At 73.7% G+C, this 56553-nt stretch carries 57 protein-coding genes (2 of these 57 running past the window's edge); 38 read left to right on the top strand and 19 right to left on the bottom strand.

The features are described 5' to 3' along the window. The 3 genes in view from ACR9E3_RS17570 to ACR9E3_RS17580 are tightly spaced (at most 19 nt apart) and all read left to right on the top strand, a layout consistent with a single transcriptional unit that may run on beyond the window. A protein-coding gene (locus tag ACR9E3_RS17570; protein WP_460381717.1) for a phenylacetate--CoA ligase family protein crosses the window boundary here: on the top strand, positions 1–689 show its end. The gene continues 691 nt to the left of window position 1, outside the view; the window shows 689 of its 1380 coding nt (coding positions 692–1380); its start codon lies off the left edge, out of view; the stop codon is at positions 687–689. Between the two features lie 19 nt (positions 690–708). Further along, complete coding sequence (locus ACR9E3_RS17575; RefSeq protein ID WP_460381719.1) at positions 709–1023, top strand: hypothetical protein; 315 nt, start codon at positions 709–711, stop codon at positions 1021–1023. Further along, complete coding sequence (locus tag ACR9E3_RS17580) at positions 1020–1544, top strand: flavin reductase family protein (RefSeq protein ID WP_460381721.1); 525 nt, start codon at positions 1020–1022, stop codon at positions 1542–1544. Before ACR9E3_RS17575 ends, ACR9E3_RS17580 begins: the two co-directional genes overlap by 4 nt. Here the strand turns inward: ACR9E3_RS17580 and ACR9E3_RS17585 are convergent, their stop codons facing one another. Next, entirely contained in the window at positions 1545–1970 is a 426-nt protein-coding gene (locus ACR9E3_RS17585; protein WP_460381723.1) for a DUF3237 domain-containing protein, read from the bottom strand. Positions 1971–2034: 64 nt separating this feature from the next. On the opposite strand from ACR9E3_RS17585, the gene ACR9E3_RS17590 reads away from it, so the two are divergent. The 3 genes from ACR9E3_RS17590 to ACR9E3_RS17600 are packed head-to-tail and all read left to right on the top strand — an operon-like array spanning position 2035 to position 4129. Continuing rightward, positions 2035–2601 (top strand): VOC family protein, encoded by a 567-nt coding sequence (locus tag ACR9E3_RS17590; RefSeq protein ID WP_285659268.1) that lies wholly within the window; start codon positions 2035–2037, stop codon positions 2599–2601. Further along, positions 2598–2990 (top strand): nuclear transport factor 2 family protein, encoded by a 393-nt coding sequence (locus tag ACR9E3_RS17595; protein ID WP_460381725.1) that lies wholly within the window; start codon positions 2598–2600, stop codon positions 2988–2990. Before ACR9E3_RS17590 ends, ACR9E3_RS17595 begins: the two co-directional genes overlap by 4 nt. Before the next feature lie 11 nt (positions 2991–3001). After that, complete coding sequence (locus ACR9E3_RS17600; protein ID WP_460381727.1) at positions 3002–4129, top strand: alpha/beta hydrolase family protein; 1128 nt, start codon at positions 3002–3004, stop codon at positions 4127–4129. Between the two features lie 22 nt (positions 4130–4151). Here the strand turns inward: ACR9E3_RS17600 and ACR9E3_RS17605 are convergent, their stop codons facing one another. The 5 genes from ACR9E3_RS17605 to ACR9E3_RS17625 form a co-directional block, all read right to left on the bottom strand. Then, positions 4152–5018: a lipase family alpha/beta hydrolase gene (locus ACR9E3_RS17605; protein ID WP_460381729.1), complete on the bottom strand. Its 867-nt coding sequence runs from the start codon at positions 5016–5018 to the stop codon at positions 4152–4154. 97 nt (positions 5019–5115) lie between these two features. Beyond that, the gene (locus tag ACR9E3_RS17610) at positions 5116–5370 is read right to left on the bottom strand and encodes a hypothetical protein (RefSeq protein ID WP_460381731.1); all 255 of its coding nucleotides are present in this window, start codon (positions 5368–5370) and stop codon (positions 5116–5118) included. Positions 5371–5413: 43 nt separating this feature from the next. Beyond that, positions 5414–7333, bottom strand: a complete 1920-nt coding sequence (locus ACR9E3_RS17615; RefSeq protein ID WP_460381733.1) for a LuxR C-terminal-related transcriptional regulator — start codon at positions 7331–7333, stop codon at positions 5414–5416. A 169-nt stretch (positions 7334–7502) separates the two neighbouring features. Next, the gene (locus ACR9E3_RS17620) at positions 7503–7895 is read right to left on the bottom strand and encodes an STAS domain-containing protein (RefSeq protein WP_460381735.1); all 393 of its coding nucleotides are present in this window, start codon (positions 7893–7895) and stop codon (positions 7503–7505) included. 423 nt (positions 7896–8318) lie between these two features. After that, on the bottom strand, positions 8319–8954 hold the full coding sequence (locus tag ACR9E3_RS17625; protein ID WP_460381737.1) for a TetR family transcriptional regulator: 636 nt from the start codon (positions 8952–8954) through the stop codon (positions 8319–8321). Positions 8955–9006: 52 nt separating this feature from the next. On the opposite strand from ACR9E3_RS17625, the gene ACR9E3_RS17630 reads away from it, so the two are divergent. Together ACR9E3_RS17630 and ACR9E3_RS17635 are read left to right on the top strand one after the other, a co-directional pair. Next, positions 9007–9420, top strand: a complete 414-nt coding sequence (locus ACR9E3_RS17630) for a YybH family protein (protein WP_460381738.1) — start codon at positions 9007–9009, stop codon at positions 9418–9420. A gap of 118 nt (positions 9421–9538) precedes the next feature. Next, positions 9539–10318, top strand: coding sequence for a methyltransferase domain-containing protein (locus ACR9E3_RS17635; RefSeq protein ID WP_460381740.1), 780 nt, complete (start codon positions 9539–9541; stop codon positions 10316–10318). 26 nt (positions 10319–10344) lie between these two features. On the opposite strand, the gene ACR9E3_RS17640 is transcribed toward ACR9E3_RS17635, so the two are convergent. Continuing rightward, the gene (locus tag ACR9E3_RS17640) at positions 10345–10785 is read right to left on the bottom strand and encodes a hypothetical protein (protein ID WP_460381742.1); all 441 of its coding nucleotides are present in this window, start codon (positions 10783–10785) and stop codon (positions 10345–10347) included. A 61-nt stretch (positions 10786–10846) separates the two neighbouring features. Here ACR9E3_RS17640 and ACR9E3_RS17645 point away from each other — a divergent pair, with 61 nt between their 5' ends. After that, the gene (locus tag ACR9E3_RS17645; RefSeq protein ID WP_352232075.1) at positions 10847–10924 is read left to right on the top strand and encodes a putative leader peptide; all 78 of its coding nucleotides are present in this window, start codon (positions 10847–10849) and stop codon (positions 10922–10924) included. Between the two features lie 93 nt (positions 10925–11017). After that, complete coding sequence (locus ACR9E3_RS17650; RefSeq protein ID WP_460381744.1) at positions 11018–12199, top strand: acyl-CoA dehydrogenase family protein; 1182 nt, start codon at positions 11018–11020, stop codon at positions 12197–12199. A gap of 3 nt (positions 12200–12202) precedes the next feature. Here ACR9E3_RS17650 and ACR9E3_RS17655 read toward each other — a convergent pair whose 3' ends face one another. Beyond that, positions 12203–12658, bottom strand: coding sequence for a pyridoxamine 5'-phosphate oxidase family protein (locus ACR9E3_RS17655; RefSeq protein ID WP_460381746.1), 456 nt, complete (start codon positions 12656–12658; stop codon positions 12203–12205). 114 nt (positions 12659–12772) lie between these two features. Here ACR9E3_RS17655 and ACR9E3_RS17660 point away from each other — a divergent pair, with 114 nt between their 5' ends. From ACR9E3_RS17660 to ACR9E3_RS17680, 5 genes are all read left to right on the top strand, one after another. Then, positions 12773–14242, top strand: coding sequence for a protein kinase domain-containing protein (locus ACR9E3_RS17660; RefSeq protein ID WP_460381748.1), 1470 nt, complete (start codon positions 12773–12775; stop codon positions 14240–14242). Positions 14243–14576: 334 nt separating this feature from the next. Continuing rightward, positions 14577–15464, top strand: coding sequence for a hypothetical protein (locus ACR9E3_RS17665; protein WP_460381750.1), 888 nt, complete (start codon positions 14577–14579; stop codon positions 15462–15464). Positions 15465–15535: 71 nt separating this feature from the next. Beyond that, positions 15536–16381: an endonuclease/exonuclease/phosphatase family protein gene (locus ACR9E3_RS17670; RefSeq protein WP_460381752.1), complete on the top strand. Its 846-nt coding sequence runs from the start codon at positions 15536–15538 to the stop codon at positions 16379–16381. A gap of 28 nt (positions 16382–16409) precedes the next feature. Beyond that, the gene (locus tag ACR9E3_RS17675; protein WP_460381754.1) at positions 16410–17126 is read left to right on the top strand and encodes a CDP-alcohol phosphatidyltransferase family protein; all 717 of its coding nucleotides are present in this window, start codon (positions 16410–16412) and stop codon (positions 17124–17126) included. 173 nt (positions 17127–17299) lie between these two features. Further along, the gene (locus ACR9E3_RS17680; RefSeq protein ID WP_460381756.1) at positions 17300–17503 is read left to right on the top strand and encodes a cold-shock protein; all 204 of its coding nucleotides are present in this window, start codon (positions 17300–17302) and stop codon (positions 17501–17503) included. A gap of 34 nt (positions 17504–17537) precedes the next feature. On the opposite strand, the gene ACR9E3_RS17685 is transcribed toward ACR9E3_RS17680, so the two are convergent. Next, positions 17538–17933: an MmcQ/YjbR family DNA-binding protein gene (locus tag ACR9E3_RS17685; protein ID WP_460381758.1), complete on the bottom strand. Its 396-nt coding sequence runs from the start codon at positions 17931–17933 to the stop codon at positions 17538–17540. A 48-nt stretch (positions 17934–17981) separates the two neighbouring features. On the opposite strand from ACR9E3_RS17685, the gene ACR9E3_RS17690 reads away from it, so the two are divergent. Continuing rightward, positions 17982–18182 (top strand): hypothetical protein, encoded by a 201-nt coding sequence (locus ACR9E3_RS17690; protein ID WP_460381760.1) that lies wholly within the window; start codon positions 17982–17984, stop codon positions 18180–18182. A gap of 26 nt (positions 18183–18208) precedes the next feature. On the opposite strand, the gene ACR9E3_RS17695 is transcribed toward ACR9E3_RS17690, so the two are convergent. From ACR9E3_RS17695 to ACR9E3_RS17705, 3 genes are all read right to left on the bottom strand, one after another. Further along, complete coding sequence (locus ACR9E3_RS17695; RefSeq protein WP_460381762.1) at positions 18209–22276, bottom strand: nSTAND1 domain-containing NTPase; 4068 nt, start codon at positions 22274–22276, stop codon at positions 18209–18211. A 190-nt stretch (positions 22277–22466) separates the two neighbouring features. Next, positions 22467–23348, bottom strand: a complete 882-nt coding sequence (locus ACR9E3_RS17700) for an isocitrate lyase/PEP mutase family protein (protein ID WP_460381764.1) — start codon at positions 23346–23348, stop codon at positions 22467–22469. A gap of 43 nt (positions 23349–23391) precedes the next feature. Further along, complete coding sequence (locus tag ACR9E3_RS17705; RefSeq protein WP_460381766.1) at positions 23392–23868, bottom strand: MarR family winged helix-turn-helix transcriptional regulator; 477 nt, start codon at positions 23866–23868, stop codon at positions 23392–23394. A 202-nt stretch (positions 23869–24070) separates the two neighbouring features. Between ACR9E3_RS17705 and ACR9E3_RS17710 the strand changes: the two genes are divergently transcribed. From ACR9E3_RS17710 to fmdA, 3 genes are all read left to right on the top strand, one after another. Beyond that, positions 24071–25102, top strand: a complete 1032-nt coding sequence (locus tag ACR9E3_RS17710) for a substrate-binding domain-containing protein (protein WP_460381981.1) — start codon at positions 24071–24073, stop codon at positions 25100–25102. A gap of 144 nt (positions 25103–25246) precedes the next feature. Continuing rightward, positions 25247–25531, top strand: coding sequence for an FmdB family zinc ribbon protein (locus tag ACR9E3_RS17715; protein WP_460381768.1), 285 nt, complete (start codon positions 25247–25249; stop codon positions 25529–25531). Positions 25532–25568: 37 nt separating this feature from the next. After that, positions 25569–26822: a formamidase gene (gene fmdA / locus ACR9E3_RS17720; RefSeq protein WP_460381770.1), complete on the top strand. Its 1254-nt coding sequence runs from the start codon at positions 25569–25571 to the stop codon at positions 26820–26822. 54 nt (positions 26823–26876) lie between these two features. Here fmdA and denD read toward each other — a convergent pair whose 3' ends face one another. Further along, complete coding sequence (denD, locus tag ACR9E3_RS17725) at positions 26877–27836, bottom strand: D-erythronate dehydrogenase (RefSeq protein WP_460381772.1); 960 nt, start codon at positions 27834–27836, stop codon at positions 26877–26879. Next, positions 27827–29218 carry a four-carbon acid sugar kinase family protein gene (locus tag ACR9E3_RS17730; protein WP_460381774.1) on the bottom strand — a complete coding sequence of 464 codons (1392 nt, stop codon included), beginning with the start codon at positions 29216–29218 and terminating at the stop codon, positions 27827–27829. The genes denD and ACR9E3_RS17730 overlap by 10 nt, the downstream gene beginning before the upstream one ends. A gap of 67 nt (positions 29219–29285) precedes the next feature. On the opposite strand from ACR9E3_RS17730, the gene ACR9E3_RS17735 reads away from it, so the two are divergent. The 8 genes from ACR9E3_RS17735 (at position 29286) to ACR9E3_RS17770 (ending at position 39793) form a co-directional block, all read left to right on the top strand. Next, the gene (locus tag ACR9E3_RS17735) at positions 29286–29495 is read left to right on the top strand and encodes a hypothetical protein (protein ID WP_460381776.1); all 210 of its coding nucleotides are present in this window, start codon (positions 29286–29288) and stop codon (positions 29493–29495) included. A gap of 172 nt (positions 29496–29667) precedes the next feature. Next, complete coding sequence (locus tag ACR9E3_RS17740) at positions 29668–30870, top strand: L,D-transpeptidase (RefSeq protein ID WP_460381778.1); 1203 nt, start codon at positions 29668–29670, stop codon at positions 30868–30870. Positions 30871–30975: 105 nt separating this feature from the next. Further along, positions 30976–32649, top strand: a complete 1674-nt coding sequence (locus ACR9E3_RS17745) for a RyR domain-containing protein (protein ID WP_460381780.1) — start codon at positions 30976–30978, stop codon at positions 32647–32649. A gap of 220 nt (positions 32650–32869) precedes the next feature. Further along, on the top strand, positions 32870–33550 hold the full coding sequence (locus tag ACR9E3_RS17750) for a hypothetical protein (protein WP_460381782.1): 681 nt from the start codon (positions 32870–32872) through the stop codon (positions 33548–33550). Between the two features lie 48 nt (positions 33551–33598). Continuing rightward, on the top strand, positions 33599–35200 hold the full coding sequence (locus ACR9E3_RS17755; protein WP_460381784.1) for a trypsin-like peptidase domain-containing protein: 1602 nt from the start codon (positions 33599–33601) through the stop codon (positions 35198–35200). A gap of 45 nt (positions 35201–35245) precedes the next feature. Beyond that, a complete protein-coding gene (locus tag ACR9E3_RS17760) occupies positions 35246–37666 on the top strand; it encodes a PEP/pyruvate-binding domain-containing protein (RefSeq protein WP_460381786.1) in 2421 nt (806 codons plus the stop codon). 92 nt (positions 37667–37758) lie between these two features. Beyond that, positions 37759–38898, top strand: coding sequence for a cobalamin-independent methionine synthase II family protein (locus ACR9E3_RS17765; RefSeq protein WP_460381788.1), 1140 nt, complete (start codon positions 37759–37761; stop codon positions 38896–38898). Positions 38899–38953: 55 nt separating this feature from the next. Further along, complete coding sequence (locus tag ACR9E3_RS17770; protein WP_460381790.1) at positions 38954–39793, top strand: methyltransferase domain-containing protein; 840 nt, start codon at positions 38954–38956, stop codon at positions 39791–39793. Positions 39794–39972: 179 nt separating this feature from the next. Here ACR9E3_RS17770 and ACR9E3_RS17775 read toward each other — a convergent pair whose 3' ends face one another. Continuing rightward, complete coding sequence (locus ACR9E3_RS17775; protein ID WP_460381792.1) at positions 39973–41448, bottom strand: HNH endonuclease signature motif containing protein; 1476 nt, start codon at positions 41446–41448, stop codon at positions 39973–39975. Positions 41449–41802: 354 nt separating this feature from the next. Between ACR9E3_RS17775 and ACR9E3_RS17780 the strand changes: the two genes are divergently transcribed. After that, on the top strand, positions 41803–42060 hold the full coding sequence (locus ACR9E3_RS17780; protein ID WP_460381794.1) for a hypothetical protein: 258 nt from the start codon (positions 41803–41805) through the stop codon (positions 42058–42060). 104 nt (positions 42061–42164) lie between these two features. On the opposite strand, the gene ACR9E3_RS17785 is transcribed toward ACR9E3_RS17780, so the two are convergent. Further along, on the bottom strand, positions 42165–42827 hold the full coding sequence (locus tag ACR9E3_RS17785; RefSeq protein ID WP_460381796.1) for a hypothetical protein: 663 nt from the start codon (positions 42825–42827) through the stop codon (positions 42165–42167). Next, entirely contained in the window at positions 42824–42985 is a 162-nt protein-coding gene (locus tag ACR9E3_RS17790) for a hypothetical protein (RefSeq protein WP_460381798.1), read from the bottom strand. Before ACR9E3_RS17790 ends, ACR9E3_RS17785 begins: the two co-directional genes overlap by 4 nt. Before the next feature lie 191 nt (positions 42986–43176). Between ACR9E3_RS17790 and ACR9E3_RS17795 the strand changes: the two genes are divergently transcribed. The 6 genes from ACR9E3_RS17795 to ACR9E3_RS17820 all read left to right on the top strand — a co-directional run bounded on the left by ACR9E3_RS17795 (position 43177) and on the right by ACR9E3_RS17820 (position 48248). Next, positions 43177–43563, top strand: coding sequence for a group I truncated hemoglobin (locus ACR9E3_RS17795; RefSeq protein WP_460381800.1), 387 nt, complete (start codon positions 43177–43179; stop codon positions 43561–43563). 241 nt (positions 43564–43804) lie between these two features. Next, on the top strand, positions 43805–45280 hold the full coding sequence (locus tag ACR9E3_RS17800; protein WP_460381802.1) for an AAA-type ATPase lid domain-containing protein: 1476 nt from the start codon (positions 43805–43807) through the stop codon (positions 45278–45280). A 110-nt stretch (positions 45281–45390) separates the two neighbouring features. Beyond that, positions 45391–45834 carry a hypothetical protein gene (locus tag ACR9E3_RS17805; RefSeq protein WP_460381804.1) on the top strand — a complete coding sequence of 148 codons (444 nt, stop codon included), beginning with the start codon at positions 45391–45393 and terminating at the stop codon, positions 45832–45834. Continuing rightward, the gene (locus tag ACR9E3_RS17810; protein WP_460381806.1) at positions 45831–47396 is read left to right on the top strand and encodes a GMC family oxidoreductase; all 1566 of its coding nucleotides are present in this window, start codon (positions 45831–45833) and stop codon (positions 47394–47396) included. Before ACR9E3_RS17805 ends, ACR9E3_RS17810 begins: the two co-directional genes overlap by 4 nt. A 14-nt stretch (positions 47397–47410) precedes the next feature. Next, complete coding sequence (locus tag ACR9E3_RS17815; RefSeq protein WP_460381808.1) at positions 47411–47956, top strand: YbhB/YbcL family Raf kinase inhibitor-like protein; 546 nt, start codon at positions 47411–47413, stop codon at positions 47954–47956. Positions 47957–48023: 67 nt separating this feature from the next. Then, positions 48024–48248, top strand: a complete 225-nt coding sequence (locus ACR9E3_RS17820; protein WP_460381810.1) for a hypothetical protein — start codon at positions 48024–48026, stop codon at positions 48246–48248. A gap of 102 nt (positions 48249–48350) precedes the next feature. Here the strand turns inward: ACR9E3_RS17820 and ACR9E3_RS17825 are convergent, their stop codons facing one another. Next, on the bottom strand, positions 48351–49058 hold the full coding sequence (locus ACR9E3_RS17825) for a flavodoxin family protein (protein WP_460381812.1): 708 nt from the start codon (positions 49056–49058) through the stop codon (positions 48351–48353). An 87-nt stretch (positions 49059–49145) separates the two neighbouring features. On the opposite strand from ACR9E3_RS17825, the gene ACR9E3_RS17830 reads away from it, so the two are divergent. The 3 genes from ACR9E3_RS17830 (at position 49146) to ACR9E3_RS17840 (ending at position 54124) form a co-directional block, all read left to right on the top strand. After that, a complete protein-coding gene (locus ACR9E3_RS17830) occupies positions 49146–52499 on the top strand; it encodes a BTAD domain-containing putative transcriptional regulator (protein ID WP_460381814.1) in 3354 nt (1117 codons plus the stop codon). Between the two features lie 83 nt (positions 52500–52582). After that, entirely contained in the window at positions 52583–53605 is a 1023-nt protein-coding gene (locus ACR9E3_RS17835; RefSeq protein ID WP_460381816.1) for an NAD(P)-dependent alcohol dehydrogenase, read from the top strand. Positions 53606–53620: 15 nt separating this feature from the next. Next, entirely contained in the window at positions 53621–54124 is a 504-nt protein-coding gene (locus ACR9E3_RS17840) for a cupin domain-containing protein (protein WP_460381818.1), read from the top strand. A gap of 258 nt (positions 54125–54382) precedes the next feature. Here the strand turns inward: ACR9E3_RS17840 and ACR9E3_RS17845 are convergent, their stop codons facing one another. Then, the gene (locus ACR9E3_RS17845) at positions 54383–56008 is read right to left on the bottom strand and encodes a long-chain-fatty-acid--CoA ligase (protein WP_460381820.1); all 1626 of its coding nucleotides are present in this window, start codon (positions 56006–56008) and stop codon (positions 54383–54385) included. A 75-nt stretch (positions 56009–56083) separates the two neighbouring features. Here ACR9E3_RS17845 and ACR9E3_RS17850 point away from each other — a divergent pair, with 75 nt between their 5' ends. Beyond that, on the top strand, positions 56084–56553 hold the 5' portion of the coding sequence (locus tag ACR9E3_RS17850) for a class I SAM-dependent methyltransferase (protein WP_460381823.1). Its footprint extends 298 nt past the window's final position; only the first 470 of its 768 coding nucleotides appear in the window; its start codon is at positions 56084–56086; its stop codon lies beyond the right edge, outside the window.

The following is a 56553-nucleotide window of genomic DNA, read 5'->3' on the forward strand; positions in this document are numbered from 1 at the left end:
TCCTCGTGGGCGGCGAGCCCGGCGGCAGCCTCCCCGGCACCCGCAAGATCATCGAGGAGGGCTGGGGCGCGATCGCCAGCGACGCCGGCTCCACCTCGGAGATGTACCCGTTCCAGACCAGCGTCGGCTGCGAGGCCGGCACCGGCACCCACCTCATCACCGACGAGGTGTTCACCGAGGTCGTCGCGGCCGACGACCTCAACGCCCCGATCCCCGTCGGCGACCGCGGCGCCGTCGTCTACACGCACCTCTGGCGCGGGTCGCAGCCCATGATCCGGTTCGCTCCCGGCGACGAGACGTACCTCGCGACGGACCCCTGCCCCTGCGGACGCACCTACCCGCGCCTGCCGGAGGGGATCCTCGGCCGCCTCGACGACATGCTCGTGATCCGCGGCGCGAACGTGTTCCCCAGCGCCGTCGAGACCGGCCTGCGCACGATCCCGGAGCTCGGACCCGAGTTCCGCATCCGGGTGAGCAAGGTCGGCGCCCTCGACGAGATGACGGTCGAGGCCGAGCTGACGCCGCGGGCCGCAGGCGAGGCCCCGCGCGAGGAGCTCGTGCGCCGCGTCGAGGACGCCCTGCGGCGCAGCGTCAGCATCCGGGTGCCGGTGACGCTGCTCGAGCCCGGCTCCCTGCCCGAGACCACGTTCAAGGCCCGCCGGGTCGTGGACGAACGACCGCGGGCCTGACCCGCAGAGAGGCCGATCCGTGATCGTCTCGCTGTCCGCCACCTCGGCCGACGTGGTCGAGGCCGACGACTGCACCCGCCTCCACGTCGCGACCTCCCTGGCCGCCGGCACCGTCGACGTCGCCCTGCGGGCGTCGGGGATCGGGCGTCTCGACCCCGGCGGGGAGGCCCTCCTCGACCTGGAGACCCTGCGGGCACGCGCCCGCGCCGACGCCCGGGAGCCCGGCTGGGACGAGAAGTGGTCGACGATGATCGACTACGCGCGGACCAAGGGCTGGGTCACCGACGCCGACGCCGCCGTCCGGGCCCACGTCGAGTACGGGGCGACCGCGTGACCGCGACGGTGACGATGACGCCGGCGCCGGAGAAGGTCCGGGTCCCGCTGGCCGGGGACGACCTGCGCCGGGTCTACGGCCGGTTCCCCACCGGTGTCGTCGCGGTGTGCGCCGAGGTGGACGGTGCGCCCGTCGGTCTCGCGGTGAGCACCTTCGTCCCGGTCTCGCTCGACCCGCCGCTGGTCAGCGTCTGCGTGCGGGCCGAGTCGACCACCTGGCCGGTGCTGCGACGGGCACCCCGGCTCGGCGTCAGCGTGCTCGGGTCGCACCACGAGGGCGTCGCCCGCGCCCTGGCCGGGCCCGCCGAGCACCGCTTCCGCGACGTCGCGACCGAGGTGCGCGACGGCACCGCGCTGTTCGTCACCGAGGCGCCGCTGGCGCTCACCGTGAACGTCGTCGACGACGTCGTCGCCGGGGACCACCTCATCGTCGTCTGTCGGGTGAACGAGGTCCGCGTGGATGACGGCCACGGCCCGCTGGTGTTCCACCGCAGCGCGCTCCACCCGTGGACGGGCGCCTGATCAGGAGGGCGGGACGACCTCGCTGAGGTCGTAGACGAGGTCGAAGCCGACGCGGCGGCCGAGGCCGACGGCCTGCACGGTGTTGAGCCAGGCGTAGCGCGGGTCGGCGGTCTCGAAGGTCGGCGCGACGACGAGGTCGACCGGGACGCCGTCGGCGAGCCGGGCGCGCCCGCCGTAGCGCATGAAGATCACGGCGTCGTCGTCGGTGCGGAAGGCCATGCGCGCGTCGACGTGGCACGTGCCGTCCGGGGCGACGGTCATCCAGTCGTGCCCGGCGTGGCCCTGCTGGCGCGCGCGGACGCGCTCGCCGTCCCAGACGCACTCGCCGACCTCGCCGAGGACGCGGCGCCCGGCGGGCAGACCGTCCTCGACGAGCCGCTCGCGCACGGTGATGGTCAGGGTGCCCAGGGGGCGGCTCTCGAGCACGGTGGCTCTCCCGTCACGCAGAGAAGGGTTCCGACACCCGGAATGTGTCCCTAGTCTCGGTGAGATGGGTAGTGCCAACAGCGAGTTCGACTTCCAGGGCATCCACCACCTCGCGCTCGTGTGCTCCGACATGGCGCGCACGGTCGAGTTCTACAGCGGCGTGCTGGGCATGCCGCTGGTCAAGACGATCGAGCTGCCGGGCGGGCGGGGCCAGCACTTCTTCTTCGACTGCGGCGGCGGGGACTGCCTGGCGTTCTTCTGGTTCCCGCACGCGCCCGACGCGGTGCCGGGCATCTCGGCGCCGGCGGGACGTCCGGGCGAGGTCGACCTGGCCAACGCCGTCGGCGCGATGAACCACGTGTCGTTCACGGTGCCGGAGGCCAAGTTCCTCGAGTACTACGAGAAGCTGCAGGCCAAGGGCGTCGACTGCACGCCGATCCTGGACCACGACGACAGCCCGCGCGGGGTCGCCGAGTCGTTCCACGAGGGCGTGTTCGTCCGGTCGTTCTACTTCACCGACCCCGACGGGGCGCTGCTGGAGTTCGCCTGCTGGACGCGCACGTTCGGGCCCGGCGACGTCGCGCACGTGCCGCGCACGGCCGCCGAGCGCGTCGTGCCGGCGTCCCTGTGAGCACTCCGGCCGAGGACGTCGTCGACCGCTTCTTCGCCGCGCTCGAGGACGGGGACTTCGCGACGGTGGAGGCGCTCTACCACCCGGACGCCGTCATGTGGCTCAACGACGGCACCGAGCGGGGCGTGGCCGGCACGCTCACCGTGCTGCGGGGCCTGCACGCCGTGGTGGACGGCTTCCGCTACGAGGTCGCGCGCCGCCACGTCGTCGACGGCGGTGTCGTGCAGCAGCACGCACTGTGCGGGCGACTGCCCGACGGCACCGAGGTCCGCATGCCCGCGGCGATGTACCTGGAGATCGCCGACGGGCGGGTGCGCCGCATCGAGGAGTACCTGGACTCCGCCCACGCCGCGCCGATCCGGGCGGCGCGGGGCGCGCGAGCGTCGTGACCCGTGGTGCCGTGACGAGCGCCGTCCCGGCCGGCGTCGAGCGGGACTTCGTCTCCGCCGTCTCGCCGCTGGCCCCGCGGGCGGGCGCCGGCGGTCATCCCTGCCAGGGGCTCTACCACCACCCGACGGGGACCCGTCCGCGCGTGGCCGTCGTCGCCGCGCACTACGACGTGGACTTCGCCGAGCACTACCTCGCGCCCTACCTGGCGGCCCGCGGCTACGGGTTCCTGGGGTGGAACACCCGCTTCCGCGGCAACGGCATGCACTTCCTGCTCGACCACGCGGTCGCCGAGATCGGGGTCGGCGTCCGCTGGCTGCGCGAGGAGGCCGGCGTGGAGCAGGTCGTGCTGCTGGGCAACTCCGGTGGGGGCTCGCTGATGGCGGCCTACCAGGCCCAGGCCGTCGCCGGCACCGTCACGGCGTCCTCGCTCGCGGCGGCGGACGCGATCGCCGACCTGCCGCCGGGAGACCTGTTCGTCTCCCTGGCCGCGCACACCGGGCGTCCCGAGGTCCTCACGGCGTGGATGGACGCCTCGGTGATCGACGAGACCGACCCGGCCGCCTGCGACCCGTCGCTCGATCCCTACGACCCCGCCCACGGCCCGCCGTTCGACGAGGAGTTCGTGGCGCGCTACCGGCAGGCCCAGCGCGCCCGCAACCACCGTGTCACGGCGTGGGTCAAGGCCGAGCTGGGCCGGCTGACGTCCACGCGCGCCGACGACCGTCTCTTCACGCTGTACCGCACCTGGGCGGACCTCCGCATGATCGACCCGTCGATCGAGCCCTCGGAGCGGCGGCCCACGTGGTGCTACCGGGGCGACCCGCAGGCCGCGAACTACGGCGTCCACGGGATCGCGATGGTCTCGACGCTGCGGTCGTGGCTGTCGATGTGGAGTCTCGAGACCTCCGAGTGCCAGGCGGCGCGGCACCTCCCGCACGTCACCGTGCCGTCGCTGGTGATCCAGGCCCGGGGCGACACCGGCGTCTTCCCCGGCGACGCCCGCGCGATGCTCGAGGGCCTCGGCGCCGACGACCGGCGGGTCGTCTCCCTGACCGGCGACCACTACTTCCTGAGCCCTTCCGGCGCCCGCGACGAGGTCGCCGACGTGATCGCGGAGTGGCTCGGCGCCCGCCGCTGAGCGGGCCTCACTCGGTCGGGCCTCACTCGGTCCCGACCAGCACCGGCCAGCCGACGCCCTCGGCCTGGAGGATCTCGCAGTCGGCGGTCGTCGGCTGCGGGAGCGGACGGGTCCCGAGGCCCCGCAGGACGAGACCGATCACCAGCCGGGAGCCCGGCAGCGACGAGTGCGGCGTGCTCGCCGAGGGGCAGATCGACTGCACGCGGATCGCGGTGATGCCGGGCAGCACCGCGGAGTCGGGGGGATCGACGACCTCGTCGGCGTCGGTCCACACCGACAGCCACGGGATCGGCGGGCGCGGGGTGGCGGCGAGCCCGGTGAGCAGGGCGCTCCCCGGCACGAGCTGGTGGCACGCCTCCCGGCAGGACTCGGGCGTCAGCGCCGTGGCCGCCGCGGCGATCGACGTCCCGCGCAGGGGCGACCCGAGGGTGACGAGCCGGCGCACGGCCGGGGCCGTCCGCCCCGTCTGCAGGTACTGCCACGCAGCCACGCCGCCCGCCGAGTAGCCGACGAGGTCGACCGTCGACGCCCCGTGGCGCAGCAGGGCGCGCACGGCGTCGTCGATCGCGGCGGCCTGACCGCGCAGGTCGCCGGTGCCGTCCGCCGGCATCGTCATGACGCGGCTCGGCCGCCCGACGACCCGCAGTCGGGCGGCCAACCCCTCCAGCACGCCGCGGGGGCTCCCGTGGCCGGGGATCAGCAGGACGGTGCCCTTGTCGGACGGATCCGCGGTCGGCGGCACGCCCCACTCGCGCGCCACGGCGTGGGCGACGACGCCGGTGGTGGCCAGCAGGACGGCCGTGAGCACGACGAGGAACAGCCGCCGGCGGGGGGAGCGGTCGGAGAACGGCGCCCAGCAGGGCCAGCCGGTGCTCGGCGGTCGGCGCATAGGGACTCCCGCGCCGCGCGGTCCTCCGACGGGCCCACCCGCCGCCCGCTGCGCGGCCCGGTCCGAGTATCCGCCGACCGGGGCGCCGGCACGAGCCCTACCGCGGACGCGGCCAGAGCACCGGTCCCACCGCGGGCCGCTTGAACTGCGAGACAGAGTCGGGGGTCGATCCCGTCAGCACGTGCGACGCGAGGTGCGGGATCAGCGTGTCGGCGTCGGTCGTGAACTGACGGCCGAACGTCGCGTAGGCCGAGAGCTCGCGGTGGATCAGCTCGCCGACAGGTCCGGGATACCGGAGCAGGGCCTGGTCCGCGGCTTCCCGGTAGTCGAGGGCCTGCTCGGTCGATGCCATGCGCCGAGGCTAGGAAGACGGCGCACCCGCCGGCATCGGGCGATCACCCCATCCCGAGCAGCCCGTGCTCGGCGGCGTACCGCGCCGCCTGCGCGCGGGTGTGCACGTCGAGCTTGGTGAAGATGTTCTCGACGTGACGACCCGCGGTCTTCTCGCTGATGACGAGCCGCGCACCGATGGCGCGGTTGGAGAGCCCGTCGGCGATGAGGGCGAGCACCTCCCGCTCGCGGCCGGAGAGGACGGACCCGCTCACCGGGACCGTCTCGGTGTCGACCAGTCCGGCCAGCCAGCCGTCCACACTGCCGGGCCCGAAGTCCAGCCAGACCGGCTGGTGGGCCGCTCCGTCGACCTCGACCGCGGGACCGGCCGGGGCGAACCCGAGCGGGAGGAAGATCGGTCCGAGCTGCGCCAGGTCCACGACCACCGAGTACAGGCGACGCAGGCGTGGGCGCCACTGCATGTAGGTGCGTTTGACGTCGAGCCAGCACGCCGAGACGGGCGCGGAGCGCAGCTCGCCCGTCTCCCGGCCGAGCCAGCGCCGCATCAGCAGGACGCGCTCGCCGGCCCCGGGCGGGTCCGCGGCCAGGTGCTCGAGCCAGCGCCGGGAGACGGGGTCGGCCTCGAGCAGCGCGGGGTCGAGGGAGCCGATCTCGGCGATCTGGACGAACGCGGCGACGCCCCCGTCGGGGTCGCGGGCGACCGCGAACGTCTCGGGGTGTGCCGCCCACCACCGGCCCAGGACGTCGGCGAGGGGCGCCGGCTCGTGTCGCGCGGCGATCTCGGCGATCGCCGTGCCGTCGTCGGCGCGTGCCGGCTCCACCACGTGGGTCGGTCGGGCGCTGGGGAAACAGGCGTCGCGGACGACCGGGTTGTCGATCAGGAACATCAGGTCCGCGGTCCGCTGCCACAGGTCGTCGCCCGGAGCCGGCGGCCGGTCGGCGAGGAATCGGGCGGCGCGGCGTCGGTGGTGGCGGCGCAGCTCGGGGTCACGGAGCGCGAGCTCATGACCGACGGTGTCGCGGACGACGTCGTGGAGCACGAGCCCGTCCGGCGCACTCTCCACGAAGGGCAACGCGCGCAGGCACTCGTAGGCGGTGCGCGCGCGGTCGCCCAGCATCGCCGCGAGGAGCGGCTCGGTGATCCGTCGCGTCGTCGCCGCGGCCTCCAGAGCGGTCGTCGCGTCGAGCGAGAGCGTCTCGACGAACGTGGTGAGCAGACCCTCCGGGACGGGACCGCCTGCCGTCGCCGGCGACGCCGCCGCGTCCGACCCGTGGCGTGTCGCCGCCGCCGCGAGCTCGAGCGCCAGGGGATGACCCCGGGCGTAGTCGTTCACCCGGCGTGCGTCCGCCTCGCCGAGCCCGCGCGACCGCAGCAGCTCGTGGGCCTCGCCGACCGACAGCGGACCGAGTCGCAGTTCCGCCACGCCGCCCGCCCAGCCCGGCGTGGTGTGCCACGCGTGCGCCGGCCGGTCGCGCCCGACGAGGACGGTGATCACCGAGTCCGGCAGGGCCGGCAGAAGGGTGTTCCGCAACCAGGCGTCCGCGAGCCCGAGGACCTCGTAGGTGTCGATCGCCACCACGTGACGGCGCGCGACGGCGAGGGCGGCGGCGATGCGGGCGATGGCGCCAGGCTGGGCCGGAGAGTCGGCGGGAGAGCCGGCGGGGGAGGGGTCGACCAGGCCGAGCCCCCGCGCGAGCGCTCTGCAGACGCCGTACGGGGTCGGCTCGAGGTCGCGGCCGTCGAGGACGGTGACGGCGATGTCGTCGGGGAGGTCCGCCAGCGCGGCGCGCAGGAGCCGTGTCTTGCCGATCCCGCCCGGGCCGTGGACGAGGGTGACCAGCGGGGCCTCGCCGCCCTCGGGGCGCCCCGCGAGGACGTCCCCGAGCGCGGCCAGCTCGGTGCAGCGTCCGACGAAGCTCTGCGTCGCCTTCTCCGCGATCCGATTCCCGATCGTGCGCGTCATCGCGTCACCCCCACGGCGGTTCGACCTGGACGCATCGTGCCGCATCGTCACAGTTCGTCGACCGTTCGACGCCCGATCAGCGCAGTCGGTATGCCTCTTTCGGCACAGTACGTCGGACCGTGACCGCGGCGAGCGCACGGAGGCCCGGGGCCGAGGAGCGTCGGCGACGCTAGCGGGTGCCCTCCGATCGACGGCTCTCGGTCCGGGCGGCGGAGTCGTCGTGCAGGACGTCCTCGCACCGGACGAGGCTCGCGACCCGGCACACCTGCCGGGACGGACGCACGACGCGGACGGTCGCGCCGTGCCGGTGGGCGAGCTGACGCAGCTCGATGAGCGCGGTGATCCCCTTCGCCGAGCAGAAGCTCACCCCGGCGAGATCCAGGACCAGGACGTGCCGCCCGCCGGCCAGCTCGTCGCCGGCCGCCTCGAGCAGCGACGACGCGACCGCGAGGTCGACATCGCCCACGACCTCGAGCACGACGGAGTCCGGCGAACGCCACGGGGAGCGGACGGGGCGCTCGTCGGCGGGATCGCGGGGACGCGGCACCCGACCGTCAGACATCGTCGCTCCCTCGCGCGCCGGCGGGCGGGTCGTGCGGGCGGCAGCACCTGACGTGGGCGTCCGGCTCGCCTGCGGAGAGCGGCATCAGGGCTCCTACGTCGGCTCGAGGTGCACGACGCACGTGGGCTCGATCAACGGCCTCGTCGAGGCGCCGCAGCGGTAGGCCGCGTTGGCGAGCACCGAGCACGCGCATCCCGCGGCGCGGGCCGCGGGGCTCCCCGGCAGCAACGGTGCCGCGGCGGGGGCGGGTGTCGACGTGCAGGACGCCGGCGCCGGCGGGCGTCCGGGCGGTGCTCCGGGTTCCGTCGAAGGTTCCGTCGAGCTCATCGCCCACCGAGTGTTCGGCATCTCCGCGCGGCGCGGGGGGCTCGTGAGGGAACTAATTGTCGGATCCCGGGCGTCCTCGGCGCCGCCCGACCGGCATCATCCCGTCAGCATCGTGATCCACAGCCGGCCGAGCCACGCGGCGTAGCGCTCGTCCGACCAGCCGCCGCGGACGGCGAGGTGACGCCACAGCGATCCGTCGGTGGTGGCGAACAGGACGTCGCGGCACTCGTCCTCGCCGACGGTCAGGCGTCCGGTGGCGGCGGCCGCCCGGGCATGGACTCCCATCGACCCGTGGCGCGCCCCGTCGATCTCGGCGAGCAGCGAGGCCGCGGCCGGGTCGGTGCCGGCCGCGCCCTCGATCGCGAACCGGAGCGCGGCCGTGCGGCGCATGATCGTCGTGTTGACGCGGGCGAACCGCGAGAGTCGCGCGACGAGATCGGGCTCGTCGAACAGGGCCTGCATCTCGGGCCGTGCGAGGAGGTGCACGTCGTCCTCGTCGCCACCCACCGCGAGGTCCCAGGCGCGGTGGAGCAGCGTCGGCTTGTTGCGGAAGCTCGCGTAGATCGTCTCGGTGGAGACCGCGGCGGCTGCGGCGATCTGCGCGACGGTCGTGGCGCCGTAGCCGTTCTCGACGAACAGCGCGGTGGCCGCCGTCAGGACCTGGCGGCGGTTCTCCCGCGCCTGCTGCTGGCGGCGCGACGAGTCATAGCGCCTCTTGACGCCGTCGGTCATCCGATACATCCTCACTGTATTCGATACAGTCGTACTGCAGTGGAGGTGGGCCATGCTAACCGAGGTCAGCGAGTTCCTGGACGCGATGCTGCCGCGGCAGCTGGCCGCCGAGCGTGCGCTGTGCGGCGGAGACGCCGGACCGCGCGCGAAGACGTGGTCGCACTGCGACCCGGTCACCCTCTTCGGCGCCACGCGCCCGGTGATGCGCGGCTGGGACGAGGTGGAGGCGACCTCGCGATGGCTCGCCGGCCGCTTCACGGGCCTGCGGGACTACGACCTGGAGCTGATCGCCGCCGGCGCGAGCGGCGACCTCGCCTACACCGCCGGACTCGAGCACAAGACCGTCCTCGTCGAGGGGCGGCAGGTGACCTACACGCTGCGCGTCACGCACGTCTACCGGCGCGAGGACGGCGAGTGGAAGATCGTCCACCGGCACGGCGACCACCTCGACGAGGCCCGGTCGTGACCGGAGGCCCCGGGCCGGGTCGGGCGGAGCGGCGCTCGCGGCACGCTGAGCCCGGACGGTGAGTGCCCCACGGGGCGGAACGTCCGTAGTGTCGCTCTCCTGCTGGGAGGAGCGCGTCATGGCGATGCTGGGGTTCGGCGACGAGGGGGCCCGGCGCATCCAGCGCGTGTACGCCACGCCCGACGTCGTCGGTCAGCGCGAACGGGTCCTGGAGCTGCTCCGCCCGCTCCCCGGCGAGCACGTGCTGGATGTCGGGTCGGGCCCCGGATATCTGGCGCGCTCGATCGCCGACGCCGTCGGCCCGGAGGGGACGGTCCGCGGCCTCGACCCGAGCGCGGCGATGAACGCCGTCGCCGAGGCGCACTGTGCCAAGCTCCCGCACGTGACCATCGAGGAGGGCGGCGCCGAGAAGCTGCCCTACCCGGACAACTCGTTCGACGCGGTCGTGTCGACCCAGGTCTACGAATACGTCGCCGACATGCCCGGCGCCCTGGCCGAGGTCCGTCGGGTCCTGCGCCCCGGGGGCCGCTTCGTCGTCCTGGACACCGACTGGGACTCCCTCGTGTGGCACGCCGCCGACCGGGATCTGCACCGGCGGGTCATGACGGCCTGGGAGGAGCACCTGGTCGACCCGCGCCTGCCCCGCGTGCTGCCGGGGTTGCTCGAACGGACGGTGTTCGAGGTCGTCGACCGCCAGCTGATCCCGCTGTTCAACCCCGTCTATGACGAGAACACCTACAGCGTCCTGACCATCGAGGTGATCGGCGACTTCGTGACCGGCCGGCAGGGAGTCACCGCCGAGGACGTCGACCGCTGGAGTGCCGACCTGCGCTCCCGCGGCACCGATTATCTGTTCACCCTCAACCGCTACTGCTTCGTGGCGCTCGCGCCGGGCTGACCTACCGCCGACCGGCCTGAAGCCGGTTACTGGCTGGTATCGCTCGCCTGGCGGTCGATACCAGCCAGTAACCGCGCCGGGACGGCGACGGGTGGGGCGCCGTCGCCGCGCCACGCCCACCGCAGCGTCGCCCGGACCCCGTCGCACCAGCCGGGCCGGGAGGCCAGGTCGGGTGTGAACGCGTCCGGCCGCTGCGCGGCCTCCCACTCCGCCTCGATGAGATCGGGGCGGGCGGGCCAGCCGCGCAACGTCACCGGCGACCGTGCCTGGCCGCCGCACAGCGCCGTGCGCATCGGCAGCGCGGCCATCCACCGGCACGTCTGGACGACGGCGTCGGCGTACCCGTCGCCGGTGTCGGTCGCCTCGGCCCGGTCCACCGCCTGCCGCCAGACGGCCACGAAGGCGTCGCGCGGCACGCCGAGGTTCCGCGGCGGGATGCGCACGGCATCGGCGTCCGTCGGCTTCACGGGTCCAGCGTGACATCGCTGACGGGGTCCGCCGAGGGCTCGCCGGGTTAGGGTCCTTCCCGTGTCCGCTCCGACGCTGCTGACGACGCGGGGTCACATCGACCTCGCCCGCGTGGCGTCCGCGCTCTGTCGCGGCTGAGTCGATCGATCCGTCTCCCTGCCGATCCCTCAGCCGTGCCTCCCGGGCCGCGCCGGCCGTTGCCGCGCGCCGCGGGAGCGGAAGGACACACCCATGACCACCACCGACGACCAGCTCGACGAGATCTTCAGCCCCGTCTTCGCGCGGATCGCCGACGGCGCGGTCCAGCGCGAGCAGGACCGGACGCTCGCCCGTGACGAGGTCGCCGCCCTCAACGAGGTGCGGTTCGGGGCCCTGCGCGTCCCGATCGGGTTCGGGGGCTACGGCGCCTCGGTGCGGCAGCTGTTCCGCCAGCTCGTCCTGCTCGCCGCCGCGGAGTCGAACCTGCCGCAGGCGCTGCGCGTCCACTGGTGGTTCGTCGAGGAGCAGCTGCTCGCCGCGCCCGGGCCGGAGCGGGAGCGCTGGCTGCGCGCCGCGGCCGACGGCGGGCTCGTCGGCAACGCGATCTCGGAGCCGGGCGTCGGCGCGATCGACCGGTACAGCACCACGCTGACGTCGAACGGGGAGGGCCTGCGCCTCGACGGCACCAAGTACTACAGCACCGGCAGCCTCTACTCGGACCACATCGTCGTGGCCGCCGACCGGGACGGCGAGCGGGTCGCGGTGCTCGTCGACGCGGACGCCGACGGCGTGACCCAGCACGACGACTGGGACGGCTTCGGCCAGCGCACCACCGCCAGCGGCACCACGGAGTTCACCGATGTCGCCGTCGCCGGCGACCGGGTGCTCGGCCCCGGGTACGGAACGCCGGGCCGGACCTACGGGACCGCCTACCTGCAGCTGGTGCAGCTCTCGGTACTGGCCGGGATCGCGCAGCGGGCCACCGACGACGTCGCCGGCTGGGTCCGCGACCGCACCCGGACCTTCACGCACGCCGCCGCGGATCTCCCGCGCCACGACCCGCTCGTGCAGCAGGTGATCGGCCGGCTGTCGGCCACGGCGTACGCGGCGCGCACGCTGGTCCTCGACATCGCCGACCAGCTCGACCACGTCCTCGCCACCGACAGCGAGGACGCCGACCTGCTCGACCGCGTCGAGCTCGACGTGGCGCGTGCGCAGGCCGTGGTGATCCCGTCGGTGCTCGACGCGACGACGCAGCTGTTCGAGGTCGGCGGCGCGTCGATCACCTCGGAGAAGCTGCGGCTGGATCGCCACTGGCGCAACGCCCGCACGGTCTCGGTGCACAACCCGCTGATCTACAAGCTGCAGACCGTCGGGGACCACGTGCTCAACGGCTCCGACCTGCCCTACGCCTGGAGCGCCGGGCGGCGCTGACGCTCACTCGCGCTCGACCCGGCGCAGCCCCTCCGCGGGTGTCCACCACTCGACGACCAACAGGGTGGCCTCGGCGTCGAGGTGGGTGTGCACCACCTCGCTGACGTCGGCGCGGAAGAGGTCGCCGTCGGGGCCGTCCGTGATCGCCCCGCCGGCGACCGCCCGCCCGGCGATCTTCGCCTCGCCGGGCCACTGCGCCTCGTGGCCCTCGACGGGGTCCACGGTGGCGCTGTGCAGCGCGAACCGCGGGTCCCGCCGCAGGTCGGCGCCCTTGCGGGCCTTCGGCATCGAGCCGAAGGTCAGCTCCCCGTCGTCGAAGACGGTCTCGATCCCGGAGATCCGCGGCCCGCCGTCGGCCCGCAGCGTCGCGATCGTCTTGTGCTTGTGCGCGTCGAACAGCGCCCGCACCCGCTCCGCGAACTCCGGTGCCGCTTCTTCGACGTCCCGCCAAGTCGTCACGCACGGATGGTCGCACCGAGCCCCGACAACACCGACGAGCTCGGAGGCTAACGATCGACGAGCCGCTCGCGATCACCCAGCGTGACCCAGTTGGCAAGGGGGGCGGGTCCCGCGGTGGAGGAATTCGGGCCCTACCGCCTGCGCCGCCTCCTCGGACGCGGCGGCATGGGGGAGGTGCACGAAGCGTTCGATGTGCAACGCGAACGGACCGTCGCCCTCAAACGCCTCCACCCCGAAGCGCAGAGCGACCCGGACTCCCGCAAACGTTTCCGGCGTGAGTCGCGGACCGTTGCCCAGCTCGACTCGCCGCACGTCATCCCGATCCATGACTTCGGGGTGATCGACGACCGCATGTTCATCGACATGCGGCTGGTGCGCGGTCAGGACCTCGGCGCACGTCTGGCTCAGGTCGGGAGGTTCACGCCGATCCGCGCCGTGGAGATCGTCGAGCAGGTGGCCGACGCCCTCGGCGCTGCACACGGTGCCGGTCTCGTCCATCGGGACGTCAAGCCCTCCAACATCCTGCTCGGCCGGGGCGACTTCGCCTACCTTGCCGACTTCGGCATCGTCCACATCCGCGAGTCGACGGGGAGCCTCACCGCATCGGGAGCATCGCCTGGCACGCCGGCCTACATGGCGCCGGAGCAGCTCCGGGCGGCGCGTTTCGACCACCGTCTCGATGTCTACGCCCTGGGCTGCGTGCTGTTCGAGCTCCTGGCGGGCCGACCACCGTTCACCGGGCACAAGGCCGCAGTCATGGTCGCTCATTTGCAGGAGAAGCCTCCGCGACCATCCAGCCTCGTCGCTGGACTGCCAGCCGGTCTCGAGGACGTCGTGCTCGCGGCGCTCGAGAAGCACGCCGATGATCGGCCGACAAGTGTCGGTGAGCTGGTCGCGGCTTCGCGCCGCGCGCTCCGCGGGCCGACCGGCCCGGTGCCGATGCCCGACGCGATCACGGCGCGGCCCGTCCCGCCGCCGCGGGCTCAGGGTCCGAGACCGATGCCACGGGAGCGACCCCGGGTTGCGTTGCTCCCACGGCGTGCGGCACCTCCACCTGCCGCGCTCTCCGCGTCTCCCACGGACATCCCGTCCCCGCGACCCGCTCCCGAGCCGGGCGGAGGCGCCCGGAAGGCGGCCCCCGCCCCGACGCCTCGCCTCCGGGCCTCGCGATCCGCGGTGATCGCGATGGTCCTGGCCTTCGTGCTCCCTCCGGTGGGGGCCGCCACGGGGATCGCCCTGCGTTGTCGGTCGACCGACGCGGTGCGCCGCACGGCCACCCTCGCTCTCGTCGTCGGCGTGCTGTTGACCCTCGCGATCTCGACCGGCGCGATCGTCGGGCTGCGGAACAGCCGACAACCGGTGGTCTCGGCGGCCCGGGTCGAGAGCCAGATGGTGGCGACGACCGGCCTTCCTCCCGGAGCCGTGACGTGCACGGGCTCTCTCCCGGCGGTGGTCGGGGCGTCCCTCGACTGCACGGCCGCCGTCCGCGATCGGACCCAGACCCTCCGAGCGACCGTGACGTCTGTCGCCGGTGATCAGGTCACCTTCGATGTCGTCGCCGATCAATCTCGACCGTCCAGGTAACTCTTCCGGGTGATGTGCCGATACGGGGGCGATCACGAGTTCGATCAGGGGGAGATGCATGGTCACGCCCGGGGGCGACGGAGCGCAGGGAGAGTCGCAGGGGGGCCTGGACGCGGCGACGACATCGTTGCGGGAGCCGGTGCGGAGACCGAGCCAGCGCGGGTTGGTCACGCTCACGCCGTCGCCACGGCCCGTCGCCTCGGCGGCGACACCTCCCGTCGAGAAGGCTGAGGATCCGGCGACGGACCTCACCGTGTTCGGGAAGCTCGCCGACGCGGGGAGGCGAGCGCGCACGCAGGTCCAACGCCCCGCCGTGCGACGGTCACTGGTGGCCGTGGCTGCAGTCGCGCAAGGTTTCGTGCTGGTCAGTGCGGTCGCGTTGTGGACAGGTCACGGTGAGGCGTCGGAGGCGACCGCCGTCGCTCCCGTCTCGTGGACAGGCGTCGTACACGACGTCGGCGCGGCGGGTGTCAACCTGCGCTCGGCGCCCCAGGCGATCCCCGAGACGTCGCGCGACACGGCAGGCGCCGGCTCGCGGCTGTCCCTCACCTGCGCCCGGTCCGGGGATCTCGTCACCGACGAGTCGGGCGCGCACTCCGACATGTGGCTCCGGACGTCCGACGGCCTCTACGTCTCCCTCCTCTACGTCGACGTCCGGGACCGCACCTCGATCGTGAGCTGCGCCGACGCCACCGGCGATGCCCCGGTCATGGCTCTCGACGAGCCCGACGGAGGCACGGTCTCGCCGTCAGCTCAACCGGTTCCGGCGTCGGACGTGCAGCCGGCCGCAGCCCCGGCTCGCACGCCTGATGCGGTGCCTCCTCTTGTCGAGCACGATCCCGGCGGCGGTGCCGGTGGCTCGAACTCCGTCCCGGGTGGCTCCGCAGGCGGCACCGGTCGCCCCGACCAGGGCCAGGAAAACCCGGGCCACGAATACCCGGGCCAGGAAAACCCGGGCCAGGAAAACCCGGTCCAGCAAGACCCAGGCCAGCAGGAGCCAGGCCAGCAGGAGCCGGGCGTGCCGGGATCGTCGGGTGGGGGCTCCGTCGTCTCGCCTGATGGCGGTCTGACGATCATCGGGCCGGGGAGCGCCCGCGCGGAGAGCCATGCTCCATCGGCCACGAGCGGCCGGAGCTCGAGGTCGTCGACCCCCCGCGCGACAACCACAACGCGCGTCCCCGACAGGACATCACACAGCCGAGATGTGACGGCCGTCGGCTGAGCAGGTCGCGTCCCTGCGGGTAGCCCTGGCATGTCAGGCTGTCGCAGGGCTGCTGCCGAGGAGGATCACGCATGTCCACGGGCGATCCCGTCGGCCTCCGCGTGATGAGCTTCAACATCCGGGGCTTCACGACGCCGGTGGACGGTCGGCACCGGTGGTCGCTGCGGGCCGACCGCAACGTCGCGACGATCCGTGAGCAGAAGCCCGACCTGCTCGGTGTCCAGGAGCTCCAGGCCGAGAGCCTCGCGACGTACCGCGAACAGCTCGGGGAGTACGACGTCGTCCTCGGGCCGGCGGCGGGGCGCGGCCGGCGGCACGAGTACAACGCGATCCTCTTCGACCCGGGGCGCCTGGAGGTCGTCGACGCCGGCGGGTTCTGGCTCAGCGAGACCCCGGAGGTGCGGTCGGCGTCGTGGGGGACGCAGAACGTCCGCGCCGCGAACTGGCTGACGTTCGCCGTCCGCGGGACCGGCGCGACGTTCCGGCACGTCAACGTGCACCTGGACCACTGGAGCGGCCTGGCCCGGGAGCAGAGCGCGGATCTGCTGGTGCGCCGGCTCGGCGACGGGGGCCTGCCGACGGTCGTGACCGGCGACTTCAACTGCCCGCCCGGCCCCGGGCCGTACCGGACCTTCCTCGCGCGGGGCTTCGAGGACACGTACGCCGAGCAGGGACCCGACGACGGCACGTTCCACGGGTTCGGCGGCGTCACCTTCGCGGCCGTGCGCCGGTTCCACCGCTGGCGGCACGGACCGGCCCCGCTGCGCCTCGACTGGATCCTCGTGGGCGACGGCGACGGCGACGGCGATGGGCGCTGGTCGGTCGAGAACGCCGCGATCGTGCGCGACCGTGACCCGGTCACCGGCGCGCCCCCGAGCGACCACGACCCGGTGCTGGCGGAGCTCTCCCTCACCTAGTCTCCGTCCGGACAAGCAGGGGGTGGGTGTGGACCTCGAGGAGTACTTCGACGTCTGGTCGCGGGCGCACGGCGACTACGACGTGCGCTCCTCCCCGCTGACCCGGCTCTGGCTCCGCATCGCCCACCGGCTGGCGACACCCCTGGTCCGGCGCCGGGTGCCGCCGGCCCGGGTGACCGCCGTCGGGCTCGTCGGCGCCGTCGCGGTCGGCGGTGTCGCCGCGCTCGGGGGACGGTGGCCGTTGCTCGCGGCGGCGCTCGTCGTCATCGTCGCGCTGCTCGACGGGGTCGACGGCGCGGTCGCGGAGATGACCGGTGCCGCGACGGCCTGGGGACGCGTGCTCGACCAGCTGGTCGACCGCATCGGTGACCTCGCGATGATCGCCGGGCTGTGGGCCCTGGGTGCTTCCGGCCCGGTGGCGGCGGCGGCCGCGGTCGTGACCGTCCTCGACGAGGCGGTCCGGTCGAGTGCGAGTGCCGCCGGTGTCGCGGAGGCCGGGCTCGTCAGCTTCGCGGAGCGGCCGACCCGCCTGCTCCTCGGAGGTCTGTCGTTCGCCGCGGCCGGGATCGTGCCGTCCGTCGCCGCCGTGGTGGCGACGGTCGGGGCGGCGGTCTGGCTGGTGCTGTCGCTCGGCGCGGGGCTACAGCTGGTGATCAACGTCCGTCGGCGGCTCCTCGGCGTCCCGCGGCACGGGGCGGGGGCAGCCGCGGACCAGGAGGGCGGGGAGCTGCGCGACGGCCGGTAGCGACCACCCACCGTGATAACTTGGCCACGGTTGCCATCACTTTTCCTCGCTGTTCGCGCCGTGGATCAGTCGATTTCGACTCCACCCGCAGCAAGGATCCCTCGCCGCGTCCGTGGAGTCGGGCAGCTTCGACGGGCGGTTGTCGACCCGTCGCCCGACACGAAAGAGGATGTATGTCCGACGGCACGGTCAAGTGGTTCAACTCCGAGAAGGGCTTCGGCTTCATCGCCCCGGAGGACGGCGGCAAGGACGTCTTCGTCCACTACTCGGCGATCGAGGGCAGCGGCTTCAAGTCGCTCGACGAGGGCCAGCGCGTCTCCTTCGAGGTCAGCGAGGGCCCGAAGGGCCTCCAGGCGGACTCGGTCCGCGCGCTCTGAGTGCTGTGGTCCCGTGGCCGTCACGGCCGCGGGATCACGGTCCCTTCCCCGCGAGCCCGTCGAGCAGCGCCACGAGGGTCTGCGGAGCCACCTCGCGGTAGGCGTCGGTGAGCACCTCGCGGACCTCGGCCCAGTCCGGGCCGTCGGGCCGGAGGTCCAGGCGGAGGGCGATCCAGTCGCGGCCGCCGAAGGGCGGGGGGAAGAACTGCTCGGGGTCGGCGGCCACCAGCTCCTGCCGGGCGCCGGGCGGCGCCGCCGCCCACAGCGCGACGTGGGGCTCGTCGAACCGGTGCTCCTTGGGGTCGACGAACTTCGCGAACGACCGGCGGCGCACGAACCAGGTCGGCGCCCCGTGGGTCGGCCTTTCTCCCACCTCGGGCAGGGCTGCGCAGACCCCGCGGACACCGTCGAGCAGAGCAGCGCGATCCACCGGAACCTCCGCGGCGTATCACCCGGGCGGGTGTCTCGTTATCTTTTCGTGACCGACTCCCAGCGCACGGTGCCCTTCGCGACACCCCGACGCACGGCCGGCCCCAGCGTGCCGCGTCTGGTGCTGAGCGCGGTGGGCGTGTTCGCGCTCGCCCTGCTGCTCGTCACCGGGGCGGAGCTGTTCGTCGGTCATCCGCTCTCGGGCGGGCCGAGCGGCGAGACGACGATGAGTGCGCTGTTCGTGCCCTAGCCGTACACGATGATCCGCCGGACGGGTCAGCCCGACGGGGGACAGGACTCCTCGAAAGCGAGGCTCGGGACGGCCGCGGCCCACGCGGCGGGATCGAGGCCGCCGCCGACGATCGCGCAGGCGCGCGCCGCGGCGTCGACGTGCAGGTCTCGCAGCGGTGCGACGTCCCAGAGCCGGACGACCCCGTCCGCGCCGGCGGCGGCGACCCACGGCCGGTCGCGGGGGAGTCCGAGCGCGGCGATCGGTGACCCTGCCGGAGGAACGGGTCGGCCCAGGACCCGCGGCCCCGTGGGGACCGACACGTCCCACAGGGTGACCGACCCCGCCGAGCCCGCGGCGACCAGCGTCGCGCCGTCTCCGCTGAACCCGACGGTGTAGACGGCGCCGCCGTCGGACGACGGGGCCGGTGTGCGGCGCGGCGCACCGGACGTCGACCGGTCCCACACGAGGACCGCACCGTCCCAGCCCCCGCTCGCCAGCGTTCCGCTCGGCGCGAACGCCACGCTGAACACCGGCGCCCCACCGGCCGTCAGCCCGGGCGGGATCGCCCGCGGCCCTGTGGTGTGCGAGACGTCCCACTCCAGCACGGCACCCTCGGCGCCCGAGCTGGCCAGCCGTGCGCCGTCGGGGGAGAACGCGACCGAGTGGACGGGACCGGTGTGCACGAACGCCGGACCGCCGACCGGAGCCGGGCGCGCCGGATCGGCGACGCTCCACAACGCCACGCTGCGGTCGTCGTGCCCGACGGCGAGCGTCCCGCCGGCCGGCGAGAAGGCCACACTGTTCGCGGCTCCACCGACCGCCGGCAGGACCCCGACGCCGCGGAGGTGCGTGGGTCCGTCGAGCGCCCCGAGCGTCACCGAGCCGTCCGCGGCACCGATCGCGAGGATCCGGCCGTCCGGTGAGATCGCGAGGCTGCGGACCTCGGCGGGAGCGCCGATCGGAGCTCCTGCAGGACGCGGGCGGGCGGGGTCGGCCACGTCCCACAGCCGGACGACGGCGTCGCGGCCGCCGGTGGCCAGGAGATCGCCGGACGGCGATGCGGCGATCGCGCGGCTCTCCCCGGGGCCGCCGGCGACCACGGTGCCCAGGGACGTCGCGTGGGGCGGACCGGCGAGATCCCACAGCACCGCCGTGCGATCGGCGCCCGCCGAGAGCAGCCAGCGGCCACCCGGGGCGAAGGCGACCGAGTACACCTGGTCGGCGTGGCCGCGGAGCGGATCGCCGAGCCGGGTGGGGCGGCTGAGGTCGGCCGCGGAGAAGAGCCCGACCTCGTGGTCTGCCCCGGCCGTGGCGAGCATCGTCCCGTCCGGTGAGAAGGCGACCTGGTACGCCGGGCCGGCGTGTACCCGGACGGGCTCGCCGACGACGCGACCGGAGCCGTCGGCGGCCCACGTGGCGAGGTCCCCGGACTGGTCGACCGCCGACACCGTGGCTCCGCCGGGAGCGAACGCCGCCGACCACACGGCGCTGACGGCCGTCAGCGGTGTGCCCAGCGCCGTCGGACGCGACCGGTCCGCGGCGTTCCACAGGCGAACGGTGCGGTCGGCACCGCACGTGGCCACGGTGCCTCCGTCCCGCGAGAAGGCGACCCCGAACACCTGGCCGACGTGGCCCGTCGCGACCTCGGCCGTCGTCGCCGGGCGCTCGAGGTCGGTGGTGTCGCGCAGGATCAGCCGCCCGTCGAAGCCGACCGACGCCAGCGTGCGCCCGTCCGGCGAGAACGCGACGGCGTGGACCTCGGCGGTGTGGCCTCCCAGCGGCGTCCCGAGCCGGCGCGGTGCTCGGCGATCCGTCATGTCCCAGAGCCCGACCGTGCCGTCCGCGCCTGCGGTGGCGACGGTCCGGCCGTCCGGCGAGTACGCGACGTCGTAGACGTAGCCCTGGTGCACCGGCGCGGCCCCGACCGCCGCCGGGCGCTCCGGGTCGGCGAGATCCCAGACGGTGGCCCGGCCGTCCATGTCGCCGGTGACCAGCGTGGCGCCGTCGGGGGAGTAGGCGGTGGTCACGATGCCGCTGCTCTGCGGGAGGGTGCGCGCGTACTGGGTGTGGCCCAGGGTGTCGACGAGGTTCGCCGTCGATGCGGCGTCGGGCGCGATGTGCGCGGCCGCCAGGCCGAGTCGCAGCGCGGTGCGGGTGTCGGTCGGTCGCGCCACGTCGGCCTGGACGAGCAGCTGTCGGGCGACGGCCTGGCGTTCGGCGGTCGTCGCCGCATCCGCCTGGACGACGGCCAGCGTGCCCCCCAGGACCGCGAGGAGGAGCAGGGCCGAGAGCACGGCCACGCCGCGACGGCGCCGTCGCCGGTCACGGGTCATGCTCGTCAGGAGGAAGCTCCGGACGCCGGGGCCCACCTCGATCCGGTCGGTGGCGAGGCCGGCTCGGCGGCCGGGTCGCCATCGGTCGGTGTGGGCGCCGAGGTCGCCCACGACGCCGGCGAGCTGCGTCCCTTCCCACAACCCACCCGCGCCGCCTCCGCGCGCCTCCCAGTCGGCGGCGGCCTGCTCGACCCGGCGCTTGGCGCGCAGCGCAGTGGACTCCCGATCGATCGCCTCGGCGAGCGGTGGCCACGCGCTCAGGAAGGCCTCGTGCGCGACCTCGACGACGACGTGACCGCCGACGGGGTCGGACCCGGTCGTCAGGAGCCTCCGGCGGACGAATTCGTCGAGCTCTCGAGCGGCCGGGGCGGACAGTTCATGCCGGGGCGCGCGTGATCGCAGCGGGCGCCTGCGCTCGTCCACGACGACGAGCCGCAGGAGCTCACGGACGACCGCGTCGCGACCGCGCCCGCCGGCTTGCGTCGCCGCGATGAGTGCCTGGTCCGCCTGCCGCGTCAGTGCTCCGTCGACCCCGCCCAGCTGGTCGTACCGGGCGTGGGTCAGGTGCGCGCCGCGGTAGTGCCCGTCGTGGACCGCGCTGTCGGTGAGCTGCGCCAGGGCGTAGGCGAGCAGGGGGAGGGCGTCACCGGTCCCGGTGTCGTCCACCAGCCTGTCGACGAGTCCGTCCTCGAGATGGAGTCCTGCGAGCTGCGCGGGCCGCTCGACCACCGCCACCAGGGCCTCCCGCCGCAGCGGCGCGATGGTGTGGAGGTGTTTCGGCAGATCGGCGATCTCGGTGCTCGAGAGGACCTGGTCGAGGAACTCGGGCCGCAGCGCGGCGACCACCTGGAGAGGTCGGCCGAGCGTCGGCACGATCGCCCGGAGGAAGTCGGCGCGCGCCGCGTCGTCGGCCTGCGTGACCAGCTCCTCGAACTGGTCGACGACGAGCAGCAGGCGGCTGCGGCGTGGTCCGGGCACGGCGAGCAGGAGCTCGTCGACGGCGTCGGCCAGGTGTCCGTCCCGCACCACCTGGCGGAGATCGGTGAGTGATCGCTCGGGCCGACCGAGGCGGCGGGCTGCGGCGGCGAGCTCCCGGACGAGCGCGCCGACCGGGTCCCGGCCTGGCCGGCAGGGGTCGAGCGTCAGAGCGTCCGGCTCGGCGGCTACGGCGGGGCGGAGACCCGCCCGGACCAGGGAGGACTTGCCGCACCCGGACGGACCGACCACGACGTGGATCTCCGCGTCGGCCCGCGCGGCCGGGGTACGCAGCGCCGCGGTGAGACGCCGCACGTCGTCCTCGCGGCCGAAGAACGCCCGGACCGTCTTGTCGTCGAACGGGTCCAGGCCGGGGTACGGGGAGCGGTCGTCCGGCCAACCACCTCCGCCGACGGCGTCGAGGCCCCGCAGGACTTCGACGAGCCGCTCGCCGCCCGCCTGCTCGTCGGCGGTCAGGTCGATCTCCTGCAGCGACCGCAGGAGGTCGTGCCGCGGGCCCGGCGCGGCGAGCAGTGGCAGCAGCCGCGCGCCCTGGGACCGGGCGATCACGACCTCGGCGGTGCACCACGCCGACCGGCAGTAGGCGGGCGTCACGACGCAGACGACCGCGTCCGCTGCCCGCAACGCGGCGTAGAGGCGCTCCTCCCACTGCTCGCCCGGGGTGATGCCGTCGTGGGGATGCCGGTCGAGGAAGACCTCGTGACCCGCCGCCACGAGTCGTCCGCGCAGCCGCTCACCGAGCGCGGTGTCCGCGCTCGCGTGGCTGATGAAGACGGTGGCCACGAGCCGACCGCCTACTCCGTGCCCATCCTCGTCCCCCCGGCGCAGCTCGGGATGTGGCCTCGTGGAGCAGTGTGCTCTCGCCTCATCCTCCGATCGCTACGGCGTTCGAGGGACAATGGTTCGCGTGACGCTCGGGCACCGCGCCATCGCCACGTCAGGTGATCGCACCGACCCGCGCCGTGAACAGCAATCAGCGATCGGGACCGGTCATGATCTCCGCGAGCTGCCCGTACGGCAGGCGGTCCGCTTCGCCGAGCGCGTCCCACCCGGCGTCGCCGGACACGTCGTCGACGATCGCGACCGCGCGGGCGAGCGCCGCGCGGTAGAGCGAGGACCCGAAGCTGATCCGGCGGACGCCGATCCCGGCGAGGGTCTCGAGGTCGAGCCCGAGGTCACGCGAGGCCAGGATGTTCACCGGTGCGCCGTCGCACCCGTCGACGACCTCGGTCAGGACCCGCTCCACCGAGCCCAGCTCGGTCCCGGTGCGCTGGACCCCGGGCACGAAGAGGCACGTCGCCCCGGCCTCGCGGTAGCGGCGCAGCCGGTCGAGGGCGAGACCGACGCGGTGGTCGGCCTCGCCCACGGGGTTCCAGAAGACGTCGGTGCGGGCGTTGAGGACCGCGACCGACCCGAGCGCACGGATCGCCGCCACGCCCGCGGCGACGATCTCTGTCTGGAGCCCGACGTCGCGCAGCGCGCCGGTCGCGGGGTCGGTGTCCTCGATGTTCACACCCGCCGCTCCGGCCGTGACGGCCCGGGTGATGGTCGCGTGCACCTCGTCGGGTGTCGTGCCGAAGCCGGCCTCCAGATCGGCCGTGACCGGGACGTCGCCGGCCGCGTCGACCATCGCGGCCGCGGCGGCGAGCGCCTCGTCGCGGTCGATCCTCTCGCCGTCGGGCAGACCGTCCGTGGCCGCCGCGGCCGCGCTCGAGGTCCCGATCGCGACCGTGCCCGGGCGCGACGCCAGCAGACGCGCGCTGCCCGCGTCCCACGCATTGGGCAGGAGGAACAGGCGCTCGTGCGCGCGGGCGAAGCGCTCGGCGCGCTCCCGGGCGGCGGCGGTGACCGTCATGCCGTCACCGTAGGTCCGGGTCGCTTCGCCGACCGCCGAAGGATCAGGCCTCGGTGGCCACGGGCTGGTCGACGCCGGCCGGGGCGATCCCGTTCTGGAGGCGCTGCAGCAGCTGCTCGAACAGCTCCGCGTCGGCCCCGAGGAGGTCGCGGAACTGGCCGCGGACCTCGGCGGTCGCCGCGTCCCAGTCCGCGAGGGCCCGCCGGCCGCGGGCCGAGACGACGATCAGCACGCGACGGCGGTCGGTGTGGTCACGCCGGCGCAGGACGAGGTTCGCCGCGACCATCCGGTCGACGAGCTTGCTGAGCTTGGGTGCCAGCAGCAGCACGTGGTCGGCGACGGTGCTCATGGGGCACCCGCCGCGGTCGGCGAGCAGGCGCAGGATCCGCCACTGGTCGAGGCTGGAACCCTGGCTCCGCAGCGCCTCCTCGAGTCGACCCGTGAGGGTGCGCTCGACGAGCGAGAGGAGGCGGAGCGACTCGTCGCCATCTCGCGGCGAGCGTTCCGCGCTGGCTGGCACGGCGACGATGGTAGCGGCGAAATCGGGTCGAACGACTCTTCCGGGGTCGGTCCGCGGCGGGGCGGCTCCACCGGGTGCGGACGACTCCAACGATCGGAGCAGTACCGGGCCGAGGCCCGCTCGCTAGCGTCGAACGATGACCGAGACGCCGCTTCCCCGGCCGGGGACGGCGCGACCGTCGCGCGGGGGCGACGTGCTCGACATGGCCCTGGTGGTGCCCCTCCAGGGGCCGGCCGGGATCTTCGGGCCCTCCTGCGAGAGCTGCGCCGCGCTGGCCGTGCAGGAGATCAACGCCGAGGGTGGTGTGCTCGGCCGGGAACTGAACCTGGTGCCGGTGGACGGGGGCCGCAGCCCCGCCGAGGTGGCGATCGAGGTCGACGCGCTGGTCAGCGCGGGTGCCGTCCAGGCCGTCACCGGCTGGCACATCTCGGCCGTCCGCGAGGCTGTCGCGCCCCGGATCCGCGGCCGGGTCCCGTACGCCTACACGGCCCTCTACGAAGGGGGCGAGGACCGGCCGGGCCTGTTCCTCACCGGCGAGACGCCCGATCTGCAGCTCGGTCCCACCCTGGACTGGTTCGCCGGGACGGCGGGCGTCCGGCGCTGGACGATCGTCGGGGACGACTACGTCTGGCCGCGCCGCTCGGCGTCGACCGCCGCCCGCTACCTGCGGCGCATCGGCGGCACCGTCTGCGACGAGATGTTCGTGCCGCTCGGCACCTCGGACTTCTCGACGGTCCTGCGCCGGGTCGAGGCCAGCGGCTGCGAGGCGGTGCTGATGCTGCTCATCGGCGACGACGCCGTCGCGTTCAACCGCGCCTTCGCCGGGTCCGGGCTCGACCGCGACATCCTGCGGTTCAGCTCGCTGATCGAGGAGAACGTCCTGCTCGCCTCGGGCCCGGAGAGCACGCGGGGCCTCATGACGTCGGCGGGCTATTTCGAGGACCTCGCGACGAGCTCCGGTCTCGAGTTCGCCGCCACGTACTTCCGCGAGTTCGGCGACGACGCACCGGTGCTGAACAGCCTCGGGGAGTCCTGCTACGAGGGCGTCCGGCTGCTCACCGAACTGATGCGCCGGGCCGGGTCGACGCAGGTGCCGGCGATGATGTCGGTGGCCGACGGGCTCGCGTACGAGAGCCCGCGCGGCACGGTCGAACTGCGCGACCGGCACCTGCGACAGGCGGTGTTCCTCGCCGTCGCCGACGGCCTGACCTGGGACGTCGTCCAGCAGCTGTAGCCGCCCGACCCCGGAGCGCGACGGCCGAGGAGGGCCGTTGACAGCGCCGACGCGACGTCGCTAACTTTCCTAGGAAACTAATTCTTGAGCGACACATCCGCCTCGGCGGTTCCCCGGGACCCACGACGAAGGGAGTCGCAGGAGATGCCGCTCTACGCGTACCGGTGCCGTGCGGACGGGCCCGTCGAGGTGATGCGGCCGCTCGGTACGGCACCACCCGCGGTCGCCTGCCCGACGTGCGGCGCCGACGCCCCGCGCATGATCACCGCACCGCGACTGGCGAACGCCGACCCCAGCCGGATGGCCGCGATCGACCGCGCCGAGGCCTCGCGCACCGAGCCCGAGGTCGTCTCCACGCCGCCGGCCCGCCCGGCTCGCACGCCGCGTCCGCGCCTCGACCCGCGGACCGCCGCGCTGCCGCGTCCCTGATCGGCTCCAGACCCCGCACGATCTCAGGAGAGCTCCGATGCCCAAGAAGGTCTTCCCTCTCGACAGCAACAAGAAGTTCACCGAACAGGAGATCGTCGGCCACAACCGGTGGCACCCGGACGTCCCCGCCCAGGTGCACGTCAAGCCGGGTGACGTCTTCCGCGTCGACTGTCGCGAATGGTTCGACGGCGCGATCGTCAACGACGACTCCGCCGACGACATCCTCAACGCGCCGCTCAACTCGGTGCACGTCCTGTCGGGCCCGATCGCGGTCGAGGGCGCGCAGCCGGGCGACCTGCTGATCGTCGACATCCTCGACGTCGGCCCGATCCCGCAGGAGGACTCCGGTCCGCTCGCCGGGCAGGGCTGGGGCTACACCGGGGTGTTCGCGACGCGGAACGGCGGCGGCTTCCTCACCGAGCAGTTCCCGGACGCCTACAAGGTGATCTGGGACTTCACGGGCGGGAAGGCCACGTCGCGGCACGTCCCGAACGTGTCGTTCACCGGCATCGTCCACCCCGGCCTCATGGGCACCGCGCCGTCGCACGACCTGCTGCGGAAGTGGAACGCCCGCGAGCAGGCCCTCATCGACACCGACCCCCAGCGCGTACCGCCGCTGGCCCTGCCGCCCCAGCCGGACTCCGCGATCCTCGGGTCGCTGACCGGGGACGACTTCGAGCGGGCGCGCAACGAGGCGGCCCGCACCGCCCCGCCGCGGGACAACGGCGGCAACCAGGACATCAAGAACTTCACCAAGGGCAGCCGCGTCTTCTACCCGGTGTTCGTCGACGGGGCCAACCTGTCGATGGGCGACCTGCACTTCTCCCAGGGCGACGGCGAGATCACCTTCTGCGGCGCCATCGAGATGGGCGGGTTCATGGACCTGCACGTCGACCTGATCAAGGGTGGCATGCAGACCTACGGCGTCTCCGAGAACGCGATCTTCATCCCGGGCAACACGGACCCTCAGTACAGCGAGTGGATCGCCTTCTCCGGCACGTCGGTGACGCTCGACGGCGAGCAGCGCTACCTCGACTCGCACCTGTCGTATCAGCGGGCCTGCCTGCACGCGATCGACTACCTGACGACCTTCGGCTACTCCGACATCCAGGCGTACATGATCCTGGGCGCGGCGCCGATCGAGGGCCGTCTCTCCGGTGTCGTCGACATCCCGAACTCGTGCTCGACGGTCTACATCCCGACGGGGATCTTCGACTTCGACGTCAAGCCGAGCAAGAACGGCCCGGTGCGCATCGACCCGGGTCAGGGCGTGCCGAAGGCCAGCGCCTGACCGCCTGACCGGCTCCCCGGCCCCTCCGGCGGCGTCGTCCGTGCTCGTCCCTGCTCATCGGTGCAGGTAGGCGCGGACGACGTCGTCGTAGGAGGTGTCCGCGGTCAGCCCCAGCGCGTGGGCGCGGGGCGTCTCGAAGCGCGGCGGCCAGCTGCCGACGATCGCGACGACGGCCGGGTCCTCGACCCAGTCGACGAGGTCGCTGGTGCCGGCCCCGGCGACGCGGTCGAGGGCCGCGGTCATCTCGCGCGGGGTGGTGGTCAGGGCGGGGAGGTTCATCGCCGTGCGGCTGCCCCACGTCGCGTCGTCGACCTCGGCGGCCCGGAGGATCCCGTCGAGGGTGCGGTCGGGCGAGGACAGCGCCACCGGCATGTCCGGCGGCGCCGGGCAGACCGCGCGCTCGCCGGCCAGCGGCTCGCGGATGATCCCGGACAGGAAGCTCGACGCCGCGGCGTTGGGGCGGCCGGGGCGCACCGACACCGTCATGAGCCGCACCGACCGGCCGCGGACGAAGCCCTTGCGCGTGTAGTCGGCGACGAGCTGCTCGCCGACGAACTTCTGGATCCCGTAGCTCGACTGCGGGCGCGGGAGCGTGTCGTCGTCGACGGTGCCGACGGGTCCGATCGCGGGGTCGCTGCCGAACACCGCGAGCGAGCTGGTGAACACGAGCACCGGCGGCGTGGCGTGCCCCCGCGCGTACTCCAGCACCGCGCGCGTCCCGTCGAGGTTCGTGTGCATGCCGGCGTCGAAGTCGGCCTCGGCGGCCCCGCTGACGACGCCGGCGAGGTGGAAGATCGCGTCGGCCTCCTCGCCGAGCGTCGGGGTGAGCTCGCCCGCGACGTGCTCGACGCGCGGGTCGGCGGCGATGTCGTCGGCGGGCGCGACGAGGTCGACGACGACGAGCCGGGCCACGTCCGCGGGCGCCGCCCCGCCGATCCCGACCGGCCCGGCGAGCAGGCGGCGGCACAGCAGCCTCCCGAGGAACCCGGCTCCGCCGGTGACGATCACGCGCATGCCGCGGCCTCCAGACGGTCGACGACGTCGGCGAGGGCATCGTCGTCGCCGACGTTGCCGGCGAACACCACCAGCGGCGGGCCGGTGGTCGGTGCCCAGAGCGAGACGATCCCGGGCAGCAGGGAGCCGCGCACCCAGGCCCGGTCGGCGCGCAGCGACTCCGTCGCCACGTCGGAGGACGTGATCCCGCCCTTGGCCAGGACGTAGGCGCTCGAGCCCGCCACCCGGCCGGCGACGCCGGTGAGCGCGGCGCTGACCCGCCGCGCGATGTCCAGGCTCTCGGCCTCGTCGCGGCCGGTGACGACCGTGCGGGAGGTGCTCAGGACGGTGGTGCGTCGGGCGAGCGACGCCGTCACCGCGGCGACCGCGTCCTCGAAGTGCCCGGCGTCCCCGTCGAGCACCCGCGGGACGTCGATCTCGACGCGGGCCAGGTCGCGGCGCCCGGCGAGCCGGTCGAGCTGGCGGCTCGTGCGGCCGACGTGGGAGCCGACGACGACGAGGCCGTGCCCGTGCCCGACAATCGACGCCAGCTCCGCGTCGCCGATCGGCGCCTGCTCGGCCTGCCCGACGCGGGCGCGGACGAACGACGGCCCGACCCGGTAGACGAACCGCGAGCCGTGGCGCTCCGCGGCGAGGATCGCGAGCACCGCGGCGCGCAGATCGTCGTCGACGACCGCGTCGAGGACGACCACCCGGGCCGTCGGCAGCGCGACCGGTCCGGCGCGCAGCGCCTCGATCCCGACCTCGGCGACGTCGGTGGCAGGAATCGCGCCGCCGCTCTTCTCCGCGACCCAGTCCGCGAGCCGGGAGGACCGGTAGCCGAACGTGGCGTCGGCGGCGAACTCGCTCTCGGCGACCGGGGTGAGGTGATCGCCGTCGCGCAGCCAGTGCACGCCGTCGAGGGTGATCCGCCCGGCGTCGGTGTAGGCGGGGGCGAGGACGACGGGGCCACGCGTCCGGCTCTCGTCGGCGATCACGTCCGTCTCGAGCGGGAAGTGCCCGCGCAGCGTGGAGTCGCCGCGGCTCGCGAACACGACCTCGATGCCGCGGCGGCGGGCGACCTGGAGGCAGGTCCGCACGACCTCGCGGTCCCGCGCCGCGGCGTCGTCGGGGCCGAGGCTGCGGGTGTTGGTCAGGACGAAGAACGCGGGCGTGCCCTGGGCGAGGGCCCAGTCGACGTCCTCGGGCGACCACCGCGTGAGGACCGGCAGGTCGCGGATCGTCTGCGTGCCGGTCGGGTCGTCGTCGAGGACGACCACGGTCGGTGTCCCGGCCAGCGCGGCACGGACGTCCTCGGCCGGCACCGCCCGCACCGGCGGCAGCCCTGCCAGCCGGGCCGTGCCGGTGTCGCCGCTGGCATCCGCGCCCGCGCCCCGTCGCATCGCGTCATGCTCCCATCGCCGCCCGCCCCGTAGCCTCGGGTGAGGACCTCGCCGTACGGAGGTGGCCATGACGCAGACGCACAGCCGGGCCGGGCGCGACGAGCCGGCCGACGACGTGCCACCGGTGCCGCAGCACCCGCTCCCGCGCGTGCCCGACCGCGAGGTGCCCGAGCTCGGCGAGGACGCGGTGCCCGAGGTCGCGGTCGACGACGTCCCGGAGACGCCCGAGACGCCGCGCATCGCGGGCGAGCAGCCGGTGGAGATCGCGGAGGCGTGATCGGACGGGCGTGGGCGCCTCGTCGCGGAATGTCCGCGGTGAGTCCTTCCGTCCCTTCGAGAATTGTCTCGGAACGGTTCGTCCGATTCGCGGCGCACGACACTCCCGCCTCACCGGAATGCCTGACCCCGGGTCGTAGATTGGGTGCGAGTCGAGGGACGAGGGAGCAGTGGTGGCGCGGCTGTTCGTGACCGTCATGGTGGTGCTGGCGGTCGGTCTGCTGGTGTGCGGTGTGGTGGGAGAGGTGGGGTCGGCCGGGGCGTCGCCCTCGTCGGTGGGTGACCAGGCGGAGTCGTCCGGACCCCCACCGGCCCCGGCCGCGGTCGTCACGGCCTCGCCGGGCGTCGGTGCCGCCGACGTTCCGCCCGACGCCGTCCCGTCCGTCGCGGTCGACCACGGCCGGATCGCCGACGTGTCGCTGGTCGGGTCCGACGGCACCGCCGTGCCGGGCACCGTGTCGCCCGACGGGCACGACTGGACGGCGACGGCGGCGCTGGCCTACGACGACACCTACACCTGGTCGGGTCACGTGAGCGCCGACGCGGGCGGCGCGGTGCCGATCGCCGGCGCGTTCACGACGGTGACGCCCGACGAGACGACCGGCGCCCACGTCAACATCGGCGACGGCGACACGGTCGGGGTCGGCGCGCCGGTCATCGTGCAGTTCGACCACCACGTCGCCGACAAGGCCGCCGCCGAGCGGGCGATGCAGGTCCGGACGTCCGTGCCCACCGTCGGCTCGTGGGCATGGCTCGACGACGACAACGGGGGCTCGCGCGCCCACTGGCGGCCGCAGAACTACTGGACGCCCGGCACGCAGGTGGACGTCACCGTCCACCAGCTCGGCGTCGACGACGGCGACGGCGTCTGGGGCCGTGCCGACGTCACGAGCCGGTTCACGATCGGCCGCTCCCAGATCGTGCGGGCCGACGTGAACAGCCACCAGATGGTCGTGATCACGAACGGCCAGGAGAGCATGAACTTCCCGGCCAGCTACGGGCTCGGCTCCGACCCGAACCGGAACACGACCAACGGCATCCACGTCGTCATGGAGAAGAACGAGACCGTGCTGATGTCGAACCCGAAGTACGGCTACGAGAACGTCCCGGAGCACTGGGCCGTGCGGATCGAGAACAACGGCGAGTTCATCCACGCCAACCCGGACACCACCGGCGACCAGGGCTCCGAGAACGTCACCCACGGCTGCGTGAACCTCTCGACCGACAACGCCGAGCAGTACTTCGGCACGGCGATCTACGGCGACCCCGTCGAGGTCACCAACAGCCCGATCCCGCTGACGCCCGCCGACGGCGACATCTCGGACTGGACGGTGCCGTGGGACCAGTGGGTCGGGATGTCCGCGCTCCGGGCCTGAGCGGAGCACACTGGGTCCGATCGCGAAGGATCACCGACCGGGACCAGGAGCGGGGCAGATCGGGTGACGTCGCCACACCGTCCACGTGAGCAGGCTCGTGGACTGGTGGGCGGCGCGACCGACGGCTCGGCGCACCGCTCCAGCGAGACGGAGGCCCTGGCCAGGCTCGCGGTCGGCGTCGTGGCGGTGACGGCGATCGTCCTCGGGATCGTCGGCTTCGAGCGCTTCCTCCCCGCCCCCGGCATCGAGGCGGGCGAGGGCTGGACCGACATCCTCTACTACACCCTGCAGCTCTTCCTGCTCGACTCGGCGCCGCTGCAGCAGGCGTCGCACCTGCCCGTCGAGCTCGACGTCGCCCGGTTCCTCGCGCCGTCGACGACGTTCCTCGCCGTGTGGTTGACGGCGAAAGCGGTGTACGACTCCACCTACAACGTCGTCCGCGCCCGGCGGCTCCACGACCACACCGTGGTCTGCGGCAGCGGGACAGCGGCGCTGCTGGTCGCGCGCTCCGTCGTCGAGGAGGGCCGCACCTGCGTCGTGGTCGACGGGTCCACGCCCGGCGTCGAGGTGGCGCGCCAGGCGGACGTCGCGGACGCCAGGACGAGGATGCTGCGTGTCACGGGCGATCCCCGGGACGCCGGTGTGCTGCGGGAGGCCCGGAGCCACCGGGCCCGCGAAGTGGTCGTCGTGACGGGCGACAGCACGCGGAACGCCGACGTGGGTGTCGTTCTCCGGGCGTCCCTGGCCGGGCTCCCCGACCCTCCGCGCTGCTTCCTCGAGATGACCTCGCCGGCGCTCGGCGCGGCCGTCACCGCCCACGAGCTCAACGCCGACTCCGCCCTCCGCGTGGAGGTCTTCGTCCCGTCCGGGCGCGCGGCGCGACGCATGCTGGACCTCCACCTCCCGCCGGCGGGCGGAAGCGGATCGGCACTGGTCATCGGGTCCGGAGGGCCCTTCGACGCCGTCGTCCGCGAGCTCGCGCGCCGTGATGTCCAGGGCGACCCGGCGATCCCCTGGACCTCGAGCGCGTCGTGCGAGCCGGAGCAGATCGACGTGCCCGCGGACCTGGCGACCGTGTTCGTCTGCCTCGACGACGACCTCGTCGCGCTGCAGACCGGACTCCGCCTCACGAGGACGTGGCGCGACCGGTCGGTCGACGTCGTCGTGGCCGTCGGCTCGAGCACGGCCCTGGGCGGTGCGATCACCGGGGCGGACTTCGCGGTGTCGTCCGTCGGCCGTGCGCGCTTCCACGTCTTCAACACCACCGACCACGTCTACGCGGTGTCGTCACTGCGCAGCGGTCTCTACCTCGACATCGCCCGCGCGGCACACGACGTCTACGTGCGCAACGCGCGTGCCCGCGGGGAGACGACGGAGGACAACCCGTCCTCCGTTCCCTGGGACCGGCTCCCCGACGATCTCCGCCAGGCCAATCTGGCGCAGGCGTTCTCGATCACGGACAAGATTCGCCGGATGGGTTGTGCCGTCGTCCCGCTGGATGAGCCGGACACCCGGTTCGAGTTCGAGACGGGGGAGATCGAGGAATTGGCGCGCGCCGAGCACGAGCGCTGGATGGAAGATCGGGAAGGGCGCGGCTGGCGCCTCGGTGAACGGGACGACGCGGCGCGTACGCACCCCGACCTCGTGGCGTGGGAGCACCTGACGGAGCCCGCTCGGCAGAAGGATCGCGACGTCGTCGCCGCGATCCCGGAGTACCTCCGGCGGGCCGGCCTCCAGATCATCCGAGGCGGTCATCGGGACCTGTCGACGCCGAACTGACGGGCCCACTCGGCGAATCATCCAACACGCTGAGGAATGATCTCGAGGCGCTCACCGTCACGAACGGCGGATTGACCCTCTCCATCCCGACTGCAACCGTCACTCTGTGAAGTCGACGTGAGAGTCGATGTCGGACACGGCTCCTGTGGGGGATGGCGACATGGCGACCGAGCAGCGGACGTCCAGGGGCGGGGAGGCCGTGCGGTCGGTCGTCGGGGCGGTGCTCTTCGTCGCCTGGCTGATCCTCACGATCCTCTGGGTGGCCAGCATCGTCCACGCGCTCGGCGAGGGGTCCGTCGGCCCGCTCATCCGGGGCATCATCGCGATCCTGCTGATGCTGCTGCTCGCGGTGATGGAGGGCCTGGAAGTGGCGGTCATCGACAGCTGGAGCCGCATCTATCCGGACCGTCCGCAATCGGCACTCGCCGGATGGCTCGCCGCGCGCCAGCTGTTCGTGGCGCTGATCGTCACCACTGCCACCGTCCTGGCGGAACCGGAGAGCGTCCCGTTGCCGTTCGGGAACGGGGAGGGGATCACCGGCAACGGCCTCAAGGCGTTCACGATCGTGTGGACGACGATCACGGTGCTGTGGTTCATGCAGATCGGCCCGAAGCACATGGCCGCGATCAATCCGGACCGCTATCTGCGCGGCACCCAGCCGTTGTTCTTCCCGGTGGTCGCGTTCGTCGACAAGCTCGGCGTCGCCAAGCCGGCGGTCGCGATCGCGAAGATCGTCGAGAAGCGCCTCGACTGGCACGCGACCGAGGGCATCGAGACGGGTGTCGATCTGGAGTCCCGACCGGCGCAGCGGGGGAACCTGGCCAGCGCCTGGGCCGCGCTGATCCCGGAGGACAGTCCGTCCGGGGGACCGCGGCGCGGCGATCACGCGGCCGGTGCCTGAGCGGCGTCGTCGCGGAGCACTCGCGGCGACGGACGCGGGGGAGTGAGCGTGACCCGGCGGAACTGGATCAAGGAGTTCCGGGCGGCCACGGGCTCGTTCGACTGGGCGACCGTGGACGAGCTCGCGCACTCCTACGCCGACCACCTCTACGCGCTGCCGGGTCTGCCGGACAGCGTCGGCCCGGTCCTCCAGGCGCTGCGCCGGGGCCTGCGGTACACCGAGCTCGAGCTCGTCGCCGACGCCGCCCTCGCGCTCGGGTCCGACACACCCGTGGTCCGGCGCCAGTACGCCCAGGCCCTGGTAGACCGTGGCAAGCCCGCGGCGGCCCTCCAGATCTACCGCGAGCTCGCGGAGGACGACACGCTCTCGGAGTTCGACCACCTCGAGGCCCGCGGCGGCATCGGTCGCTGCTACAAGGAGCTGTTCCTGGCCTGCTCCGACCCGGTCCGTCGCCAGCACTACTTCACGCGGTCCCTCGACGCCTACCTGACGACGTACTGGGAGAGGCCGCACCGGACCTGGCACGGGATCAACGCGGTGGCGCTCCTGGCGCGCGCCGAACGCGAGGGATTCGTCCTGCGCCCTCCGCGCCCGTCCGCGGCGGACCTGGCGGGTGCCGTGCTGCAGGTCGTCGAGGAGGCGTCGCCGGACACGTGGACCGAGCTGACGGCGTGCGAGGCCGCGCTCGCGCTCGGCCGCGACGAGGACGCGATCGAGCGGGTCGAGGCGTTCCTCGCGACGCGACCCGACGGGTTCACGGTGGCGTCCTTCCACCGCCAGCTCCTGACGGTCTGGGAGCTCGACACCTTGAGCTCGCCCGGGACGGAGCTGCTCGCCCAGCTGCGCTCCGCGCTGCTCGAGCTCGGCGGCGGACAGGTCACGGTGGAGCCCGCCGACGTCCGGGCGTCACGCCTGGAGAGCGATCTCCGTGGCGTCCGTCTGGAACACATCCTCGGGTCGGAGCGCTACCGATCCCTCGGCTGGTACCGCAACGGGCTGCTGCGGTGCCGGTCGGTGACCAGCATCCAGAACCCGAGCGGCGAGGGTGTCGGTACCGGGTTCCTCGTCGCGGGGCGGGATCTCCACCGCCACCTCCCGGAGCTCGTCGTGGTCACGAACAACCACGTCGTGCCGGGCACGCTGGAACCCGAGGAGACGTTCCTCGCCTTCCACGGCCTCGACGACGACCCCGTCGCGCGCACGCACTTCCACGTGAAGCGCGTGTGCTGGACGCAGCCGTCGGGGGAGGGCGGGCTGGACACGACGATCCTGGAACTGGATGGCCACCCGCACGGTGTCGTACCGACCCCGGTCGCCCGGAAGCTGCCCCGCAAGCCGCTGGAGGACCGCCGGGCCTACGTCATCGGCCACCCGCGGGGCCTGTCCCAGCCGCAGTTCTCCCTGCAGGACAACCTCCTGCTGGACTACGACCGGAGCCTGATGCACTACCGGTCGCCCACCGAGGCCGGCAGCTCCGGCAGCCCGGTCTTCAACGACGACTGGGAGCTCATCGGCCTCCACCACGGCGGCGGCAAGAACGTCAAGCGGCTCAACCACGCCGGCGGCACCCACGCGGCCAACGAGGGCATCACCATCACGGCCATCCAGAAGCGACTGAAGGATCGGCCACCCGAGGCCGGCCCGCCCTGACGCGGTCCGTCCACGCGCCGGACCCGGCCGGAGCACACTGGGCTCGTGGAGTTCGTCCGGACGTTCGCGCAGGTCGGGGCCGGTGACGTCGCGCTCGCCGGCGGCAAGGGAGCCAACCTCGGCGAGCTGGTCCGCGCCGGGTTGCCGGTGCCGCCGGGGGTGGTGCTGACGACGGACGCGTACGCGGCGTTCGTCGACGCCGCGGGGCTGGACGTGACGGCGGTCGGTGACGTGCGCGCCGCGTTCCTCGGTGCGGCGGTGCCGGTCGAGGTGGCTCGCGAGGTCCGGGCCGCCTACGCCGATCTGGGGGCGGGGCCGGTCGCCGTCCGGTCGTCCGCCACCGCCGAGGACCTCGCGGACGCCAGCTTCGCGGGCCAGCAGGAGACCTTCCTCGACGTCCGCGGCGAGGACGCCGTGCTCGACGCGGTCGTGCGCTGCTGGGCGTCGCTGTGGACACCGCGGGCGATCGACTACCGCGCCCGGCAGGGCATCGCGCCGGCGGACGTGCGGCTCGCCGTGGTCGTGCAGCGGATGGTCGAGGCCGAGGCGTCCGGCGTCCTGTTCACCGCGGAGCCGACCACCGGACGCCGCGACCGCATCCTGATCAGCGCCGCCTGGGGGCTGGGGGAGTCCGTGGTCGGCGGGCTCGCGGCGACCGACGAGATCGTCGTCGACAAGGGCACGCTCGCCGAGGTCGCCCGCACCGTCGCGACCAAGACCGAGATGACCGTGCCGACCGGCGGTGGCACCACCCAGGCCCCGGTGCCCGCGGACCGCCGGCGGACGGGGGTGCTCGACGCCGCCGCCGTGGCCGAGCTGGCCCGCCTCGGGGTGCGGGCCGAGGAGCACTTCGGCGCGCCGCAGGACATCGAGTGGGCGCGGTCGGGCGGCGCGTTCGCGCTGGTCCAGTCGCGGCCGATCACGGCGCTACCCGCGCCCGCGGCGCCGCCACCCGAGACGTGGCCACTGCCGTACCCGGGCGGCGCGTACTTCCGGGCCAGCATCGTCGAGCAGATGCCGAGCCCGCTCACGCCGCTGTTCGCGGACCTGATCGACCCCGCGGTCACCGGGTCCATCCGCGAGCTGTTCGCCCAGATGCTGGGTCAGCCGGTGCCCGAGGGCGACATCGCCTTCCCGACGATCAACGGCTACGCGTACTACTTCTACCGGACCCGCGGGCTCGCGTGGATGATCCTGCGGCTCCCGCGGGCGCTGCGCGGCCTGAACCGCACCGAGACCCGCGGCGGCGTCCGGGGATGGCGCGAGCGGGCGCACCCGGCCTACGTCGCGGCCGTGGCGGAGTGGACGGCGACGGACCCGGCGACGCTCTCCGCCGGCGAGCTGCTCGACGGCGTCGTCACCCTCCTGCGCGCGGGCGCGACGTACTACACCGCCGTGCAGTCGGTGATCCCGCTGGCCGCGACCGCGGAGATCGCGTTCACCACGTTCTACGACCGGGCGGTCCGGCGCCCGGGCGACCCGGCGGCCCACGTGCTGCTGCTCGGCGAGGACAGCGAACCGATCCGGGCCGAGCGCTCGCTCTACGCGCTGGCGATGCAGGCCCGCGCGACCGGGATGGACACCGACGCGTGGCGGCGCGGCTTCCGGGAGCACCTCGAGCGCTACGGCCACGCCGTGTTCGACCTCGACTTCGCCCAGCCCACCGCCGCCGACGACCCGGGCACGCTGCTCGACACCATCCGCTTCCAGATGTCGGACCAGGGCACCGATCCGGACGTGCGCCGCGAGCGACTGCGGGCCGAGCGCGACGCGCGGACGCGCGAGCTGCGGTCGCGGCTCGACCCGGTGCGACGTCGGATCCTCGACGCGCTGCTGCGCCGCGCCCGCACGCTCGCACCGATCCGCGAAGACGCCCTCGCCGACGTCGGGCTCGCGTGGCCGCACATGCGACGGATGCTGCGTGAGCTCGGGACGCGGGTCGGGGTGGGCGTCGACGACGTCTTCTGGCTCACCGAGGCCGAGCTCCGGTCCGCGATCCGTGGCGAGGAGGTGTCCCCGCCGCTGGACGAGCGACGGGCCCTGCGGCGCGGTCGCGCGCTCGTCTCGCCGCCGCAGATGCTGCCGGAGGCACGCTGGCTGCAGCGGCTCGTGGGTCCGTTCCTGCCGGGCGCCGCCACACCGTCGGGGGAGGAGATCACCGGCGTGCCCGGCTCCACCGGGTCGGTCACCGCGCCGGCCCGCGTGCTGCGGGGGCCCGAGGACTTCGGCGCGATGCAGCCCGGCGAGGTGCTGGTCGCGCGGATGACGACTCCCGCCTGGACACCGTTGTTCGCTCGCGCCGCGGCGGTGGTCACCGACATCGGCGGCCCGCTGAGCCACAGCTCGATCGTCGCCCGCGAGTACGGCATCCCGGCCGTGCTCGGGACCGGCTCGGCCACCGACCGCATCCGCACCGGCGACCGCGTCCGGGTCGACGGGGACGCCGGCACGGTCAGCGTGATCTGAGCACCGCGTGCCGACGATCGGCCGCTTCTCCGAGATCCGTCCACGGTGGTTGCATGGGCTCCTCGGCTGGGTCCGGACGAGGAGGTCCGCGCATGAGGAGAAGCGACGAGCGCATCCTGACCACACACACCGGGAGCCTTCCCCGGCCCGACGACCTGCGCGCGCTCTTCGCGCGCGGCGACGTCCACGGGGGAGAGTTCGCGAGGAGCGTCCGCCGGTCGGTCACCGACGTGGTCCGTCGACAGACGGAGGCCGGCGTCGACGTCCTCAACGATGGCGAGATGAGCAAGGAGAGCTACTCGACGTACGTGCGCGAGCGGCTCAGCGGGTTCGACGGGGAGGGCGAGGCCGTCCTCGGGCTCAGCGACCTCATGGAGTTCCCCGACTTCATGAACCGGTGGATGCAGCTCAACGCAGCCGACGTCGGCGACGTCCTGGCGCCGCCTGCCTGCACCGGGCCGATCGCGGTCAAGGACCACGACCAGGTCCGCGTCGACATCGAGAACCTCCGCGCGGCCACGGCGGACGGCGGCGCGACCGAGGTCTTCATGTCGGCGGCGTCCCCGGGCGTCGTCGCCGCCTTCTTCGCGAACCACCACTACCCGACCCGCGAGGAGTACCTGCGCGCGATCGGTGCGGCGATGCGGGAGGAGTACGAGGCGATCGTGGACGCCGGCTTCGTGCTCCAGCTCGACTGCCCGGACCTGGCGATGTGCCGGCACCTGCAGTGGCAGGACCGCAGCCTCGAGGAGTTCCGCGTGATCGCCCGGCAGGACGTCGAGGTGCTGAACGAGGCCACCGCGGGCATCGACCCGGACCGGATGCGCATCCACCTGTGCTGGGGGAACTACGAGGGGCCGCACCACCACGACGTCGCCCTGCGCGACATCGTCGACATCGTGCTCGAGGCCCGACCGAACGGCATCGCCCTCGAGGCGGCCAACCCGCGGCACGAGCACGAGTGGCAGGTCTTCGAGGACGTCGAGCTGCCCGACGGGAAGGTGCTCATCCCCGGCGTCATCGACTCGACGATGAACTACATCGAGCACCCGGAGCTGATCGCCCAGCGTCTCGTCCGCTACGGACGGCTCGTGGGTCGGCCGAACGTGCTGGCCGGTTCCGACTGCGGCTTCGGGACCGCTGCCCAGCAGGGCGTCGTGTCGCCGGGCATCGTGTGGGCGAAGTGCGCCGCCATGGCGGAGGGCGCGCGGCTGGCGACGGCGCAGCTGTAGCCCGACGACGGGGGCGGACGGCGCGCTCCGAGGATCTCCGGGATCATCGCTCGGGATGGCGGAGTACGCGCTCGGTGAGTCCGACGAGGAGACCGAACGCCTGCGCGCCCAGGCGCGGCGCGGGCGGGAGCTGCACCGGGACCTGTGGCCCCGCGCCGGCGTGGTGCCCGGGGCTCGGGTGGCCGACCTGGGCTGTGGCCCGGCGGCGACCCTGCTGGGTCTGGCCGACCTCGTCGGTCCGTCGGGACGGCTGGTGGGCGTCGACACCTCGGGGGCCACGGTCGCCCGTGCGCGCGCCGATGCGGCAGCGGCCGGGGTGAGGAACCTCGAGGTGGTGGAAGCCCCCGCGAGCTCGTCCGGACTCGAGCCGGGGTCGTTCGACACCGTCGTCATCCGCCACGTCCTGGCCCACAACGGCGGAGGCGAGCAGGAGATCGTCGACCACGCGGCATCCCTCCTGCGTCCGGGTGGGTCGGTCTTCGTGTTCGACATCGACATGACGATGACGCGGATCCGTCCGCCGACCGCGCCGGTCAGCGAGCTCTCCGAGACCTATCAGCGGTTCGTCCGTGAGAGCGGCAACGACCCGTCGGTCGGGCTGCGCCTGGGGGACCTGTTGTCGGCGGCCGCGCTCGAGGTCGTCCACTTCGACGGCACGTGCCAGGTCGTCCGGCGCGGGCCCGGCAGTCGCGGGCCCGGATGGTCGGCCCGCCACGCGATGGTCGAGGCGGGGACCGTCACCGACGACGACATCGCTCGATGGGAACGGGAGTTCGCGGTGCTCGACGGCGCAGCCGAACAGCCGCGCTTCTTCCTCTGCGGATTCGCGGCGATCGGACGTCGGCCGACCCGTGCGGAGTCCGCGCCACCGGATCGCGCCGTGATGAACCCGTAGGCACCGCCCTACTCGTGGACCCGGCGGCCGACCGATGCGGTCGTGCTCTCTTGCTCAAGCACCACCTGCACTGGTGTCGGTGCTGTTCCTCGCCGCCGGCTCGTCGGTGCCGGTGCTGTTCTCGATCTCGCCAGCCGCCCACACGCGACCCCTCACCGCCGCGACGGTCGTCGCGACGATCAGCCGGCCACGCGTGCCCGTCCGCCGGGCCGGGGTTGTCGGTCGGGGTCGATCCAGCTCGGTGGTGTGAACCAGGGCAGGCCGTCGAGGATGGCGACGGTCCAGTGGCCGTGGTGGATGAGCTGGTGGTGGAACCGGCACAACAACGTCATGTTGTCCAACGCTGTCGGGCCCTCGTCCAGCCAGTGGCGAACGTGATGGGCGTGGCAGCGGCGGGGTCGTCGGGTGCAGCCGGGGAACGCGCAGCCACCGTCGCGCACGATCAGGGCGCGGCGGATGCCTTCGGGGGCGGTGTAGGACAGCCGCCCGACGTCCAATGGTTCGCCGCGGGAGCCGAGGACCATCGGCACGATCCCGGCGTCGCAGGCCCAGCTGCGGACGGTGGCGACGTCGACCGGTTGCCCGGACTCGAGGGTGCCGTGCCCGACGGCGTCGCAGAGCCACCGGTGATCGATGGTGATCGTGAGCAGGGCCCGGGCCGGCCCGGTGATCGGGGCGGACGCGGGGCTCGGCGTGGGGCTCGGCGTGGGGCTCGGCGTGGGGCTTGGTGCGGCCCGCAGCGGCTCGGGGATCCGCGGTTCGGGGATCAGCGCCTGCTGACCGCCACCCTCACCGCCACCCTCACCGGCACCCTCACCATCGCCGGCGCTGTCGGCTGCGGTGTCGGCGGCGTCGCTGTCCGTCTCGCTGCTCGTCTCGTCGTCGGCGTCGCTGGTGTGGTCGCTGTTCTCTCGGCGGGCGTCGGTGGCCAGCCCGGTGGCGCCGAGCGCGTTCTGGGCGAGGTCCTTGAGGGCGTCGGCGTGCCGGCGGGCCAAGTCCCGGTCGTCGTCCGGGCCGGCCGGGGTCGAGAGCAGGTCGAACACCTCGACGATCATCTCGGCGTCCAGCGGGTCCTGCAGCCGACCCTTCAGAGCCAGCGACCCGTCGCGGCGGCGCAGCAACCGCAACTCATCGCGCACGTCGGCCCCGTCGGGCGGGGCGACCCCGTCGGGGTCGAACTCGGCCAGCAGCCGCTCGGCGACCCGGCGCAGCATCCGCGGCGGCAACCCCGCCGCCGCCTCGGCCAGGATCCGCTCACACTCGGCGAGATCACCCGGGGCGATGGTGGCCACCCGCTCCAACCGCGTCATGGTCGCGCGGATGATCGCGATGTGGGCGGGCCCGGTCCGCCCCGCCGCCAGCACCGCCGCGGTGCACGGATACCGCGGCGCCAGCGGTTCCCCGGCCAGGGAGCGTCCCGCGACCAGGTCGGCGGCCTCGTCGCAGAGCCGGCGGGCCTCGCCGGTGTCGAACAACCCCAAGTCCCCCAGCAGCCGGTGCAGCGCCTTGTCCCCGGTCTGGGCCACGACAGCGAGACGGTCGAGCTCGGCGATGTCCTCCAGGCCGCGGTAGTACTCCTGCCGCGAGGCGACCAGACGCTCCCGGGCGCGGTCGAGCGCTTCACGCTCCACCGGCCCGACACCGCCCTCGCTCATGTGTTCGATTCTATCGAACACCACCGACAACGGCGACACCCACGACAACGTCGATCAAGCTCGTCGCGATGGCAGAGCCCGGTGTCTCAGGGCCCACCCCGCTCCAGCTCCGCGAGATCCTCGTCCGTCCAGTCCGGCGCTCGACCGATCGCTGTGCAGTAGTCGATCCAGGTCAGGTCCGGGCCGGCGGCAGACGCGGGGGGGCCGCGCCCAGTAGGTGACGCGCTCGTTGTGCGCCCACGCCCCCGTGGCCGGTCCCGTTCGCTTGACCAGGACTCCACGATCGGCCAGCCGTCCGAGGGCGGCGGCGAAGCGAACGCTGCTCGCCGTCGCCTGGCGCTGTCCGAGGATCAGGTGTCCACGGTCGACGACATGGGCGTGGAACAGGTCGGGCCGCTCCCGGCGGAGGCGGTACTCGACGACGCCGTACTCGACGAAGGGCTCACCCTCGCGGACACAGCGGACGAGGGGGTCGAGGAGCTCGTCGGTGACACCCGCTGTGCCGTCCTCCGTCGGCTCGCGCGACCCGGCCGCCGCGGTCCACCGGTGCGGCCCCGTGCCTCCGTGCCGGTCGTCGCAGACGTAGGCGACCATCTGCTCGGGCAGCCGTGACCACCGGACGTCGTCTGCCCGGAAGCACGCCGGACAGGTCTGGATCATCGGCTTCCCCTGCTGTGCTGTCGGTCGGTCCCGTGCTCCAGGATCAGCGACCCTGCTCAGCGACCCTGCAGCACGCTCCGCAGCGAGTGCCACCGCGACCGGCGGCACGCGCGGGCTTCGGTCGACGCCTGTTCCGCCCGCCACCGGCGTTCCCACTCCGGCATCTCCGCGGCGAGCAGCGCCGCGACGTCGGCCTCCGAGCCCTGGCGGAGCGCGTCGGCCACACCGCGGTCGGCGCTCCACAGCGCGGCGAGCGCCCGGGGCGGGACGTCGGCGCGGTGCACCGGCACCCCGTACCGGCGTGCGAGGGCGGCCCGCTGCTCCTCGGCGATGCCGGGGCCGGTGACGACGAAGCGGGGGTAGCCGTGCGAGGCGCGCCATCCACGGGTGCCCTCGACGATCTGGCCCCACAGCGCCACGACGCCCAGGACCTCGTGGTCGGACGGGCCCCAGTCCAGCGTCCCGGGGTCGGGCACGGCGTAGAGCCCGCACCCACAGCGGTCACCCGGCGGCGAGTGGGTGGGCGACGCGCAGAAGGCGATCATCGGCTGCCGCGACGGCCAGGGCAGGCCGGCGAGCGGGGCGATGAGCTCCGTGCGGCGCTGCGCCCGCCGCCCCACGCGCCAGGTGCGCCACCCCAGGATCGGGTGCGGCAGATCTGGCGCGGGCGCGACGTCGAGGACGTCCCGTCGTGCCGGATCGAGCGGGGGGATCGTCACCGAGACGGTGCGGCGGGTGCCTCGGGCACCGGGACGCGGTCCGACGTGGCCTCGACGGCGGTCTCCGGAGCCGGCTCGGGGCGCCACGACTCCTCTCCGGGCACGGGGGAGTTGATCGGCTCGGCGGTGAATCGCTGACGGACGGGTCCGATGTCCACGCCGGGAACGCTGCCACGCCGAGCCCGCCCGGGCCAGAGGCCATCGGGGTCGTGTGATCACCGGCGCGACCCCGGCCGACCACGAGATCGGTTGCGCACCATTGACCGGGCACGGCGGAGGCGTCCACAGTGACCCCGATCACGCTGCCGGACCACCACATCGCCGGCGGTGACGACGGGAGGGGACACCCATGGCCGAGCAGACCCTGTACGAGCGCCTGGGCGGGACGTACGCGATCGCGGGCGCGGTGGACGTGCTGGTCGACCGGCTCTTCGCCAACGCCGCGGTGAACGCGAACGACGCGGTCAAGGCCCACCACGGCGACCCCGCGAACGCGCCCGGCTACAAGTTCCTCGTCACGGCCTGGTCCATCGAGGCCGCCGGCGGGCCGAAGTGCTACTTCGGGGACGACATGGTCAAGGCGCACGACGAGCTCAGCATCGACACGGCCGGCTTCGACGCCGTCTCCACCGAGATCGACGCGACCTTGAACTTCCTCGGGGTGCCCGACCCGGAGCGCCGGGAGTTCATGGACATCATCGAGAGCTACCGCGGCCAGGTCGTGCAGGCCGCCTGAACCGGGCGCGACATCGGGGCTATCTCCACCGTCTCGTGTGAGGTTAGCCTCACCTCGTGTCGCTGGAGACCTTCGCGGGGCGCGTGTCGAGCGCGCGTGCCCCGCGGGTGTCCCGTCGGACGATCACGAGCCTTCCCGGCGACCGTCTCAGGTTGACACTGCGAGGCCCTTCCCTCGGATGTCGTTTCTGCCACAGTCGATGGCGTTCCGAGGCGCGACGGCGCGCAGGGGAAAGGCCGAGATGACCGAGACGGATCACCGCGAACGCGAGGAGATCGCGACCACCCGCGGTCGCGATCTCGCGGTGCTGCCGCGCCGTCTCGTCGCGTCCTGGAAGCGCAGCGCGGACTACGGCGTCTCCGTGGACTCGGTGAATCCCGAGTACGCCGGCGCGGTCGACCACCAGTCGTTGTTCTTCGATTCCGGTCACCAGGTCCTCACCGAACTGCACGAGACGCTCGCCGACGAACCGGTGAGCCTCATGCTGACCGACACCGACGGTCTCGTCCTCAATCGCGTCTGCGACGACCGCGTGCTGCTCGGCGCGCTCGACGCCGTGTCGCTCGCGCCGGGATTCGACTACTCGGAACGCACCACCGGCACCACGGGACTGGGTCTCGCCCTCGCCGACCGCGTGCCGACGCTCGTGCGCGCCGACCAGCACTACTGCACGCGCCTCTGGGGCTACACGTGTGCCGCGGCGCCCGTCGCCGACCCCGTCACGGGCGAGCTGGTCGGCAGCGTCAACCTCACGACCTGGTCCCAGCAGTCGTACAACCTCCTGCTCGCGCTGGCCCGCACGGCCGCGCGCACCACGGAGGCGCTCATGCTGGCGCGCGGTCACGGCCGCGAGGCGCGGCCGGCCAACCGGGGACGGGTGGTGCCGGTGCGCCGCGGGCTCGTCGAGGACGACGCGCCGCGCCTCGAGGACCTCGGGTCCGACTGGCGGAGCGCGGCCGAGCGGGTGGGCTCGGCCCTGCTGGCCGGGCTCGGCGTCGCGGTGGTGGGCGAGGCGGGCGTCGGCAAGGGGGCCCTGCTGGGCGGTGCCCACACCCGTCACCACCGCGGCCGGCGTGTGCTCCACGTCCGACCGCCGGAACCGGAGCAGGTGGCGTCGTGGTGGTCGCTGTGGTCGCCTGAGCTGGCCAAACCCGGGACGAGCGTGATCGTCGGACGCGCCGACCAGCTCCCGGCCTGGGTCGCCGGCGATCTCGCGGAGCGGGTCCGGGGAGGCGACCAGCTGTCGATCACTGCCGAGGACCCGGCGGCGGTGCCCGAGGCCCTGCGACCCCTCGTCGGCACGGTGGTCGAGCTGCCGGCGCTGCGGCACCGCCGCGACGACGTCGTGCCCCTCGCGTGCTGGTTCGCCCGCGACGCGCGGCGCGACGTCCGGTTCACGCCCGCCGCCGAGCAGGTGCTCACGGCGTACCACTGGCCGGGCAACGTCGCGCAGCTGCGCGCGGTGGTGCGCCGCGCCGTCGCGCGCACCGACGTCGTCACCGAGCGGGACCTGCCGCCCGAGGTGTTCACCGGCGGGCACCACCAGCTGACGCGGATGGAGACGCTGGAGCGCGACGAGATCGTCCGCTCGCTCTCCGAGCCCGGCGCGACCCCCGCCCGTGCGGCGGCCCGCCTCGGCATGAGCCGCTCCACGATCTACCGGCGCATCGCCCGCTACGGGATCCGGCTGCCCGCCGAGAGCCCGCCGACGAACTAGTTCGACCCCACCACCACACCCACCGACGTCCCACGCGTTCCCGGGACGCCGGTCGATCGACGCTGCCCTGCGGCAGGAACGGAACGGAAGAGAAGAACAGGAGAGGTGCGGTGGGAAGCAATCTGCTGTCGGCGCAAGAACGCCAGACCCTGGTGAACGTGGTGTACGCGGCCTTTCCGCACAGCACGTTCCCGCGGGGCCCCTACGAACGGGCCGCGGATGCGGTGATCGCCGAGGCGGGGAGCGATCCCCGATTCCTCGCCCAGTTGTTGCAAGGGCTCGTCGATCTCGACGCACAACGCGATGCGCCGTTCGCCGAGCTCGACGCCGAGACCGCCGGCGCGGTGCTCCGCGGGGCGGACGGCGCGCCGTTCCTGACCGCGATCGTGAACAGCGCGGTCGTGACCCTCTACAGCGATCCCGAGGTGTGGGACCTGCTCGGTTACGAGGGCCCGTCCTACGACAAGGGCGGCTACGTCGACCGCGGTTTCGACGACCTCGACTGGCTGCCCGACCCCAAGATCGAGTTCGAGGAAGAGGTGCCGGCGTCATGACCCGATTCGAGTACGACGACTCCGACGTCGTGGTGGTGGTCGGCTCCGGGGCCGGCGGCGGCACCGTCGCCAACGAGCTCTGCCAGCGCGGCTTCAGGACCGTGGTGCTGGAGGCCGGCCCCCACCTCACCGGGCCCGACTACCACCAGGACGAATGGCCGGCCTTCGCGCAGATGGCCTGGGGCGACACCCGCACGACGTCGGGGAGCTGGCAGGTCGCGAAGGACTTCCCGAACCTCCCGGCCTGGCTCGTGAAGGCCGTCGGCGGGACGACCACCCACTGGGCGGGGGCGTGCCCCCGGTTCAAGGCCCACGAGTTCACCGCGCGGTCGACCTACGGGGACCTCGACGGCGCCAGCCTGCTCGACTGGCCGATCGCGCTGTCCGAGCTCGAGCCGTACTACGACAAGGCCGAGATCAAGATGGGGGTGACCCACCGGCACGGGCGCCCGCCGCTGCCGGCGAACAACAACTACAAGGTCTTCGCCAACGGCGCCGAGAAGCTCGGGTACCGCTACTACTCGACGGGCCCGTACGCGACCAACGCGGAGCCCTACGACGGGCGTCCGGCGACGCTGCAGGACGGCTTCAACTTCCAGGGCGACAAGCACGGCTCGAAGTGGTCGACGCTGGTGGCCGAGCTGCCCAAGGCGGAGAAGACCGGCAACCTCGACCTGCGGCCCGAGAGCCACGTGGCGCAGATCGAGCACGACGCCTCGGGGCGGGCGACGGGCGTGCTCTACATCGACCGCAACGGGACGCTGCGCCGCCAGCGCGCCGCGGTCGTGGTCGTGGCCGGCAACTCCATCGAGACGCCCCGACTGCTGCTGCTCTCGGGCTCGGCGCAGCACCCCGACGGGCTGGCGAACTCTTCCGGGCAGGTCGGGCGCAACTACATGCGCCACACCACCGGCACCGTCTGGGGCCAGTTCGACAAGCCGGTGCGGATGTGGCGGGGCGAGACGATGGCGGGTGTCATCGCCGACGAGTCGCGTCTCGACACCGACCGCGGCTTCGTCGGCGGCTACTACATGGAGACGATCTCCCTCGGCCCCGCGTTCCTCGCGAAGTTCATCGCCCCGGGTCGCTGGGGCAGCCACATCAGCGACCTCCTCGACGGCTACCGCAACACCGCCGGGATGTGGATCGTCGGCGAGGACATGCCCCGGGCCGACAACCGGATCACGCTCTCCGGCGACGTCAACGACCAGCACGGGCTGCCGGTCGCGAACGTGCACTTCGACGACCACCCGAACGACGTCGCCATGCGGGCCCACGGCCAGCGCCAGGGCGCGTCGGTCTACAAGGCCGTCGGCGCGCACAAGACGATCGAGACGCCGCCCTACCCGTCGACCCACAACCTCGGGACCGCCCGGATGAGCCAGCGGCCCCGCGACGGCGTCGTGGACCGGTTCGGGCGCGCCCACGACGTCCCGAACCTGTTCATCGCGGACGGCAGCGTCTTCACGACCGGTGCCGCGGCGAACCCGACCCTGACGATCGTCGCGTTGGCGACGCGGCAGGCGGAGTACATCGCCACCGAGCTGGCCAAGACCCTCTGAGCACGGAGACATCGATGACCACAGCTCTCGCTCCGCCCGACCCCTACACCTTCCTCCCGGAGGTCCCGACCTTCACGCTCACCAGCACCGACATCGCCGACGGCACCCCGCTCGCCCCGCCGCACACCAGCGCGATCATGGGTGTGCCGGGCGGGGAGGACCGGACGCCGCAGTTGCGCTGGCACGGGTTCCCGACGGCCACCCGCAGCTTCGCGGTCACCTGCTACGACCCGGATGCACCGACGGGCAGCGGCTTCTGGCACTGGGCGGTCGCCGATCTCCCCGCCGACGCGACGGAGCTCGTGGCCGGCGCGGGGGACCCGGACGGTTCCCGGCTGCCGCAGGGGGCGATCACGCTCCCGAACGACGCCGGCATCCACCAGTACCTCGGGGCGGCGCCGCCCGAAGGGCACGGCGTCCACCACTACTACTTCGTGGTGCACGCGGTCGACGTGCCGACGCTCGGGATCCCGCGGGGCGCGTCCCCGGCGTTCCTGGGGTTCAACCTGTTCAGCCACACCCTGGCCCGGGCGACGATCACCGCGGTCTACGAACGCTGAGCATGCGCGATCCCCGAGCCGCCGCCGCGGGTCCCGCGGCGGCGGCCTTCGCGTGTCCGGTGGTCCGGTGCTGACCACACGGGTGACCTTCCACCCCGACGCCGGTCTGGCCGCTGTCGCCGCGCACGTCCGGCAGCGCTCGCTGCCGGCTGCCGTGCGCGTCGTCGACCTCGACGTCGGCGCCGTCGTCGCCGCGATCGCCCCGGCGCGGGGCTGCCCGGGCGGCTGCTGCCGCCGCAACGTCTACCGGCACCTCGACGACCTGATCGCCCGCGCGCGTTCCTGCCCCTGACGCAGCGTCGGGGTCCTACCGTCATCGCATGGCGCCACGAGCGCTCGGGCGGCGCGCCGGCATCGGCACCACCGCACTCCTCGAGGCCCTGGAAGACATGGCTCAGCGGTACTCGGGATTGACGAAGTCGAAGCGGCATCCGGCGTCCCACTCCGAGCGCTGGTTGCCGTGGGCCGGGATGCCGCCGGCGTCGCGCAGCATCCGCGCGACGTGCAGCAGGTTCCACGTCATGAACGTGGTGTTGCGGTTGGTGAAGTCGTTGTCGGGGCCGCCCGACCCCGGGTCCAGGTACGACGGCCCGGGCCCGGCCTCGCCGATCCACCCCGCGTCCGCCTGCGGCGGGATCGTGTAGCCGAGGTGCTGGAGGCTGTAGAGGACGTTCATGGCGCAGTGCTTCACGCCGTCCTCGTTGCCGGTGATCAGGCACCCGCCGACCCGCCCGTAGTAGGCGTACTGCCCGGCGTCGTTGAGCAGGTGCGAGCACCCGTAGAGGCGCTCGATGACGCACTTGGTCACCGAGCTGTTGTCGCCGAGCCAGATCGGGCCGGCGAGCACGAGGATGTCGGCGGCGAGCACCTGCTCGTAGATCGCCGGCCACTCGTCGGTCGCCCACCCGTGCTCGGTCATGTCCGGCCAGACGCCGGTGGCGATGTCGTGGTCGACGGCGCGCAGGGTGCTCACCCGCACGCCCTGCCGCTCCATCACCCCGACGCTGAGATCGATCAGGCCCTGGGTGTGGCTGCGCTCCGGTGACCGCTTGAGCGTGGTGTTGATGTAGAGCGCCGTGAGGTCGTCGTAGGAAGAAGACATGACGACCACCATGCGTGGGCAACGTGGCTCGTGGGCATCGCCCGTTCGGACGCTGGACTTCGGTCCGTCACGCGTGACGCTGACGGTGTGTCGGCACGGGTACGTCTTCTCGGGGCGCTGGAGGTCGAGGACCACGACGCCGTCGTCGACCTCCACGGCGCGAAGGAGCGCCGGTTGCTCGCCGCGCTCGCCCTCCACCCCGGGCAGGTCGTGTCCGAAGGCCGTCTCATCGAGGCGCTCTGGGGGGAGGCGCCACCGCGGACGGCGGGGAAGACGCTGCAGAACCACGTCCTGCGGCTGCGGCGCTCGACCCGGCCCTGCACCGGGCTCGCGGTGGTCACCCGGTCGCCCGGCTATCTGTTCACGGGCGAGACCGACGTCGTCGCCGCCGAGCGGGCCGTGGCCCGTGCTCGTGAGGCGGAGCGGGCAGGTGATCACGCGGAGGCCCTGGTGCTCCTCGACGACGCCCTCGCCCGGTGGCGGGGGCCGAGCCTCGAGGAGTTCGCCGACCTGCCGTTCGCCCGCGGCGAGGCCGCCCGCCTCGAGGAGCTGCGGGAGACGATCCGCGAGGACCGTGTGGCCGTCCTGCTCGCCCTCGGCCGACACCACGAGGCGGTCACCGAGTCGGAGACCCTCGTCGACCGGTGCCCGCTCCGGGAGCGCCGGTGGAACCAGCTGATGCTGGCGCTCTACCGGGACGGGCGGCAGGCGGAGGCGCTGGCCGCCTACCACCGCCTGCGCCGGGTGCTCGCCGACCAGCTCGGGGTCGAGCCGGGGCCGGAGGTGCGCGCGACGGAGGCGGCGATCCTGCGGCAGGACGTCGAGCTGCGCCCGATCGTCATCCGTCGCGAGCCCGCCCCGGGCCGGGTCCCGACACCGTGCGTGGGCCGCGCCCGCGAGCTCGGATCGCTGCTCGCCCACGTGGACGGGCTGGCGACGGGCCGCGGGGCGGTGGTCCTCGTCGGTGGCGAGGCGGGCATCGGGAAGAGCCGCCTGCTCGCCGAGCTCGCGGGCTCGACCGCGGCGACGGTGCTCCGCGGCCGGTGCCTGGAGGGCGCGGGTGCCCGGCCGTTCCACCCCTTCGCCGAGGCGCTGGGGCCGGCGGTGCTGGCCCCGGACCACGCCGGGGACGGTCTGCGGGCCGACGAGCTGCGGGCCCGGGTGTTCGACGGCGTGCTCCGGCACGTGGCCGGCCTCGCCCGGACCGTCCCGCTCGTGCTGCTGCTCGACGACCTCCACTGGGCCGACGCGGACACGGCCGCCCTGCTGCGGCACGTCACCCGCGGCACCGTCGACGTCCCGGTCCTCGTCGTCGGCGCCTACCGCGAGCACGATGTCGACACCGACCATCCGCTCGACGCCGCGCTCGCCGCGATGCGCACGGAGACCGAGTGCTCCGTGCTCCGCCTGGGCGGCATCGACGTGCCCGCGATGACCGACCTGCTCGGTGCGATCGCCGGAGCCCGGCCGTCCGACGACCTCGCCGCGGCGATCACCGCCGAGACCGGTGGCAACCCGTTCTTCGCCCGCGAGATCGCGCGGCACCTCGGCGAGACGGGTGCGCTGAGGGCCGGTCCCGACGGGCGTCTCCGTGCGGACCTCGCGGGCACCGGCACCCCGGACGGCGCACGTCAGGTGGTCGCGCGTCGGCGTCGGCGTCTGTCGGCCGCGGCGAACCGTCTGCTCGACGCGGCCGCGGCGATCGAGGGCCCGTTCCCGTGGGAGCCCGTCCGGTCCGTCGCGGGCGTGGCCACCGATGACGCCCTCACGGCGCTCGACGAGGCGCTCGCGGCCGGCCTCGTCGTGGTCGGCAGGGAGCCCGACCGGTACGACTTCACCCACGCCCTGATCCGGCACGCCGTCTACGAGGCGCTCAACCCGTCGCGTCGGCTCCGGCTGCACCGGGCCCTCGGCGACGCGATGGCCGCGGCGCGGGCCGGTGGCGCCGGACCGGGGGCCGGGCCGGGCGCCGCCGAGGTCGCCGTGCAGTACCACCGGGCGGTCCCGCTCGCCGGGGTCGACGCCGGGGTGGCGCCGGCACTCGAGGCGGCGGAGCAGGCGCGCGGCGCCGGCGCCCACGACGAGCAGGCGGCGTTCCTGCGCATCGCCCTCGACCTCCTGCCCGCGGGCGACGGGCGCCGGGCGGGGCTCGCCGTGCAGCGGGCCGTGGCACTCGCGTGGTCGCTGCGGTTCGACGACGCGGCGGCGGTCGCCCGGGAGGTCCTGGCCGACGACCAGGCCGATCCCTGCTGGCGCGCGGGCGCGGCCGCGGACGTCGCCACTGTCCTCGCCACCGCCGGCAGCAACCGTCACGCCTGGACGCTCGCGCCGATCGGCCTGCGTGTGGCGGGGGAGGACGCCGATCCCGGCAGCCGGGCCGCGCTCACCGTGCTCGACCTGGACCGCCGGGAGGCCGACGACCCCGCCCACCCCGGGATGCCCCTCGACCTGCCGGGCCGTCGCGCGGCGTTGGAGGTCCTGCACCGGTCCGGCCGGCTCGCCGGGCGCGGCGACCTCGCCCGGTACGCCGTGGCCGCGATCTACGGGCGGCGTGAACGGATCCCGGCCGAGGCCGCCGGGGACCCGTCCGTGGCGACGTACCTGGTCGGCGACTACGCGTCGGGTGCGACACGCTTCGCCGACGAGGCGGACGCCGCGCAGGCGCGGGGCCAGCTGGCGTGGGAGGTCTACTGCCGGTCGAGCGCCGGGCGGGCCCTGGTGGCGCTCGGCGAGTTCGCGCAGGCCGCCCGCGAGATCGAACGGTCGGCGTCGCTCGTCGACCGCCTCCCCGGTCTGGGTCTCGGCTGGCAGCTGCTCCACCACCAGGGCGTCGAGGACGCCCTGACCATGGCCCTCGACAGCGGGTGGGCCGAACGGCTCGCCGCGTTCCGGCCGTGGATGGAGCCCGGACCCGAACGCCACTGGGGCAGCGCGGCGATCGACGGGATCGGCGCGCGCATCCACGCCCGGCGGGGCGACGGGCCGGCCGCTCTTCGGCTGCTGTCGCGGCCGGTCCACGCCCTGCAACGGGCCCCGGCGTGGGCGCCCAACTACGGGCGGACCGCCTGCGAGCTCGCCGAGACGCTGTGGTTGCTCGACCGCCGCGACCACCTCGCGGTCGTCGAGGCGGCGCTGCGGGACAAGGCACTGCCCGCGGACTTCCGGTTCCCGATGACGGACGCCCGACTGGCACTGGCCCGCCTGTGCGCGCTCGACGACCGTCCCGAGGAGGCGGGCCGGTGGTTCGCCGCGGCCCGTCGTGCGCTCGAGGACCAGGGCGCCCGGCCGCTGCGCGCCGTCGTCGACCACGACGAGGCGCTCATGCACCACCGTCGCGGCGACCGGGCGGCGGCTCGCCCGTTCGCCGATGCGGCCCGGGTCGCGTTCGCCGATCTCGGGATGCCGGGCTGGTCCCGCCGGCTGGAGGCCGTCTCCGGCTGACCCCCGTGCGACCGCGCTGCGACCGCCGTGCGACCGGTCCTCCGCAGGCTGGCGGCCCTCACGCCCCGGCCCGAGGAGGAGCCATGAAGGCCGTCCGCCTGCACGCCTACGACGAGCGTCCCCGCCTCGAGGAGGTGCCCGAGCCGACCGCGACCGGTCCCCACGACGTCGTCGTGCGCATCGGTGGGGCGGGGGTGTGCCGCACCGACCTGCACATCGGTCAGGGCTGGTTCGCGCCGCTCGTGCCGGTGGAGCTGCCCTTCACCCTCGGGCACGAGAACAGCGGCTGGGTGCACGAGGTCGGCACCGCGGTCGAGAACGTCGGCGTCGGCGACCCCGTCATCTGCTATCCCCAGCAGAGCTGCGGGAGCTGCGCCGCCTGCCGCATCGGCGACGACATGCGCTGCGCGCGCGGCCTCGACTTCACCGGGCTCAACCGCGACGGCGGCTTCGCCGAGCTCCTGCGGACGACCGACCGCGGCGTCCTCCCGCTCGGTCCCGCCCTCGACCCGGTCGCGGTCGCCCCGCACGCCGACGCCGGGCTGACCGTCATGCACGTCGTCCGCAAGGCGATCCCGCTGCTCGGGGCCGGGACGCGGGTCGTCGTGCAGGGCATCGGCGGGCTCGGGCACATCGCCGTCCAGTGCCTGCGTGCCTACACGCCCGCGGAGGTGGTGGCCGTCGATCCGGACCCGGAGGCGCTGAAGCTCGCGAGCGACTGCGGGGCGCACCACGTCGTGGGCGAGCAGCCGGTGGAGGAGGTGCAGCGCCTCACCGGCGGCGCGGGCGCGGAAGCGGTGCTCGACTTCGTCGGCGAGGGCGACGCCGTCGGCACGGCGCTCGCCATGGTGCGCCCCAGCGGAACGTACTTCGCCGTCGGCTACGGAGGCACCCTCACCGTCCCGACGCTGCACCTCGTGTTGCCGGAGATCAGCGTCGTGGGCAACGCGGTCGGCACGCACGACGACCTGCGCGAACTGATGGCCCTGGCGGCGAGCGGGGACGTCGAGGTGCGGACCCGCACGTACCCGTTGGAGGCGTTCGCCGACGCCCTCGACGACCTCGAGCACGGCCGCACCCACGGCCGTGCGGTCCTGGTGCCCTGAGAGAGGAGACGAACCATGACGCACGTCCTGCCCCTGACCGTGGTGCGACCCGGTGAGGGACCCCGCGGGGACCTCGGCCCGATCGGGGTCGACTTCAAGCTGGGCGGCCGCCACAGCGGTGGTGCGCTCGCGATCGTCGAGCACCCGTTCCCGGTGGGCGCCCTCGTGCCGCCCCACCGGCACACGCGGGAGGACGAGTACTCGATCGTCGTCGACGGCGAGATCGGGTTCCGTTCCGAGGATCGTGAGGTCGTCCTCGGCGCCGGCGGCTACATCGTGAAGCCTCGCGGCGAGCTCCACACGATGTGGAACGCCGGGGACCGTGACGCCCGGATGATCGAGGTCATCTCGCCGGCCGGGTTCGAGGGATTCTTCGTCGAGCTGTCGGAGCTCCTGGCCGACGGTCCGCCCTCGCCCGACGCGATGATCGACCTCGCCGGACGCTACGGCGTGGAGTTCGGGCAGCCCGAGTGGCTCCCGGACGTCATCGCGCGGTACGGGCTGACGCCACCCGCGTGAGGGGCCGGCACCCGGCCCGGCGCCGAGGGGACGTCGGGGCGGGGAGCCGGTGGGGGACCTCTCCAGATCGATCTCGCGGGAGTGTCACCAGAGCGGTCGGGCGATCGGTGGCGAGGGCGGCGGCCCGGTTACTGGCTGGTATCGCTCGCCAGGCGAGCGATACCAGACAGTAGTCCCCGGGTCGGCGACCTCGGCACGGCCGAGATCACGGGCGCCTCGTCCACCGCGAGCGCGTGCCTGCGGTGCGACGAGCGCGGCTCAGGAGACCGCCTCGGGCGCCGTCGGCGACCCGGCGACCTCCCGCTCGCGCAGCACCGTCTTCTGCACCTTGCCCGTGGCGTTGCGCGGCAGGGCGTCGACGATCGCGAGGCGGCGGGGGCGCTTGTAGCGGGCGAGCTGGGTGCGGCAGTGCTCGTCGAGGGCCTCGAGGGTCGGGGGATCGGCCGGGTCCGTCGGCACGACCACCGCGAGCGGGGTCTCGCCCCAGCGGTCGTCGGGGACGCCGATGAGCGCAACGTCGGCGACCTGGGCATGGCCGGCCAGCACGTTCTCGACCTCGGCGCAGTAGATGTTCTCGCCGCCCGAGATGATCATGTCCTTCTTGCGGTCGACGACGTAGTAGTACCCGTCGGGGTCCTGCCGCACGAGGTCGCCGGAGTGGAACCACCCGCCGCGGAACGCCTCGGCGGTCTCCTCGGGCTTGTTCCAGTAGCCCGACATCACCAGCGGCCCGCGATAGACGATCTCCCCGACCTCGCCGGGCGCGACGTCCTCCATCGCGTCGTCGACGACGCGGACCTCGACGTTGATCATCGGTGTGCCGACGGAGCCGATCTTGCGGACGGCGTCCTCGCCGCGCAGCGTCGTGGTGACGGGGCTGCACTCGGTCTGGCCGAACGAGGTGACGATCTCGGCGTCCGGGAACGTCGCGATCATGGTGCGCAACAGCGTCGTCGACGCGGGTGCCGCACCCCACGAGCACTTGCGCAGCGCGGAGAGGTCGCGCTCGGCCACGTCGGGCCGGGCGCAGATCGCCGCCCACTGGGCCGGGACGAAGAAGCACCCCGTGACGCGCTCGCGCTCGAGGATCGCGAGCGTCGCGTCGGGGTCGAAGCCGCCCGAGGTCGGGATGACCGTGGTGCCGCCCGCGAACAGCGCCGGCAGGAAGCCGGCGACGCCGGCGATGTGGAACAGCGGCGTGCCCGACAGCCACACGCCCGGCCCGCCGGGCCCGCCGAGGTGCATGGTCGACGAGAACGCGTGCAGGTAGAGGTTCCGGTGGGTCAGCATCGCGCCCTTCGGGGCGCCCGTGGTCCCCGACGTGTACATGATGAACGCGGTGGTGTCGTCGGCGGTCGCGAGCTCGCGGTAGGTCGGGTCCGCGGCGTCGAGGACGTCCTCGAGGTCGCCCCCGATGGTGATCACACGGCGCAGACCGGGAACGTCGGGCCGGGCCTCGCGCACGACGTCGGCCGTGGCGGTGTCGGCGACGACCACGACGGCGCCGGAGTCGTTCAGCGTGTACGCGACCTCCCCGGCGACGAGCCGGAAGTTGACCGGGACGCAGATCGCGCCCGCCCGCAGGACCGCGATGTACGACTCCAGCAGCGCGACCCCGTTGAGGCCGATCACCGCGACCCGGTCGCCGGGTACGACGCCGTCGGCGGCGAGGGTGTTGGCGAGCCGGGTGATCCGGTCGTCGGCCTGCGCATAGGTGCGCCGGACGCCGTCGGCGGCGTCCACGAACGCGACCGCGTCCGGGGTGACCCGCGACCAGCGGGCCAGGATGTCGCTCAGGGTCATGCCCCGGCCGGTGATCGAGCCCGTCGTCGTCATCGCGTCAGCCCCTGCCCGGTCGCCGATCGCCCCCAGTGCCTCGGCCATCCTCTCCGTTCGCCCGCGGACGTGTCACCCTGTCGCCCGAACGTCGCCGTCGGAGCCTGCGAGTGGGTGCCTGCCATGACCGATCAGACCGTCGAGCACTACGAGCGCGTTGCCGGCAGCTACAACGAGCACTGGACCTACGACCCGGACTACGTGCGTCGGTTCGCCGCGGCCATGGCCGACGCGCTGCGGCTGACCAGTTCCGACGCCATCGCCGACGTCGGGTGCGGGACCGGCCTCTACACGCGCCGGCTCTGCGAGTACGTCGAGCCGGCCCGCCCGGTGCTCTGCGTCGACCCCGTGCCGGCGATGCTCGACCAGCTCCCGGCCTCGCCGCGCCTGCGGCCGCTGGTCGGGCGGGCCGAGGACCTCGCGTCGGGGGAGGTCCCGCTGCCGGACGGCACCCCGCTCGACGCGGTCATCCTCAAGGAGTCGATCCACCACGTCGCGGACCGCGGGGCGACCCTGGCCGGCCTCGGCGGGCTGCTCTCACGCCACGGCCGGCTGCTGATCGTGATGCTCCCGCAGAGCATCCACCACCCGCT

This window comes from Actinomycetospora sp. C-140 (assembly GCF_054796175.1).

Excerpts from the sequence above, each read along its gene's own strand:
- ACR9E3_RS17610 (WP_460381731.1), bottom strand. The coding sequence starts at position 5,370 with ATGGCATCGACCGAGCAGGCCCTCGACTACCGGGAAGCCGCGGACCAG.
- ACR9E3_RS17845 (WP_460381820.1), bottom strand. The coding sequence starts at position 56,008 with ATGGCCGAGGCACTGGGGGCGATCGGCGACCGGGCAGGGGCTGACGCG.
- ACR9E3_RS17835 (WP_460381816.1), top strand. The coding sequence starts at position 52,583 with ATGAAGGCCGTCCGCCTGCACGCCTACGACGAGCGTCCCCGCCTCGAG.
- ACR9E3_RS17620 (WP_460381735.1), bottom strand. The coding sequence starts at position 7,895 with ATGTCTGACGGTCGGGTGCCGCGTCCCCGCGATCCCGCCGACGAGCGC.
- ACR9E3_RS17795 (WP_460381800.1), top strand. The coding sequence starts at position 43,177 with ATGGCCGAGCAGACCCTGTACGAGCGCCTGGGCGGGACGTACGCGATC.
- ACR9E3_RS17710 (WP_460381981.1), top strand. The coding sequence starts at position 24,071 with ATGGCCCTGGTGGTGCCCCTCCAGGGGCCGGCCGGGATCTTCGGGCCC.
- ACR9E3_RS17800 (WP_460381802.1), top strand. The coding sequence starts at position 43,805 with ATGACCGAGACGGATCACCGCGAACGCGAGGAGATCGCGACCACCCGC.
- ACR9E3_RS17670 (WP_460381752.1), top strand. The coding sequence starts at position 15,536 with ATGTCCACGGGCGATCCCGTCGGCCTCCGCGTGATGAGCTTCAACATC.
- ACR9E3_RS17730 (WP_460381774.1), bottom strand. The coding sequence starts at position 29,218 with ATGCGACGGGGCGCGGGCGCGGATGCCAGCGGCGACACCGGCACGGCC.
- ACR9E3_RS17735 (WP_460381776.1), top strand. The coding sequence starts at position 29,286 with ATGACGCAGACGCACAGCCGGGCCGGGCGCGACGAGCCGGCCGACGAC.
- ACR9E3_RS17765 (WP_460381788.1), top strand. The coding sequence starts at position 37,759 with ATGAGGAGAAGCGACGAGCGCATCCTGACCACACACACCGGGAGCCTT.
- ACR9E3_RS17775 (WP_460381792.1), bottom strand. The coding sequence starts at position 41,448 with ATGAGCGAGGGCGGTGTCGGGCCGGTGGAGCGTGAAGCGCTCGACCGC.
- ACR9E3_RS17840 (WP_460381818.1), top strand. The coding sequence starts at position 53,621 with ATGACGCACGTCCTGCCCCTGACCGTGGTGCGACCCGGTGAGGGACCC.
- ACR9E3_RS17825 (WP_460381812.1), bottom strand. The coding sequence starts at position 49,058 with ATGTCTTCTTCCTACGACGACCTCACGGCGCTCTACATCAACACCACG.
- ACR9E3_RS17605 (WP_460381729.1), bottom strand. The coding sequence starts at position 5,018 with ATGCGCCGACCGCCGAGCACCGGCTGGCCCTGCTGGGCGCCGTTCTCC.
- ACR9E3_RS17635 (WP_460381740.1), top strand. The coding sequence starts at position 9,539 with ATGGCGATGCTGGGGTTCGGCGACGAGGGGGCCCGGCGCATCCAGCGC.
- ACR9E3_RS17815 (WP_460381808.1), top strand. The coding sequence starts at position 47,411 with ATGACCACAGCTCTCGCTCCGCCCGACCCCTACACCTTCCTCCCGGAG.
- ACR9E3_RS17680 (WP_460381756.1), top strand. The coding sequence starts at position 17,300 with ATGTCCGACGGCACGGTCAAGTGGTTCAACTCCGAGAAGGGCTTCGGC.
- ACR9E3_RS17810 (WP_460381806.1), top strand. The coding sequence starts at position 45,831 with ATGACCCGATTCGAGTACGACGACTCCGACGTCGTGGTGGTGGTCGGC.
- ACR9E3_RS17715 (WP_460381768.1), top strand. The coding sequence starts at position 25,247 with ATGCCGCTCTACGCGTACCGGTGCCGTGCGGACGGGCCCGTCGAGGTG.
- ACR9E3_RS17590 (WP_285659268.1), top strand. The coding sequence starts at position 2,035 with ATGGGTAGTGCCAACAGCGAGTTCGACTTCCAGGGCATCCACCACCTC.
- ACR9E3_RS17630 (WP_460381738.1), top strand. The coding sequence starts at position 9,007 with ATGCTAACCGAGGTCAGCGAGTTCCTGGACGCGATGCTGCCGCGGCAG.
- ACR9E3_RS17770 (WP_460381790.1), top strand. The coding sequence starts at position 38,954 with ATGGCGGAGTACGCGCTCGGTGAGTCCGACGAGGAGACCGAACGCCTG.
- ACR9E3_RS17615 (WP_460381733.1), bottom strand. The coding sequence starts at position 7,333 with ATGACGCGCACGATCGGGAATCGGATCGCGGAGAAGGCGACGCAGAGC.
- fmdA (WP_460381770.1), top strand. The coding sequence starts at position 25,569 with ATGCCCAAGAAGGTCTTCCCTCTCGACAGCAACAAGAAGTTCACCGAA.
- ACR9E3_RS17625 (WP_460381737.1), bottom strand. The coding sequence starts at position 8,954 with ATGACCGACGGCGTCAAGAGGCGCTATGACTCGTCGCGCCGCCAGCAG.
- ACR9E3_RS17650 (WP_460381744.1), top strand. The coding sequence starts at position 11,018 with ATGACCACCACCGACGACCAGCTCGACGAGATCTTCAGCCCCGTCTTC.
- denD (WP_460381772.1), bottom strand. The coding sequence starts at position 27,836 with ATGCGCGTGATCGTCACCGGCGGAGCCGGGTTCCTCGGGAGGCTGCTG.
- ACR9E3_RS17700 (WP_460381764.1), bottom strand. The coding sequence starts at position 23,348 with ATGACGGTCACCGCCGCCGCCCGGGAGCGCGCCGAGCGCTTCGCCCGC.